This is a genomic window from Paenibacillus hunanensis (assembly GCF_034055775.1).
GTDB lineage: Bacteria > Bacillota > Bacilli > Paenibacillales > Paenibacillaceae > Saccharibacillus > Saccharibacillus hunanensis.
On the sequence record NZ_CP139194.1, the window covers coordinates 135,001 to 192,671 of the forward strand.

Consider the following 57,671-nt stretch of genomic DNA (forward strand, 5'->3'; position numbering starts at 1 on the left):
TTAAGCTAGTAAGAGCACACGGTGGATGCCTAGGCGCTAGGAGCCGACGAAGGACGTGGCGAACAACGATAAGGCCTCGGGGAGCTGTAAGCAAGCATTGATCCGGGGATGTCCGAATGGGGAAACCTGACTGGATTCATCTCCAGTTACTCACATCTGAATACATAGGGTGTGGAGAGGCAGACGAGGGGAACTGAAACATCTAAGTACCCTCAGGAAGAGAAAACAAGAGTGATTCCGTCAGTAGCGGCGAGCGAACGCGGAACAGCCTAAACCAAGAAGCTTGCTTCTTGGGGTTGTGGGACGTCTCTTTGGAGTGATAAAAGAGTTTGGTAGATGAAGAGGTCTGGAAAGGCCCGCCAGAGAAGGTGAAAGCCCTGTAGTTAAAATCAAGTTCTCTCCGAGACGGATCCCGAGTAGTGCGGGGCACGTGAAACCCCGTATGAATCTGCCAGGACCATCTGGTAAGGCTAAATACTCCCTAGCGACCGATAGTGAAGCAGTACCGTGAGGGAAAGGTGAAAAGGACCCCGGAAGGGGAGTGAAATAGAACCTGAAACCGTGTGCTTACAAAAAGTCAGAGCCCGATTAATGGGTGATGGCGTGCCTTTTGTAGAATGAACCGGCGAGTTACGTTCCCGTGCAAGGTTAAGGTGAGAAGCCGGAGCCGCAGCGAAAGCGAGTCTGAATAGGGCGATTTTAGTACGTGGACGTAGACCCGAAACCGGGTGATCTACCCCTGTCCAGGATGAAGGTACGGTAACACGTACTGGAGGTCCGAACCCACGCACGTTGAAAAGTGCGGGGATGAGGTGGGGGTAGCGGAGAAATTCCAATCGAACTCGGAGATAGCTGGTTCTCCCCGAAATAGCTTTAGGGCTAGCCTCGGAAGATGAGTCGCGGAGGTAGAGCACTGATTGGGTGCGGGGCCCGCAAGGGTTACCAAGCTCAGTCAAACTCCGAATGCCGCAGACTTTATTCCGGGAGTCAGACAGTGGGTGCTAAGGTCCATTGTCAAAAGGGAAACAGCCCAGACCATCAGCTAAGGTCCCCAAGTGTGTGTTAAGTGGGAAAGGATGTGAAGTTGCACAGACAACCAGGATGTTGGCTTAGAAGCAGCCACCATTTAAAGAGTGCGTAATAGCTCACTGGTCGAGTGACTTTGCGCCGAAAATGTAACGGGGCTAAACACACCACCGAAGCTATGGCTTGATGCAATGCATCAGGGGTAGGGGAGCGTTGAATTGAGGTTGAAGGTGTACCGTAAGGAGCGCTGGACACAATTCAAGTGAGAATGCCGGTATGAGTAACGAAAAGATCAGTGAGAATCTGATCCGCCGAAAACCTAAGGGTTCCTGAGGAAGGCTCGTCCTCTCAGGGTAAGTCGGGACCTAAGGCGAGGCCGAAAGGCGTAGTCGACGGACAACAGGTTGAAATTCCTGTACCACCGAGAGCCGCTATGAGCAACGGGGTGACGCAGGAGGGTAGTGACGCAGGCTGATGGATGCCTGTCTAAGCAGTGAGACTTGCATGTAGGTAAATCCGCATGCTCTAAGGTCAGGCTGTGATGGGGAGCGAAAATTACAGTAGCGAAGGTCATGATCTCACACTGCCAAGAAAAGCCTCTAGCCAGGAAGCAGGTGCCCGTACCGTAAACCGACACAGGTAGGTGAGAAGAGAATTCTAAGGCGCGCGGAAGAACTCTCGTTAAGGAACTCGGCAAAATGACCCCGTAACTTCGGGAGAAGGGGTGCCCCGGTAGTGTGAATAGCACGAGGGGGCCGCAGTGAAAAGGCCCAAGCGACTGTTTAGCAAAAACACAGGTCTGTGCGAAGCCGCAAGGCGAAGTATACGGGCTGACGCCTGCCCGGTGCTGGAAGGTTAAGGGGAGTGGTTAGCGCAAGCGAAGCTATGAACCGAAGCCCCAGTAAACGGCGGCCGTAACTATAACGGTCCTAAGGTAGCGAAATTCCTTGTCAGGTAAATTCTGACCCGCACGAATGGCGTAACGATTTGGGCGCTGTCTCAACGAGAGATCCGGTGAAATTTTAATACCTGTGAAGATGCAGGTTACCCGCGACAAGACGGAAAGACCCCATGGAGCTTTACTGCAGCTTGATATTGAACTGGGGTGCGATTTGTACAGGATAGGTGGGAGCCTACGAAGAGGGAGCGCAAGCTTCCTTGGAGGCGCCGTTGGGATACCACCCTGATCGCATCTGAGTTCTAACCTAGTACCGTGATCCGGTACGGGGACCGTGTCAGGTGGGCAGTTTGACTGGGGCGGTCGCCTCCTAAAATGTAACGGAGGCGCCCTAAGGTTCCCTCAGAATGGTTGGAAATCATTCGAAGAGTGCAAAGGCAAAAGGGAGCTTGACTGCGAGACCTACAAGTCGAGCAGGGACGAAAGTCGGGCTTAGTGATCCGGTGGTACCGCATGGAAGGGCCATCGCTCAACGGATAAAAGCTACCCTGGGGATAACAGGCTTATCTCCCCCAAGAGTCCACATCGACGGGGAGGTTTGGCACCTCGATGTCGGCTCATCGCATCCTGGGGCTGAAGTAGGTCCCAAGGGTTGGGCTGTTCGCCCATTAAAGCGGTACGCGAGCTGGGTTCAGAACGTCGTGAGACAGTTCGGTCCCTATCTGTCGTGGGCGTAGGAAATTTGAGAGGAGCTGTCCTTAGTACGAGAGGACCGGGATGGACGCACCGCTGGTGTACCAGTTGTTCCGCCAGGAGCATCGCTGGGTAGCTACGTGCGGAAGGGATAAGCGCTGAAAGCATCTAAGCGTGAAGCCCCCCTCAAGATGAGATTTCCCAATTAGTAAGACCCCTTGAAGACGACGAGGTAGATAGGTTGGAGGTGGAAGTGCAGCAATGCATGGAGCTGACCAATACTAATCGGTCGAGGGCTTATCCTATCTTTCTAAATACGCGATGATTCGTTTCGGATTCAGTTTTCAGGGAACAACTTTGTAAAGTTTTCTTGGAGAGATACCCAAGTGGCTATAAGGGGACCCTCTGCTAAGGGGTTAGACTGCGTAAGCGGTGCGAGGGTTCGAATCCCTCTCTCTCCGCCACTAGAACCTTGCTTTTCGGTTTGAACCTACAGTTATATAAATCATTTTATTATGGCGGTGTAGCTCAGCTGGCTAGAGCGTACGGTTCATACCCGTGAGGTCGGGGGTTCGATCCCCTCCGCCGCTACCATAAATACCTGGAGACTTAGCTCAGCTGGGAGAGCATCTGCCTTACAAGCAGAGGGTCGGCGGTTCGATCCCGTCAGTCTCCACCATAATGTGCCGGTGTAGCTCAGTTGGTAGAGCAACTGACTTGTAATCAGTAGGTCGGGGGTTCAAATCCTCTCGCCGGCACCATTTTTATCCTGGAACCGTGGTGTAGGGGTTAACATGCCTGCCTGTCACGCAGGAGATCGCGGGTTCAAATCCCGTCGGTTCCGCCATTTTTGATTAGTGCAATGAAGGTATTATACGTTATATTAATCAAATATGCTGTATGGCTCGGTAGCTCAGTCGGTAGAGCAGAGGACTGAAAATCCTCGTGTCGGCGGTTCGATTCCGTCCCGAGCCATCTTTTATTGTGGAGGCTTAGCGAAGTGGCCAAACGCAGCAGACTGTAAATCTGTTCTCTCCGAGTTCGGTGGTTCGAATCCATCAGCCTCCACCAGTTTTTTTGTGAGCCATTAGCTCAGTTGGTAGAGCACCTGACTTTTAATCAGGGTGTCGAAGGTTCGAGTCCTTCATGGCTCATCACATAAAAGCATCTTGCCTTAGGGCAGGGTGCTTTTTTTGTTATATTTGTATAGACGATTTGATCGTCAATTTAACTGTTACTTTTAATGTTTTGAGTTACTTTTGATGATCAATAGGAAGTATATAAATGTCTTATCTTATTGATCCATATTGTGTATGGATGGAGTTAAATAAGCAAAAAGTAACTGTAGATTAAGGTTATATTACGAAAGTCGCAAGGAAGTTATATAGCTAAAAATATAGTATTGAGTCCAAATTTATATAGTTAGAATATATTTTATATAACTTATTAAATTGAAATGATAGGAATAACAGATTAGTGGTGGTAGTTTAATAGCAGTTTACCTTTTGAATGAGGAATGTGAGAGTGTTAGTATTATAATGAAGAAACTCATAAAATAAGCAATACATCACTTTATGAAGTAGTGTGTTTAAACATTTCGACATGTATCAGTTGATAAGACATGCTAAGACGTGCATAAGTTGATAATGATAAAGAACTGTGTATAGAATACGAGCAGTGTAGAAAAGAATTCGAGTGAATTCATAAAGCAGTCATTGAGACAATGGATCAAGATCAACAGATTAACAATACAACCTATCAGTAACAATCGGTAAGAATATGGAGAAAAAGCGATGATTAAAGCGACTATCGAATTTGGTAAGTGAAAGGATATGTATGATGGATATTAACGAGCTGCGCCAGCGTATTGAGCAGATTATGGGAATTAAGATCCGTGAACATCATATGAGTGAAGAAGAGTGGGAGAACATCTACACGGTGAGTCATATTGAGGATGTATCCAGACATGTGACAAATACTGAAGAAGAGCAGATAAATCCAAACCGGGCACAGAGTTATGAAGTTAATTCCAAGCATGGTTATAAGCAGAATAATGCCTTTCAACAATATGAGAGTGTGGATCTAAATGAAGAAGCGACAAATCAATTAACAGCGTATGAGAAAGCCTCATATAAGGAGTATGAGAACAAGGAGTATGAGAAGTCACGAGACGAAAAGATCATTTCTTCGCCAACCAAGCGAACTGGAGCTCCTACTTCAATGAACGAGCGGGTAATGATTCCGGTATGGCAAGGAAACGGTAGAGTGGTGGTGTGGGAACCCTTTATCCCTTTAGTGGTATCCTCACTTAATAGTGAAGCTTCCAAAACTTCTACGCAGGAGTCTAGTGACCCATCTAGCGATGAATGTAGTGATCAATTCTCAAATGAAGAAGAGAATGCTAAAGATGGTGGACTACCTGGTGCGATTGGAGAAATAGAACTGCCGGAGCTTCATCGGCTGTATCAGCTTTTGGAATTGTTATTGCCATCCGTAACCGGCATGCAGCCGATTGTTGTTGCTGCTCCTGTGTCTGGGCCGGAGCAGGAAGCAAGGGAGCTGGGACAATGGCTTGTGCGGCAGCTTAGCTTGCGTAGTTTATCTTTAGAGATACCAGAGGAGCTGGCGATTCGGCGGCGACTGAACAGGGCGATGGTTCCCTTTGTGATGGTAGCGGATAGTTTACCGTCGGGGGCACTTCATCCGAAGCAGCTGGGTACGCTGTTATCCAGTTATTTTGACCGAACGGTATTGCTTATTCCATTGCAAGAAAATGAATGGCTGATTCTAGCTAATCATGGGCTAATTGAGGATGAGGAAACTTCGGAAAAGCAATCTATATCTTCGACTAAATCACGATCTTCTTCTATAGAAGAAAAAGGTAGTAAAGCCTCGCGCTCCAATAACGGTCACGGAAGTAAGGAAGCTCGTGAATCTGCTCGTGAGGGCTGGGATGGTGCGGGCGAGGGAGAGGATACAGAGGAGGATTTGCTGACTGCCTTTGCGCTGGGGCTACATGAGCTTGTTGCGAGTGAATGGGTCGGGAGCTTCCATATTAGTGTAGGCTTGCCGCTACATCCTCTGCATGGATTGGCACAGATGGTGAGCCAGCTACGCGAGACGATTCATCTGGGACGACTTTTCCATGTGACTGAGCATATTCACCTACCATGGGAGCTGCGTCTGGAAAGTCTGTTGTATCGTATCCCCGAGGATGAGCGTTTGCGCTTTGTGGAGGCGGCTGATCGGTACTCGCAGTTATTTGATGATGACGAGACAGTGGCTACACTGGAGACCTTTTTCAAAATGGATTGTAATGTGAGTGAGACGGCAAAGCAATTGTACATTCACCGTAATACGTTACTATATCGATTGGATCGGATTAAGCAGGATACACAGCTGGATGTACGGCAATTTGAAGACGCGGTATTGATGCGTCTGACACTGCTATTGTATAAAGTAACAAAAAGCTAAAACTTTTTTTGTATAGTTTGTCGATAGAGTTCGCAAGCAGATTAGGGTAAGATAGAACCAGATCAAGAAACCGGTTACAAAACGGTGCAAATCGTGCTGTTTGAGGATATTGATCCAACTCCACCATTAGGCTATCTGATAGTTTAATTTACAGGTTTTGGATATATCGAAAGAAGCCGGTGATTCTGTCTGCGGCATCTGCTTGCAAGCTTCCTATCATTCCTCGCTGAATGAGCAGGTACATAATCGGTAGCGAAATGGGCAACCGGAGCAATCAGATGGCAAGGATGATTGTCCCAGGGAATAGGTGCTTTACCGTGATGAATGAAGCAAACCACATTTATATTCAGGGAGGTTTTTGATTATGGCAGGTGTACGCTTAGAGCATATTTTTAAAAAATATCCGGGTTCCGACAAAGCAACAGTAGTTGATGTCAACCTCGACATTAAAGATAAAGAGTTTCTGGTTCTGGTAGGTCCATCCGGTTGTGGTAAATCTACAACACTGCGTATGATCGCAGGTCTGGAAGAAATCTCCGAAGGTAAACTGTACATCGGCGATCGCGTCGTAAATGACGTAGCTCCAAAAGACCGCGATATCGCGATGGTATTCCAATCCTACGCCCTGTATCCACACATGGATGTATACTCCAACATGGCGTTTGGTCTGAAACTGCGTAAAGTGAAAAAAGACGAGATCGACAAGCGTGTACGTGAAGCAGCGAAGATCCTCGACATCGAGCATTTGCTGGATCGTAAACCAAAAGCACTTTCCGGTGGTCAGCGTCAGCGTGTTGCCCTCGGTCGTGCGATTGTCCGTGATCCACAAGTCTTCCTGATGGATGAGCCGCTGTCCAACTTGGATGCAAAACTGCGTGGTCAGATGCGTGCGGAAATCACAAAACTGGCTAAACGTCTGCAAACGACTGTTATCTACGTAACGCACGATCAGATCGAAGCGATGACAATGGGCGATCGTATCGTTGTTATGAAAGATGGCATCATTCAACAAGCAGCTTCTCCAGAAGAGCTGTACAACCACCCACGTAACATGTTCGTAGCGGGCTTTATCGGTTCCCCTACTATGAACTTTATCCGTGGTACACTGTCCGAGAAAAACGGCGGTACTGTATTCTCCGCAACAGGTCTGGAGCTGAACTTGCCTGGCGGTAAAGCACAGGTGCTGAAGGATCAGGGCTACAATGGTAAAGAGGTTATTCTGGGTGTTCGTCCTGAGGATATCCACGAAGAGCCAGTATTCCTGGAAGCTTCTCCGAACAGTGTATTCACTGCAAAAGTGGACGTTTCTGAGAACCTCGGTCACGAAACACTGCTGTACCTGAGCGGTATCAGCTCTGATACAGTTATCGCACGTGTAGACGGTCGCTCCACTACACGCGACAACGCTACAGTAACGATGGCAATCGACATGAACAAAGTTCATATCTTCGATCCAGCATCGGAAGATAACCTGTTCTACGTAGAGCCTGCAACTGTGTAATCGATTTGTATTTAAAGCCTGCTGTATCTGGCCGTGTGCCAGAGCAGCAGGCTTTTTTGATATTTGAATACGCATGTGTTCATAAAGACGACATGTTATTGCGATAAGCTAAGGATAAGTAACACATGGATAGTGTGACAACTCGGCTCGTTTCATACAGTGAGAGTGGAGTCCGCTCGCTTGGATAAGGGTGTCGTTCTATGTCAATTGAATAAGCTACTCATTAGCATGTGAACCGATATGCTCGGGCAACGGGTAGCTATCTTTTGGGTATACTCAGCATGTTTTGGAGGGACAATATTTGATCTTCGGATCCCAGCAGGTTTCTTTCGGGTGCGATACAGGCGTTATAATTGATTTTATAGACGTATTCCATTACCATGGGTACATTGGGAGCAATATGTATAGCAATTCAGACTTACCCGATCAAGACAAGTGACCTACTCAGGGAAAGGAAGAACAGAATGGCCAAACATGTTAAAGTTTCGGAATTAGTACAAATGTTCCAACTTGAAGTAGTATCCGGGGGACTTGGATTAAAACGAAACATTACCGTAGATGATCTGAACCGTCCCGGTCTGGAGATGGCAGGTTATTTTGAGTATTACCCGACAGAGCGTGTACAGATTCTTGGTCGTACCGAGCTTGCGTTTTTCCAGATGCTTACGCATGAGGAGAAGGCAGAGCGGATGGGCAAGATATGTAATGAAGAAACGCCATGTATTGTCGTTACACGAGGATTGGACGTACCGGAAGAACTGATTGAAGCAAGCGATCTGCACGGATTGCCTGTACTGCGTAGTAATCTGTCTACAACGATTCTATCCAGCCGCATTACCAACTTCCTGGAGAAAAAGCTTGCTCCTACAGCAACGATTCACGGCGTGCTAGTGGATATCTATGGTGTAGGTATGCTGATCACAGGCAGCAGTGGTATTGGTAAAAGTGAAACCGCTCTAGAGCTTGTCAAACGTGGACATCGTCTAATTGCGGATGATGCGGTTGAAATCCGTCAAACATCGGACAACCAGCTGCACGGTACAGCACCTGACCTGATTCGTCACCTGCTGGAAATTCGTGGCGTTGGTATTATTAACGTTATGACGCTGTTTGGTGCTGGTGCGATTCGTAACAATAAGCGAATTACGCTTGTTGTACGTCTGGAAGCATGGCAGCAGGATAAGCAATATGATCGCATTGGTCTGGATGAGGAAACAACGAAGATTATTGATACGGATGTGCCTCTCGTAACGATTCCTGTACGCCCAGGTCGAAACCTGGCCGTTATCATTGAAGTAGCAGCGATGAATTTCCGTCTCAAGCGGATGGGTTACAATGCCGCTCTCCAATTCACGCATAAGTTGACCGAGACTATCGCTGAAGATCTCGATGAAATGGATTAAGGAGAGGGTAAGCAATGGGGACATCGTTAATTAATCCGATCGCTTTTTCGATTGGGCCGCTTGAGGTTCACTGGTACGGTTTGATTTTGGGCCTGGGTGCGTTAATGGGCTTGCTGCTTATTATTCGCGAGGGACGACGTTATGGGATTCCGCAGGAGTTCTTTATGGATCTGCTCCTGTTCGGTGTACCGTCGGCGATTATCGCAGCACGTATTTATTATGTAGCTTTTCGTTGGCCGGATTACAAGGATCACTGGGTAGATGTGTTCAAAATCTGGCAAGGTGGTATTGCCATTTATGGCGCGCTGATCGGCGCGATCATTTGTGCGGTCATCTACACACGTTACAAAGGGTATAATTTCTGGCGTATTGCGGATATTTGTGGGCCAGGCTTGCTGATCGGTCAAGCGATTGGACGCTGGGGTAACTTTGTAAACCAGGAAGCATACGGCGGCCCAACCGATGAAGCATTCCTACGTGGTAATCTGCATCTGCCAGACTTTATCGTAAACCAGATGAATGTAAATGGTGTGTATCATCATCCAACGTTCTTATATGAATCCATATGGAATCTGGTCGGTATACTGGTGCTGATGTTTTTCCGTCGTCGCCATTTTGTTCGTGCCGGTGAGATTTTTATGGGGTATTTTATCTGGTACGGTATCGGTCGATTCTTTATTGAAGCGCTGCGTACGGATAGTCTGACCTTTGATGGTCCAGCATGGCTCGTTTCGCTTGTGAATGGTCTATGGTCGCCAATGACCTGGTTTGGATTCCAGCAGGGTGCGATTGAGCCGGGTTATGGCAATATTCGTGTGTCTCAGCTGTTATCGCTGGTGCTGATCATTGTGGCGATTGTATTCATCATCGTTCGTCGCAAAACGAAAAAGAATCTGGAGCATTATAGCGATCCGATCGTTTCTACGCGTGTAGCCAGCAGTGAGCCTGTACCTGATCACCATGATCATACAGCTCCTCATCATGGCGCTGCGAAAACGGAAGCGGAGCATTCGGAAAAGCCTCAGGTGGAACGTAAGGAGTAGTGAAGGATGATAGATACGATTTTGTTCGATCTGGATGGAACGATCGTGGATACGAATGAGCTGATCATCGCTTCTTTTATGCATGTGATGAATCATTCGCTCACACGTGAAGAGATTATCCCGCATATGGGAACAACGCTGGAGCATCAGCTGCGTACCTTCTCCGGTCAGGAGGATGTAGTACCGCTGGTGAAGGCGTATCGCGAATATAATTCGCTACACCATGATGAGATGGTAGCGCCTTTTCCAGAGGTGAATGAGGTGCTCGCTCGTCTGCAAGCTCAAGGCATTAAGATGGGCGTGGTCACTACGAAAATTCGTGCGACAACCACACGTGTACTCGGTCTGTTTGATCTGGATCAGTATATGCAGGCTATTGTGACCTTGGATGACGTGGAGCATCCGAAGCCCGATGCAGAGCCAATTCGCAAAGCACTGGAAGCGCTTGGCTCAGCACCGGAGCGTACGCTTATGGTTGGCGATAGCCCGGCTGATCTTAAATCAGCGACAGCAGCAGGTGTGCAGTCGGCAGCCGTAGCCTGGTCACTCAAGGGGGAGCAGGAGCTGTGCAAGTATGAGCCTACGTTTGTTATTCATCGTATGAGCGATCTGTATAATCTGGTGCTCGCTGATCCGGTTGATCGATGAGAAAGCTGAAGCGCTATCCCGTCAAAGGCAAGCGTAATGCATTGCGGCAAATCTACAGCACAGTCAGCCCGTGGAAGGGTGTACGCAACTTTATCATCATTCAGCTTGCTCGATACTGTCCAATCCTTGGTTTAAAAAATTGGATGTATCGACATCTGCTACGTATGGAAGTCGGAGCAGATACGGCATTTGGGCTGATGGTGATGGTGGACGTATTTTTCCCGGAACGGATACGAATCGGGGACAATTCGGTCATTGGCTACAATACGACGATTCTGGCGCATGAGTATTTGATCCGAGAATATCGGCTTGGCGATGTCATTATCGGTGATGAGGTTATGGTTGGCGCCAATTGTACAATTTTGCCAGGGGTCACGATTGGGGATGGAGCGGTCGTTGCCGCAGGCTCGGTTGTGCACAAGGATGTAGCGGCAGGGAGCTTTGTCGGTGGGAATCCACTGCGCGTGCTCGCTGACGCTGTAGTTATCAAGCAACCAGATTATGAAGAAAAGTAGTCAGAGTGATTACGTGTGGGTAATAAAGCATAATATAGATATAGCGTATATCGACTATCGGCATCACTGGCTGGAGAATCGAATTCTTCAGCCAGTAGCATGTCGTACTGACATTATTATGGTACAAGTTGCATCTGCTCTCTATGGGAAGGGACAAGCCTCGGGAAGATAGGGTAGTGATCGGTTGTGCCATTATAGATGTAAGGGGATGTTTGGATAGTGGATCGACTACAAAAGGAGCGGCTGCCACAGCTTGATTTTTTTCGTGCGTTAGCGATCATTGGCGTATTGCATGTGCATGCTACATCGGATGCGACGATTGATGCTGTCGATACGTCTATTTATTATGTGTTTAATTTTCTGAATTTAATGTTCAAGTATGGTACACCTGCTTTTATTTTTTTAAGCAGCTTTGTGCTGTTTTATAATTATTTTGATCGCCCATTAACAGGCAAGCTGATTTCGAGCTTTTATAAAAAGCGGATTCTGTATATTTTGTTGCCGTATGTCTTGATCTCGGCATTGTATTTATTTTATAAGTTATATACACGTGGGCTACTAGGTGAGCCTATCCTGTTACTGTTGCGTGACTATGTGGATGCGATATTTAGTGGCACTGCATGGACGCATCTTTATTTTGTGTTCATTAGCGTTCAATTTTATATTTTGTTCCCGTTAATGCTCGTGCTGCTGAAAAATCAGCGTTGGATGGCACGCTGGGCGATTGTGATCGGTCTGGCTGTGCAGTGGGCATGGGTATTCTGGAACAAGTATGAATTTCAGTATGCAAATAAGGGCAGTATTGCTTTTTCATATTTTGCTTATTATATGCTGGGTGCGTTTGTAGCGATCTATTTTAAGCCATTCCGACAATGGGTCATGACACGCTGGAAGGATATGAATGGGAATCTGAAGCTCGTTACGGCTGTATTATGGATAAGCTGGCTGGCTACAGGGCTACTCTATGTCCAAATCTGGTATGATTCACGGATGACGGATTACTGGTTTGATTCGCTCTGGTATGAGCTGTTGTGGAATGTGTATACGATGTTATCGTCACTTGTACTGTTCCAGGCGGCATTTATTGTGAATCGTATTGCACCGAAGATGATTTTGGCTGTGCTACGGCGACTGGGTGAGTTGTCGTTTGCGATTTATTTGGTGCATCCGTTCATTTTAGCGTATTATCGCGATACCAAGTCATGGTTCACGTTGGGACCCCTGGCTTACTTTATATGGGTGTACAGTGGACTAATCATTGCGCTTGTACTGTCTGCGTTGCTAGTACAATTTCTATTCCGACGCTTTTCGTATTCGTGGATACTGCTGGGCAGCATTCCATATTCGCTATCTGAGCGTCATCGCAAACGCAAATTGCAACGTAAACAGCGCCGCCAGCCGAAAGTGGTTCAACGTACGATGCCTTAGATTGTCTCTTTTCGCTGTGTAAGCAGGATGGAAAGGGCAAAATAAGACGTGTACGTGTGTACATATTTGTTGAAACAACAAATGAAGTACGCTGTAATCGATGATGAATAATGACATAAATAGCTACGGGATGTAGTAGCTCAGGCAAGCCCTGATATTCTGATGATGGAATATCGGGGCTTGTTTGCATAGGGAGGAGTTCGAGATCATCACTTGTGCAGAATGCAGAATGCAGAATGCAGAATGCAGAATGCAGAATGCAGAGTGGTCGATGCTGCGTGTGGGAACGCTAGAGAGCGGAACAGGATTCCAGGCGTTGGAAGGCGAATGTAGTAGAGGGGAATAACGGATAACATTCAAGGTAGTGATTGCGACGAGAGCTGTTTATTTCTTTTCATTTCACACCGGATCATGCTAATCCCAACTGAATTGACGATGCTGGGCGGATTATGATAAGATATCAAATATCCTTTACTTTATTAGCAAAGTACCACTTTAATGTGTTAAAATATAAAATAATGATTGATCTATACCGTGAAATTTATAATCCAGTCAGAGGTGAACGTCTTGTCTAAGCCGAAAGGATTTGAAAAGCCGATTGGGGTGCGTGATTATTTGCCGCACGTCGTGTCCAAGCTGCGTTATATCGAACGCAATGTTATTGATTGTATGTCTCGCTGGGGATATCGGCAGATTATTACTCCAACTCTTGAATATTACGATACGGTAGGTGTGGCAAGCTCCACCTCCGATAGCAAGCTATATAAAATGCTCAACAATCGTGGAACGACGATGGTGCTGCGCTCGGATATGACGACTCCGATCGCGCGCGTGATGGGCTCTTTGCTACAACAGGAGACATTGCCTGTACGCCTGGCGTATCATGCGAATGTGTTCCGCTCGATTGAAGAGGAAGCCGGAAGGGAAGCCGAGTTTTTCCAAACTGGTGCCGAGCTGGTCGGTGTGGATTCACCTGAGGGTGATGCAGAGGTTATTGCGCTGGCGATTGCTTCTCTACAGGCAGCAGGCGTACAAAATTTCCAGATTTCACTCGGTCATGTTGGCTTCCTGAGCGGACTGCTGGATGAAGCGTTACCGGAGCAGCCGGACAAGCAGGAGGCACTCAAGGATCGCTTGCTGAATCGTGATTTTGTTGGCTTCCGTGAGCAGCTGACGAGCTTCAAGCTATCCGCAGAGCAGCGTCAGGAGCTGGAAGGCTTGCTTCGTCTACGCGGCGCACAGGATATATGTGAGCAGGCATTAGAGATTAGCAGTAACCCGCAGGCTGCCGATGCGATTCGTCATCTGTGCAAGGTGTGGGAGGTACTGGAAGCGTACGGCATGTCAGACTATGTAATGATCGATCTGACGATGATCGGTAATTTTTCCTACTATACAGGCATGGTGTTCGAGGGCTATGCAGCTGAGCTGGGCTTCCCGGTATGCAGCGGTGGTCGTTATGATAATCTGCTGGCACAGTTTGGGCGTCCGCTGGCAGCGACAGGGTTTGCACTCAAAACCAATCGCATTCTGGACGGCGTACAATTGCCTGTACCGGAGCAGCCCCAGCCTGTATTGATCGTATATGATGAGTCCAGTCGACATGAAGCATTTGCCAGAGCGGCGCAGCTTCGTGGGGAAGGGCATATGGTTGTTACCGAATACGGAGCTGCCCTTGATGAGGCTGAAGCAGCACGTACCGGCTATCGAGAGATTATTCGTTTTACTGGCGGCAAGCCAGTGCTGGGCTAATGTAGACCAGCCTGTAGACCTTCATGCCATCAGGCAAAAATTAGAACAGGGAGATGCGTACCTGATGAGCCAGATTTTAAAAGTAGCTATGCCCAAAGGGCGTATTTATAAAAAAGCAGCTGAGCTATTCCGCGAAGCAGGGATTCCGATTCCTACAGATGTCGACGAATCACGCAAGCTGATCGTAGAGCTGCCTGAGCTTGGAATGGAGTTCATTCTCGCCAAGCCGGTCGATGTACCGATCTATGTCGAGCACGGTGTAGCAGATATCGGTATCGTTGGTAAGGATGTATTAATGGAAGAAAATCGTGACGTGTACGAGCTGCTGGATCTTGGTATTGCACGATGCCGCATGTCGGTCATTGCTTTACCGGACTGGGAGCCCGGCATTCAGCAGCGCGTGGCGACCAAATATCCGAATGTGGCTTCACAATATTTCCGCGAGCGCGGACAGCAGGTGGAAGTGATCAAGCTGAACGGCTCAATCGAGCTAGCACCTATGATCGGGCTGGCAGATCGTATCGTCGATATGGTCGAAACCGGTCAAACGCTGCGTGAAAATGGACTGGTAGAGCTGGAGGAATTGTTCGGCATTACGAGTCGCCTGATCGCGAATCGGGTTAGCTACCGGATGAAAAACGAAGAAATTCAGCAGCTGTGTGATACTCTGCAAAAGGTCATTGTACAGCCTTCGTTATAAATGGACGAGTTCCACTGCATGACAGATCACAGGTTACAAATTAAAGATTAAAGATTACAGCTATATGCTAAACCCCATACGAAATGACTGATCCATATCCATGTAGAGCAGTATCATTATAGAGCGGACGGAATAAAGGAGAGATTAGCTTGAAAATCGTAGCTGCACAAGATTTTGATCTGCGCCGTGAGGTGGAGTACGGCTCGCCAGAGCAAAATGCCGCTGTAAAGCAAATTGTTCAGGATATTAAAGATGAAGGCGATCTCGCTCTGCTGCGTTATACCGCGCAGTTCGATCGTACCGAGCTGACGACCGAGCGCCTTCGTGTTACGGATGAAGAGCTTCAAGCTGCCTATGCGCATGTCGAGCCTTCCTTTATCGAGGCGATTACACAGGCGGCACATAATATTCGCCAGTTCCATCAGAAGCAAAAGCGTAATTCGTGGATGGATCTACAGCCAGATGGTAGTCTGCTCGGTCAGATCATTCGACCACTCAAGCGAGTAGGCGTGTATGTACCCGGTGGTAAAGCGGCTTATCCTTCCTCTGTACTGATGAACGTCATTCCTGCACAGGTGGCAGGGGTACCGGAGATTGTGATGGTTACGCCGCCTGCTACAGGCGGACGTGAAGGGATCGATCCGTATATTCTCGTGACTGCTGCGGAAGCGGGCGTTACCGAAATATACCGCATCGGTGGGGCGCAGGCAATCGCCGCACTCGCCTATGGAACCGAAACGATTGAGCCTGTAGATAAAATCTGTGGCCCTGGTAACATCTATGTTGCGCTTGCCAAGCGTGAGGTATACGGCATCGTCGATATCGACAGTATCGCCGGCCCAAGTGAGATCGTAGTGCTTGCGGATGAGCAGGCTAATCCAGCCTATGTGGCTGCGGATCTATTGTCACAGGCAGAGCACGATGAGATGGCGTCAGCCATTCTGGTGACTGATTCACGCGAGTTGGCAGACAAGGTATCTGCTGAGGTACAGCGTCAGCTGGAAACTTTACCACGGCGCGAGATTGCAGCGGCTTCAGTAGAAAGCTATGGTGCGGTCATTTTGACCGATACACTGGATGAAGGCATCACGGTTGTGAACCGACTGGCGCCTGAGCATCTGGAAATTATGGTTGAGCAGCCGATGAATATTCTCGGTCGAATCGAAAATGCTGGAGCTATTTTCCTCGGACCTTATAGCTCGGAACCGGTCGGTGATTATTTTGCTGGCCCGAACCATATCATTCCAACCAACGGAACAGCACGCTTCTCATCACCGGTAGATGTGGATGATTTTATTAAAAAATCAAGCATGATCTACTATAGTAAGGAAGCGTTGCTTGCTAATGGAGAGACGATTATGGAGCTGGCGCGTCATGAAGGGCTGGAAGGTCATGCACGTGCGATCGAGATTCGTCTGGAGCAGGAAGGCAACTAAAGAATAGATAGACATTCTATATATATCTATAGAAGCGAATCTATGTCCGATTGGGACACTTATTATAAACAAGCTGGGGGAGTAGCCTTATGACAACGGAAAATGAACAAGTACGCCGCGCGGAGATTAGCCGCAAAACGAACGAAACGAATATCCAGCTCGCTTTGCAGGTGGATGGTACAGGACAGGCAGAAATCGAGACAGATGTACCGTTTCTGAATCATATGCTGGATCTGTTCACCAAGCACGGGCATTTTGATCTGAGTGTGAAGGCGCAGGGGGATATCGAGATCGATGATCACCACACGGTAGAAGATATCGGTATCTGCCTGGGACAAACGCTGCGTGAAGCGCTCGGCGACAAGCGCGGCATTAAGCGCTATGCGAATGTGTTCATTCCGATGGATGAGGCGCTCGCTCAGGTTGTGATCGATGTGAGTAACCGTCCGCACTTTGAATACCGTGCAGAATACCCATCCTCGCAGGTGGGGAGCTTTCAGGTAGAGCTGGTGCATGAGTTTCTGTGGAAGCTGGCACTCGAAGCACGTATTACGCTCCATGTGATCGTGCATTACGGCAAAAATACACACCATATGATCGAAGCGGTCTTCAAGGCGCTGGGACGTGCCATTGATGAAGCAACGTCGATCGATCCGCGTGTGACAGGAGTACCTTCGACGAAGGGGGTGCTGTAAAGTATGGCAATTGCAATTGTAGACTATGGCATTGGCAATCTGCACAGTGTCAGCAAGGCGATTGAGCGTCTTGGCTATGATTACACGATCACAGGGGATCGCGAAGAGATTCTAGCGGCAGAAGGTGTCATTTTGCCGGGTGTGGGTGCCTTTGGTGATGCGATGAACCATATTCGCGAAGGTGGTATGGATCATATCGTGCATGAGGTGGCTGATAGTGGGAAGCCGCTGCTCGGCATTTGCCTCGGAATGCAGCTTTTGTTTACCGAAGGCGAGGAATACGGTATCCATCAGGGGCTGGATATTTTACCGGGTCGTGTTGTACGCTTCGCTGAGGGTGATTATAAGGTGCCGCATATGGGCTGGAATCAGCTGGAGTACAAGCAGCCAGACCATGCGCTCGTGCGTGATCTGTATGCCGGTCATGCGTACTTTGTACATTCATATCATGTGCTGCCAGCTCAGCAGGACGATCTGATTGCGGTGACGGAGTATGGCGGTCAGCAGGTAACGGCAATTGTCGGTCGCAATAATGTGTACGGCATGCAGTTCCACCCGGAGAAGAGCGGTGAGCTCGGCAAGCTGCTGCTGCGTAATTTCCTCGCTCTCTGTGTAGGCGAACGAGTAAAGTAAAAAAACGTTAAAGTAATAAATAAAATAGTGAAATGATGGATAATATGGATCGGTATTTGGATACTTTTTTTCGAAATCTCGCGTTCAAATATCGCACGTAAGCTTTTTGTATTGCATGTAATTTTTTGCTCTATGGAGAATAATAGCTGTTCAGTATAAAGTCCATACGATGTCATCATCAGGATGAAAGCTCGCATTTGAAGCGGTCAGGGATAGCAGCATACCTGTTCCGCATATATAAGGGGGAAGCACATTGTCTTCGTTTACAATCTATCCGGCAATTGATATCCGTGGTGGTCGCTGTGTGCGTCTGATCCAGGGTGATTATAATCAGGAAACTGTCTATAACGATGATCCAGTAGCGGTCGCAAAAGGTTTTGTAGAGCAGGGCGCACAATTTGTGCATCTGGTCGATCTGGATGGAGCCAAAGCAGGGCATCCGGTCAATCACGAGCTGATCGGACGTATTGCTAGCAGTGTGCAGGTGCCTGTTCAGCTCGGCGGTGGACTGCGTACGCTTGCTGATGTAGAGCAATTGATCGGTCTCGGTGTAAGTCGTGTCATTATTGGCACAGCAGCCATTGAGGATCGTGCATTTACCGAAGCGGTACTGGGTACCTATGGTGACCGTGTAGCAATCGGTATCGATGCGCGCAATGGATATGTAGCTACGCGCGGCTGGCTGGAAACGTCCGAGGTGAAGGCCGAGGAGCTTGCCAAGGAGCTGGCTACTAAGGGTGCAGAGACATTTATTTTCACCGATATTTCGCGTGATGGCATGATGCAGGGGCCGAATATTGAAGCGATTGCTTCGATTGCCAAAGCATCTGGTAAAGGCGTGATCGCATCGGGCGGCGTAACCGTGCTGGACGATCTGATCCGTCTGGCAGAGCGTCAAGCCGAGGGCATTAGCGGTGCCATTGTAGGCAAAGCAATCTATACAGGTAAAATTGATCTACAGGACGCGCTACTCAAGGTGCGCTAATCATCGGGCAGGAGAGGAGGAGCATTCATGCTTGCAAAGCGAATTATTCCGTGTCTGGATGTGAAGGAAGGGCGCGTGGTCAAAGGCGTGAACTTCGTGAATCTGCGCGATGCCGGTGATCCGGTAGAGCTGGCAGCGATCTATGACCGCGAGGGTGCGGATGAGTTAGTATTTCTCGATATTTCGGCATCAGTGGAAGGGCGCGAAACGATGGTTGAGGTCGTACGGCGTACTGCTGAGGAAATCTCGATTCCATTTACTGTCGGCGGAGGCATCTCCTCGGTAGACGATATGAAAAAGATTCTGCGTGCGGGTGCCGACAAGATCGGAATCAATACGGCAGCAGTGGTGAATCCACAGCTGATCAATGAGGGCTCGCAGCGCTTTGGCGCGCAATGTATCGTCGTGGCGATCGATGCGCGTTTTAATGAAGAATGGGGCGAGTGGGAAGTATACACGCATGGCGGACGTAAATCGACCGGTATCAAGGCGCTGGACTGGGTCAAAGAGGTCGAGCAACGCGGTGCAGGTGAGATTTTGCTGACGAGTATGGATGCGGATGGCACCAAGGATGGCTTCGATCTGCCGCTTACGCGTGCGGTATGCGAGGCAGTGCGTATTCCGGTGATCGCTTCCGGTGGAGCAGGCTTGCCGGAGCATTTCCTGGATGTGTTCGAGCAGACAGGAGCTGATGCTGGACTGGCAGCGACCATTTTCCACTATAAGGAAATCTCGATTCCAGCGCTGAAAACCGAGCTGCGCTCGGGAGGGGTGGAGATTCGCTAATGAGTGAAGCCAACGATCATAGTGGAACGAACGATTATACAACCTTTCAAAAGGAAATCCTCAAGCAATCTCATTCGTGGGATGAGCTAGTCGCAACGATCAAATGGGATCGCGATGGACTCGTACCTGCTATCGTACAGGATGCGTCCAACCGACTCGTGCTGATGATGGCCTATATGAACAAGGAATCGCTGCGTCGCTCGCTGGAGTCGGGCGATACATGGTTCTGGAGTCGTTCGCGCCAGGAGTTCTGGCATAAGGGCGGTACATCAGGCAATACCCAGCGCATTACGTCGCTGTATTATGATTGTGATGGAGACACACTGCTCGTACTGGTAGAGGCGAATGGGCCTGCTTGCCATACGGGACGAATAAGCTGCTTTTATAATGAGGTGAATGAAGTGGATAATAAGCCAACCTTTGAATCTTCCGATAACCAAGCATCATCCGCGGCATCGACAGATCGTTTTGCTATTCTAGCCGAGCTGGAGCAAATGATTGCGGAGCGTGATGTAGAGCGTCCAGAAGGTGCGTACACAACGTATTTATTTGAAAAAGGAATCGATAAAATTTTGAAAAAAGTCGGCGAGGAAACTGCTGAAACGATCATTGCAGCCAAAAATGGTGACAATGATGAGCTGCGCTATGAAGTGAGCGATCTAATCTATCACCTGCTCGTGCTGCTACAGGAGCGCAAGCTGCCACTGGATGATGTACTGGCTGAGCTGGATCGTCGTCATGAGCGTCCGCGTAAGGATTAATGTAGCCCTGTAATTGTAAGAGCGATATTCTGTAAAAGGTAGCATGATGGCTACCATGAACATGAAGGAGCGAGCCGTATGCGAGTCGATTATCATACTCACCATGTGCGCTGTGGTCATGCGGTGGGTGAACTGGAGGAATATGTACAGCGTGGCATAGAGATTGGTCTGGATCAACTGGGCTTGTCTGATCATTTGCCACTCATTCACGTTGATCCAGCGACCTACTATCCAGAGATGGCGATGCCGATGGAGGAGTTACCTCGTTATGTGGAGGAATGTCTGCATCTCAAGCAAAAGTATAGCGATCGCATCGATATCCGAGTTGGACTGGAAGCCGATTATATCGAGGGCTATGAAGAGACGATTGAGCGGATCATCACGCAGTATCCTTTTGATTATGTGATCGGTTCGGTGCATTTTCTCGGTGAGTGGGACATTTCCGACTATCGCCAGACCGATGGCTGGAACGGTCGCGAGGTGCTAGATGTGTATCGTCAGTATTATGATGCGATGCAAAAGGCAGCAGCGACTGGATTTTACGATATTGCCGGGCATCTGGATGTGATCAAGCGCTTTGGCTATGTACCGCCTGCTGAGCAGGATGCCGAACGAGAAGCGCTGGAGGATGCAGCACTACGAGCTGTGCAGCAGGCTGGCATGACGATGGAGCTGAATTCATCGGGGCTATACAAAGCCTGTGCGGAGATCTTCCCCGCGCGTCGAATCGTGGAACAGGCGATTGCGCTCGGTATTCCGCTGACATTGGGTTCGGATGCGCATGATCCGCTCAAGCTGAGCGATGGTCTGGATCAGGCGCGTGCCCTGCTAACCGAGCTTGGAGTAGAGCAGATTGCGACGTTTAAGGAACGTCAGCGTCAGATGGTGCCGTTGAACGGATCAGATCGTTGATGGATGTTGCAAAGTGTTAGTATTTTGTCTGGCTATCTATGTATCAATAACAAAAGCCCCTGCCGCGTGTATTTGCGGATCAGGGGCTTTTTCTAGGTCGGGCTAATGAAAGCTCGAATGATCATATTCTAACACTCTGAAATAGAATATAATTTTGAACTCGAATCAGCGCTTGATATGCTTTATTATTGAACTTCTTTCGGTGTACCTGAGCCATTCTTCTTCAGGCTCACCTTGATTGGAGCAGATGCAGAGCTTGTTGTTTCTGTAGTAATCACCTGGGTCGTTGTGTCCACCGAATCGGTATGCATATCCCCATCACGCTCGGCTTTGCGAATTTTACGCATTTCGTTCAGCATGAGCAGGAAGATCACAACGAGGAAGCTGGTGATTAGAATCAGGAAGCCGCCCAGCTCCTGTCCAAAGTAGTGCAGATCGCCGCCACGGAAGCCCAGTCCACGCAGGAATTTGAAATGCCAGGACAGTGGCAGCACATGGCTGACATTTTGCAAAATCGGTGGCAGCAGGGCAACTGGAATCTGCGCACCACTCAAAATAAACGATGGCAGCAGGATCATCGTGATCCGTCCAGCCGCTTTGGCCGGGCTACTCGCGCTCCAGCCTACGAGCATACAGAGCAGAGACAGCGAGATGGTATACATCAGGAATGGAATCCACAGCTGGAACACATTCGCCTCAAAGCGAAGTCCGCCCACCTGCTTCAGACAGCCCATGACGACATACATAGAAACGGTAGCGATGATCGCATACGGCACGACACGCAACACAAGGCTGAGTGGACGACGTAATGCCTCTGCCAGCAGACCCTGCTCGCGTAGACGTGGAACGATCGTCAATGTAGCCCCACCCAGAATAGATAGGAATACTGTATTAACGAAGCCGATAACCGAGCTCATCAGCGTATTGTTCGTCGGGTTGTACAGCAGACGGGTCTGCAAGCTCAGCCCTGTAGTAAAGTTAGTCGCCTGTGCAGAGCTAACGCCCATCGCGACCAGCTTGCCTGCGGCGGTTGTTGCATTCTCCGCATTGATCACCTCGGTCACACCATTACGCAGATAGGTAGTTGCTGTAGCGAGCGCTGTATCAACATACAAACCGATATTCGTCTGCCCGCCCTGCGTGTGGGCTTTTTCCAGACCTGCTGGCAGGTAGATCACGCCGAAGTATTCTTCATTGTACAGGAAGCTGTTCGGCTCCATGTAGTTGTAGGTGATGTATTTAACATCGATATACTGGTCAGCATCGAGCTTTTCGATCAATTGCTGGCTGTAGGCGCTGTGATCCATATCGACCACAGCGACCGGTGCCTCGTTTAGCTGGTTGTTTTTAAAGACGTAGCCGAACGCCGCAGAGATAATGAGCGGCGCAATGAGCATAATCCAGATAAACTTACCTTGCAAAATGAGCTTGAATTCATCAATTATTGCTTTCATTGGTCGGAACCTCCACCGTCATTCCCGGCAGCAGGTCAGATGTACGCTTCACATCGACACGCACGATAAATGAAGTCGTATCTGCCTGTCCTTTTTCACGGCTCATACGCAGTGCAGCATATTGTGGTGCAGAAGTGATGTAACGCACGGTACCTTGAACATTTTTGCCCAGCGATACGATGTTGGTATCCACTTTCGCGCCAGCCTGGAAGCTCTTAATATTTTCTTCGCCTACATACAGATCATAGTACAGCTTGCCTGTTTCGATCATTACGACCGGTGTGCCAGCAGAGACGTTTTCGCCTGCTTTTGGTACGACACGGGTTACTTTACCGTCAGCCGATGCAACCAGCACGCGGCGGTTCTTTTGGACAAGCAGATTGTCCATGCTGATTTGCAGCGATTGCTTTTGCTTTTTGAGTAGCTCGATATTGTATTGACCGTTTTGGATATCCTCTTGACCCTGATCAATTTGCTTCAGGGCTTGTTGTGCTTGCTCTACCTGAACATGTGCAGCCTGACGATCCTCAGCGGTCGCACCGTTTTGTAGCTTTTCCAGTGCGGTTTCCTGAGCGCGCACCTGGTTACCTGCCACTTCAACCTGCTTTTGAGCACTGACTAGCTGATCCTGTGTGCTTTGCAATTGCTTTTGCGCGGTGTTTAGTGCGTTTTGTGCAGTATCCAGACTTGCCTGTGTTCCCAGTCCGTTGTCAAATAGGGATTTGGCACGGTCATAGCTGGTTTGGGCATAATCGACGTTTTGCTGTGCAGTAGCGACTGCTGTCTGTGCAGCATTAACGCCATTGTTCGCAACCTCTACCGATTTTTTGGCAGAATCGACCGCGATTTCCTGACTTTGAATATCCTCAGGACGTGCGCCAGTCAGCACCTTTTGCTCGGCTACCTGTGCAGCCTGTACGCTCAGCTGTGCGCTTGCTTTTTGTTCAGCCAGCTTGTGCGATTGACTGGTCAGCTCGCTTTGTGCCTGGCTGATCTGTACATCGAGCTGGGACATTTGCTCTTTGACGTTCTGAATTTGCAGGTTGATGTCCTGCGTATCCAGTGTCATGAGCACCTGTCCTTTTTTCACATGGTCTTCTTCCTTGACCTTAACGGAGGTCACTTTACCGGATTGCCCTTCAAAGGAGCTGTTGACGGTATCAATGGTCAGCACGCCTTCCTTTTTCATAGCAGCCATCGAAACAGCGTCCTTACCGTGCATCGCTAGCAGTGTTCCTCCTACGCCCAGCGCAACAATTAGAACGATGATGGGAATTAATTTTACGATTTTCACTTTGGTTTGCTCTCCTGTCTTTATGGAAATCTAATATAAAATGTAAGCTAAAATTGAAGACGTTAGCTGGCGAATAGTTCGGAGCCGTACTATTAGACCGCAAAAAACGTTCATTTTGGCTCAGGATTCGCTATGGTTCGATTCGATACCGGAACGAATTTTGTACAGCAATTGCTTGAGCACCTCGCGCTCATCAATCGTCAAATGGTTCATGACTCCAGCTAATTGGGTGGCATATTGCGGTAAAATATGACGTACGACCGCTTCACCCTCGTCTGTCAAATGAATAGCTGTCATGCGGCGATCCTCATGGGAACCGCGACGAATCAAGCCGTCCTTTTCAAGACCGTTAATCAATCCAGTCATCGTGGAGCGGGTCACACCAGCCGATTTTGCCATTTCAGAAGGCAATAGCGGCTTTTTGAGCAGCATGAGCGAGATCAGAATTCGAATCTTGCCCGGTGACAGCCCATTTTCCGTAAGTAGAGGCGATACTTCGTGATACAGCTCATGAGAAGTACGAATAAGCAAAAAAGAAGTGAGCATGCAGTCCACATCGATCTGCGGAAACAGCGGTGCTAGATTTTTAAGCCGATCCAAATCCTTGAGATGCTTCACCATTTCCGACGGTTCAAATTGGGACATTCTCTTCACCTTTCTCCAACTATCTTAATGGAGATATTGTACGGCGCCTAACTACTTGCCGTCAAGAGGAAAAGTATGAATATTTCAACATAATACAAAAGAAAGCGCCATCATCCGACAATTTTTTCTTTGGCTTTACCTAAAGAGCGACAAACCAGCGATTTTGTGCGTATTTTCAACGTTCAAAAAGATGAAGAATTGCAGATTAGAGCAGAATTGTCTTTGATATCGTTACGCGGCGATATACAATATTTAAAAACAGGGTAAAGCAAGCTCGCCATCTAAATCAGGAGGAATTATGAAAGAACATATGCGAATTTTCTCGGGCTCATCCAGTCCGGAGCTGGCCACGACGATCGCCGATCGTCTGGGCGTGACACTGGGCAAAATCAAGCTCTCTCAGTTCAAAAGTGGTGAAACGTATGTACATTATGAAGAAACGATTCGGAACATGGATGTTTTTCTCGTGCAATCCCTGTCTCATCCGATCAATGAGCTGTTCGTAGAGCTACTTGTTATGATTGATGCAGCCAAGCGAGCATCCGCACGAACGATCAATATTATTGTGCCGTATTACGGATATGCACGTCAGGAACGCAAATCTGCACCAAGAGAGCCTATTTCTGCAAAAATGGTCGCTGATGTACTGACTACAGTTGGCGCAGACAGGGTAATTACTATTGATCTACACGCCTCTGCGATTCAAGGCTTCTTCAATATCCCGGTTGACCATCTGACTGCACTCGATCTGATCAGTGGTTATTTGCGTAGCCAATCGATTGAGGATGCTGTCGTTGTATCACCGGATGCTGGACGCGCTTACATGGCAGAAAAGCTAGCTAATCGTCTCGATGCCCCATTTGCGATGATGATCAAAAAGCGCCCGGCGCATAATGAATCGGTCATCACGCATGTAATCGGCGATGTAGAGGGCAAGACTCCGATTATTATCGAGGATCTGATCGACACAGGCACGACGATTGTAAATGTCGTCGAAAGTCTAAAGGAACGTGGGGCTCATGACGCAATCGTTTGCGCAACGCACGGACTCTTTTCCGGTGAGGCGCTAAAACGACTGGATCATCCAGCGATTCGTGAGCTGGTCGTTACGGATTCAATTAGCTTACCATCTGTGACGCCTGATCGCTTGACTGTATTGTCGGTGGCACCGATGCTTGCCCATGCGGTACGCATTATTATGGAGGGTGGCTCGATTGCCACCATGTTTAGCGACGCCGGTATCTAACGCCTTGATGTAGCCTATAGATAGCAATGTGTACGTGTATAAAGGTCGATACGCCTTTAGACCGTTCGGCTATTGTGGTATACTAAACGGTGCTGGTTACAGGTAACACAGCTCATTTACTGTGGGGCAATTGACGAACAGCAGATGAGTGAAGTGATAGAAGGAGGTGCCTTGATCCGGTGAATGATTATAAGCGGAAAACGGAAGAGGCGGAGCGTAAGGTCATCAGACTACAGATGGATGCCAATTTCTTTTTTGAACGAGCTGTCCGCTCATTAGACCGTTATCGTTATGACAAGGCATTGAATTATTTTCAAAAGGCGGTCGAATACGAGCCTGAGAATCCAGTCAATCATTGCAATCTGGCTGGCATTCTGTCCGAAATGGGCAAATATGATGCATCCAATGAAGCGTTGCAGCATATTATCGCGCAGGTCGACCCACTTCTGAGTGAATGTCATTTTTACATGGCGAACAATTATGCGAATATGGAGCAATTTGCGGAGGCTGAGCGCGAGCTGCTTATTTATATGGAAAAAGAACCCAATGGTGCGTTTATCGCCGAGGCGAATGAAATGATAGAGGTTGTGCAGCGTGAGCGTGCACGCAGTGGAGCGCCAAGTCTTGCTTTGCCGGAAATGAATGCAGAAGTCCAGCAGGAGCCGCGTGAGCAAGGACGGCAGCTGCTAGAGGAAGGCGATGTGCAGGCGGCTTGTGATCTGCTACAGCAGGCGCTTGCCGATGATCCAGACGACGATGCAGCGCGCAACAATCTAGTCGTCGCGCTTCATCATCTGGGCAAGCTGGAGCAAGCGGCTTTTGAAGTAGAGGAAGTGCTACGTCGTGATCCGCATAATCTGCATGGCCTGTGCAATCAGGCGCTGATTTTACAGCAGATGGGTCAGCACAGTCTGCTGTTACAGCAGATTCGCATATTGCGCCGTATCCATCCGATGCATGGAGAGCATCTGCTCAAGCTGGCGATTACGCTGGCCATGCTGGGACAGCATGATGCGGCGTATCCCCATTTTACACGTCTCGTCAAACAGTATCGTGAAGGCGAGCAATTAGAAATTTATCATTATGCTGCCGTAGCGGCATGCTATGTGGGTAAATATGATCAAGGTGAACAATGGTGGCGGCGTATACTGCGGCTGGATGCGCAAGCTGAAGTGCCAGCCTTTTACATCGCTCATCTCGAAGAACTGCGCCAGGAACAGCTTCAGCCGTCCTATCGTTATGCATTACCTCATACAACCGAGGTATCAGCCCGCAGTGTAGAGCGAGCATCAGAGCATATCGGTTCCATCGATAGCGAGGTGCAGCTGCTGCATATACTGCGTCACGGAACCGAGCAGCAGAAGCTTCAGGCGCTCCATGCGTACAAGCTGGAAGGCAGCTATGAGCTGCATCGTATATTGCGTGAGTATGTGGCTTCTGCACAAGCATCGACGGCGCTCAAGCAGGCGGCAGAGCGCCTGTTACGACAATGGGTATCGACACACTCGCTGGTGGATGATCGCCTGATTGATGATCTGGAGTCAGCACGTGCGAGCTTGCCGATCTGGGAGGAGCGCTGGCAGCAGGTGCTGGAGATGTTCCTTCTGCATTCGCCGATGCGTCAGCAGGGAAACTTCCGGCATGATGTGGAGGCGCTGTGGCTGGAATTTATTAAGCGTTCGTATCCGGAGCTTCCGCGGCTACAGCATCCAGAGGGCTGGGCAGCGGCGCTGGAATATCTGGTTGCGCGTCTATTTCGCCAGCCGCTTACCTATGCAGAAGTGGCGGAGCGCTATGGAAGCACCATTTCCAGTGTTAGTCGATATGCACGGCGAATCAGTCGGCTGTGTCATGTACAGAGTAAAATGCAGCGCAGTCTGGCGAAAAGTAATCAAGGCTCCTAAAGCCAATCGTATTGAGCTTGAATATAGTTATATCAACAGGTGTACCATTTCATAAGGAGGTTTCTTAATATCATGTATAAATCAATCATTATCGGAACAGGACCTGCGGGGCTCACCGCAGCGATCTATCTGGCGCGTGCCAATATGCAACCACTCGTTATCGAAGGCTTGCAGCCAGGTGGCCAGCTGACGACAACGACAGAGGTTGAGAACTTTCCGGGCTTCACGGATGGCATTATGGGGCCTGAACTGATGGACAATATGCGCAAGCAGGCGGAGCGCTTTGGAGCGGAATTCCGCTCTGGATGGGTAGAGCATATCGATCTGTCCAAGCGTCCATTCAAAATTAAGGTTGAGGGTGCAGGCGAGCTGGAAGCGGAATCTGTCATCATTTCAACCGGTGCATCGGCTCGTTATCTGGGCATTCCGGGTGAACAGGATAATGTTGGACGTGGTGTAAGTACATGCGCAACATGCGACGGCTTCTTTTTCCGCAACAAAAAGCTTATCGTTGTTGGCGGTGGCGACTCTGCGATGGAGGAAGCGAGCTTCCTGACTCGTTTTGCAACAGAGGTAACGGTGGTGAATCGTCGCGACGAGCTGCGCGCTTCGAAGATCATGCAGGATCGTGCGCGTGACAATGCGAAGATCAAATGGGCGCTGAACCGCAAGCCGCTTGAAGTCGTTGCAGGCGATACAGGCGTAAAAGGCTTGAAAGTGCTTAACAATGAAACAGGGCAGGAAGAGCTAGTTGAAGCAGATGGCGTATTCGTAGCAATCGGACATACGCCGAACACCGGCTTCCTCAAAGGGCAGATTACAACCGACGATCATGGCTACATCATGGTCACACCGGGTACAACCGAAACGAATATCCCTGGCGTATTCGCTTGTGGTGATGTTCAGGATACACGTTATCGTCAAGCGATTACGGCTGCGGGTAGCGGCTGCATGGCAGCGATGGATGCGGAAAAATTCCTGGAAGGCCATATGGTACATGACTGGAGCGAAGCGCTGGATAAATAACAGAGCGTTCAGAGAAAAGGGAGCCACTACGGCTCCTTTTTTGCTTGGATCGTGCAAGACAACAGACCCGCGGGTTTCGCTTGACCTGATGGTGTGGTTCGCTTATAGTTGGATACGAACGTTTTCATTACCTCAGAGCGTATAATGCAGTCGTTTTCTCATGGAGAAAGCACTGCTATGACGGGCAATCCCCGTATTTCTTCACTATAAATTTTGTGTATAATCGCATTTTTAGCAGTATCCGACAGAACGGAAATGGTACAATAGTATAGAATGTACAGCCTGTGTTCATCCATGCCACAGCTTGCTTAGTTTCGATACATAAGCAAGCGATATCATGAAGTAGCAGACACAGTTAAAATGCATATGGATATATATCAAATTTTGAGTAGAAAAGGTGGCTCGGTTCTATGTCTGAAAATATTTACGTCGGCGTCGACCTTGGTGGTACTGCGATTAAGGTAGGCATTTGCAATCATGAAGGAGAACTGCTTCACACATACGAAGGTCCAACCGAAAAAGAAAAAGGGACCGATACCGTGATCGACAATATCGTCAAATATGTACGTCTTATTGTTGAGCAATCTCCCTACAGCTGGGATCAGCTTGTAGGCGTGGGAGCAGGCGTAGCCGGCTTTACCGATCTTCGCGCAGGTGTGATCCTGCTAGCGCCGAATATCGGATTTCGTGATGTACCGATCCGGGCCATCCTTGAAGAACGTCTCGGAAAAACGATCCGCATCGATAATGATGCTAACGTAGCTGCACTGGGCGAAGCGTGGAGTGGCGCAGGCAAAGGCGTGAACGATTGCGTCTGCTACACACTGGGTACCGGCGTAGGCGGCGGCATTATTTTGAACGGTAAAATTTATCAGGGCTTTGCTGGATTGGCTGGCGAGATCGGTCATATCTCCGTTGTACCTGATCTGGAAGCGATCCAGTGCGGCTGTGGGAAAATGGGCTGCCTGGAGACGGTATCCTCTGCGACAGGTATCGTGCGCATGGCGGTAGAAGCTGTCGAACGTGGCGATCAGACCAGCCTGTCGAGTATTGAGCAGATTACAGCGAAGGATATTTTTGATGCCGCTAAAGCAGGAGATGAGGTAAGCATTCGCATCATTAACCGTGCTGCCTTTTACCTGGGCAAATCGATGGCTGCGATTGCAGCAACCTTGAACCCGGAACGCTTTATTATCGGTGGCGGTGTATCCAAGGCTGGCGATATTCTGTTCAGCAAAATCCGTGAGGTATTTGCTGAGCTGACACCCGCTCCACTACAGCAGGGCGTTGAGATTATCCCTGCCAAGCTGGGCAATGATGCAGGTATCGTTGGAGCAGCAGGATTGCTGTTGCGTTAACATACAAGCAAGCGAAGGTGTAACTACCACATACAACTGGATAGAGAGGGGACAAAAGCATGAGCACCAGCGACAATTCAACGACCGCCACGATGGTTATTATTACCGGACTGTCTGGCGCAGGTAAGACGATTGCAGTGCAAAGCCTGGAGGATCTTGGTTTTTTCTGTGTAGATAATCTTCCGCCTGTGCTAATTCCTAAGTTTGCCGAGCTGATTGAACAGTCCAATGGCAAAATTGGTAAGGTTGCGCTTGTGATCGATTTGCGCGGCCGTGAATTTTTTGCCGCCCTCTCGGAATCATTGAGCTATCTAAAAAATCACCTGACGATTCATTCGGAGATTCTGTTTTTGGAAGCAAGCGATGAAGTGCTTGTGCAGCGCTATAAAGAAAGTCGTCGTCGCCATCCACTCGCTCCAGAAGGGATGCCCCTTGATGGAATCCGGCTTGAACGCAAAATGCTAGACGATCTACGAAATGCAGCGACGCAAGTTATCGATACAAGCACGACCAAGCCAGCCAAGCTGAAGCAGACGATCGTATCGCATTTTTCACACCTGGAAACGAATCGCCTGTCGGTGAATATCACATCATTCGGCTTCAAATACGGTATTCCGATTGATGCCGATCTGATCTTCGATGTGCGCTTCCTGCCGAATCCGCATTATATCGATGCCCTGCGTCCCCATACCGGACAGGACAGCGATGTGTACGAATATGTGATGAAGTGGCCAGAGACGCAAGCGTTTTTGACCAAGCTGCTCGATATGCTGCATTTTCTTATCCCACAATATCGTAATGAAGGCAAAAGCCAGGTGATTATCGGGATTGGCTGTACCGGCGGTAAGCACCGTTCGGTTGCTATTTCCGAATATCTTGGCCGTATGCTAGGCACTAGTGAAACCGAAACCGTACGTGTCAGTCATCGGGATGCTGATCGTGATCGGCATTAAGGAGTGGAACCTATGTCAATTTCACAGCCAGACCTGCCTGTGCTGCGCCCACGCATCGTTGTGATGGGTGGCGGCACTGGCCTGTCTGTTATGCTGAGAGGTCTGAAGGAAAAGCCGCTCGATATTACAGCAATCGTAACGGTTGCTGATGACGGAGGAAGCTCAGGCATTCTCCGTGACGAGCTAAAAATGCCGCCTCCGGGCGACATTCGCAACGTGCTAACCGCGCTTGCAGATGTAGAGCCGCTTATGTCAGACATGCTCAAGTACCGCTTTCAAAAAGGGGAAGGGCTGGCTGGACATAGTCTGGGCAATCTCATTCTTGCAGCGATGACCGATATTTCAGGTGACTTTGTCACCGCTGTACGTGAGCTAAGCCGAGTTTTTGCCGTTCGTGGTGAAGTGTTGCCTGCCGCAGAGCAGGCAGTTGTACTGCATGCCGAGATGGAGGATGGAGAGATCGTCACAGGCGAGTCCAAGATTCCAGAAGCGGGCAAGCGGATCAAACGTATTTTCCTTGAACCGGATCACGTGGAGCCGTTGCCAGAGGCTGTGCGAGCGATTCAGGAGGCGGATGCGATCTTGATCGGGCCAGGTAGTCTGTATACCAGTCTGTTGCCCAATCTGCTCGTACCGAAGCTAGCGGATGCGATTCTAGCATCCGATGCACTCCGGCTGTTCATCTGTAATGTAATGACTCAGCCTGGTGAAACAGACAACTACGCGGTCAGTGACCATCTGAACGCGATCTATGAGCATGTTGGACACCGGCTGTTCGACTATGTACTCGTGAATAATGAGCCGATTCCGCTCAAGGTGCAGCAGCGCTACGCGGAGCAAGGCGCCAAGCCGGTTAAGCTTGACCAGGATGAAGTAGAAGCAATGGGCTACCGGATCATCGCCGATAAAATGGTGATGTACGGCACCTATCTGCGGCATGATGCCGAGATGCTCAGCCATCATATTTATGAGCAGGTCAAGAAACACATTTTATCGAAAGGGTGAGTCCATTGTCATTTGCGGCGCAAACCAAAAAAGAATTGACCATGATTGAAGCGGATGACTGCTGTGAGCAGGCAGAGCTGTCGGCCTTAATTCGAATGAACGGTTCCGTGCAGGTGTCCAACAAAAAGATTATACTGGACATTTCCACGGAGAATGCCGCAATTGCAAGACGGATTTATTCCCTGATCAAAAAGCATTTTGCGGTCCATACCGAGCTGCTTGTACGCAAAAAAATGCGGCTGAAAAAGAATAATGTATACATCGTCCGTATTCCGGCAGGTGTACAGGAAATTTTGAGTAAGTTAAAAATTGTGTCCGAGGGCTTTATGTTCACGCCGGGCATCAATAAGCAGATGGTGAGCAAAAATTGCTGTAAGCGAGCTTACCTTCGTGGTGCTTTTATGGCAGGTGGCTCGGTGAATAACCCGGAAGGCTCCTCCTATCATCTGGAGATTGCGTCCATGTATGAAGAGCAGTGCCAGGCACTTGTTGATCTGGCGAATGAATTCGATCTGAATGCGCGTTGTATCGAACGCAAAAAAGGCTTTATTTTATACATCAAGGAAGGCGAGAAGATTATCGAATTCCTGAGCATTATCGGAGCTCATCAGGCGCTGTTCAAGTTCGAGGACGTGCGTATTATGCGCGATATGCGTAACTCGGTCAATCGAATCGTCAATTGCGAGACCGCGAACTTAAACAAAACGATCGGTGCAGCGGTACGCCAAATTGATAATATCCGTCTTATCCAGCGTCATCTGGGGCTGGAGCAGTTGCCAGATAAGCTACGCGAGGTAGCAGAGATTCGACTGGCGCATCCGGATATGAACCTGAAGGAAGTTGGCGAAATGCTCAAGGGTGGCGTAAGCAAGTCAGGTGTGAATCACCGACTTCGCAAAATCGACGAGCTGGCGGAAAAGGTGCGTAACGAGCATCTAGTATAAAATATCTGTTATGCGTAATGATGCTTTATTTTTTTCTACTAAAGCGCATGTTATAATAATGTAGTATGATGAATAAGTGTCAATATTGAAGGCATCAGTGTAATAAACTTATAAATTGCAATGAATACGTATTTTAGGGGGTAACTGTCACATGATCAAACACCCGGTAGTGGTTCGCTTGAAAACGGGATTACACGCAAGACCTGCAGCACTTTTTGTACAGGAAGCGAATAAATATTCTTCTGAGATTTTCGTGGAGAAAGACGACAAAAAAGTTAATGCTAAAAGTATCATGGGTATCATGAGCCTTGCGATTAGCTCCGGTACTGAAGTGTACATCAGCGCAGAGGGTGCGGATGCAGAATCTGCTGTAAACGCTTTAGTTGGACTGGTAAGCAAAGAAGAGCTGGAAAACCAATAAAAAAGCCCCTCATCCAACGGATAAAGGGCCGAGACCGTCACCATAGGGTGGCGGTTTTTTTGGTATGTGGCTGTATAACCTGAGCGATGATTGATGTAGTGTAAAAAGCTATTCATACCATTCATATCAAGAGAAATGATGAACAGATCGCTCATACAATGCTCTATGGCTGCGATAGAGACAGAACAAAGTCTACTCCTCCAGGAAAATTCCTTTTTTCGCAAAATTCAGCTTTACCTGCGATGCATTCCATGCGCTCTGATAGCCAAAGCCATCACGCAGTACGGTAAACGGTATATACAGTCGTCCGTTAATTACCTGTGCATTGGGGCCTTTCCATTGATGATTGTTCAGGCGGATATTAATACTGTCCGTACCCATGATCATATCGATCTGATCATCATTTTGCAGCAATGTATAGGTTTTAACTGTCGGCTCATAGCGGAGTGTCACGCCAATGGAGTCGCGCAGTAATACGACTGGAATCATCGTGCTGCCTTCAATAAGCAATCCATTTTGCGGAAGACGAGTACCGTTCCATTCTAGCTTGACCTCGCGTGGTGCAGCATTCATAGGTGCTGCGCTGGCGGTAGGGATCAGGCTGCATAGCAGCAGGACGCTGGCCAGAAGAAGCATGGAACTTTGTACGAATTTCTTTTTTAACATGGTGACGCTCCCCTCTTGTGTTATCCCTGTCTCCTGTGCAGCGAGCTTGGCGCCATCCACGGGGCGGGACTATTTGAGATGATACTGAAATCATGTGACTGGTAATTGGTGCGGTGGTGTCTGCCTTGTGCTGTATAAGTGTTGCTGCGTCTAGCTTGATCGGCTTCAACCTAGCAATCAAGCCCTTTTATTGTATATACCCCAAATTGCTAGGATATGTTGCAACATTCGCTTTTACCTAAGCGTTTACTAGGTAACAAGACGAAAGGGTGAATTGATAATGAAGAAAACAAAATCTATGGCTTCCTTGCTGCTCGCCGGTACATTGCTTACAGGAGTAATGATGAGTGTAGCTTTACCAGGAGCAAGCTCGGCGTATGCAGCGGAGACAACGCAGGCTACAACAGCGGCTACGGGTGTGATTAATGTAAGCGGAAATGGCAAGCTATCTGTAAAGCCTGACATTGCGTATGTATCGATTGGCGCACAAACAACAGCATCTACAGCTGCCAAAGCACAAGCATCCAATGCACAGAAAATGAGTAAGCTGACTGAACTGCTCAAAAAATGGTCGATCCCACAGGCGGATATCCAGACTGTGCAATTCTATGTTCAGCCTAACTACAACTATAACGATAAGGACGGGCAAAAAGTTACAGGCTATACCGCATATCATACGCTCGAAGTAAAATATCGTGATCTGGATAAGATCGGGCAGTTGCTGGATGATGCATCCGCTGCCGGTGCGAACAATGTAGGTTCGGTAAACTTTGATGTCGAGAACCCACAAACGTATGAGGATCAGGTCATCGCTAAAGCAATGAAAGATGCAGCATCCAAAGCAGGCTCCATTGCCAAAGCAGCGAACCGCACACTGGGCGAATTGCTGTCTGTTAGCGATTCAGGAACCGTTACCCCTCCGGTTGTCATGCAACGTGCTGAAGCGGCGATGAGCGATACAGCGAGTGGTGGTACATCGATTCAGCCAGGTATGATCGAGCTGAATACTACGCTGACTGTCCAATATGCCATGAAATAAATCATTGACGATGAAAATGTCAATTTCGTAAAAAGCAAATCGAAGCTGCACAGTCATATCAGAAGTCCCATATGGGGCGCTGGAGTGGCTGTGCTGTTTTGTTTCAAGGGCTTAATTTTAAAGGTAATACGTAGAGTCTCTCACATCGTTTCAGTATAATCCCTGTTTGCCAAACCAGAGACATCGGAAAAATGGAAACTTCATTTTGCAGGGAAGCTTAGTTTCGAAACGAAAAGTTTATTTACAATTTTATTACTTTTAGTAAGAATAGCGTATCGATGTTGTTACTCTGTTTTAAGCAGTTTGTAAATCAAACGGTTGCTAATCTGGTTATACTGAGCAATGTTGAGATGAACTTTAAACATATCGAACAGGAGAGATTAATAATGGACAAGCAATATACGCTGAAAAACACAACGTATCTCAAAAAACTATCTGCACTGGTGCTGGCAGCAACAATGGCAGCAGCAGGTACAGTCGCTATTTTACCTGGAAGCACCAATTCCGTGTATGCCGCAGCAGCAAGTCAGAAGGTAAATAAAGCTGTTGTACATGTACAGGTAGAAGGCAAAGCTGTAGCAACACAGGGCATGCTCAGCAAATCCGGCAAAACGCTGGTACCGCTGAAGGACGCCGCAAAGGCGCTGGGTGCTACGGTTACTTATGATGCCAAAACACATAATGTAATTGTTACGAAAGGCAAGCAATCCGCAGCCTATACGATCTATAACGATATCAATACTGACAATGTATTTGCTGCATTCAATGGTGGCGCACTGGGCGAAAGCTATGACGGCCAGATTGTAAAAGGGGTATCCTATGTTGAAGCGAAGGCGCTATCGGAGCCATTCGGTTATCGTACTGTATGGAACAAAGCAACCAGTACAGTCAATTTTACAACGGTAGGCGTGAACGCTGTGACCGTAACACCAACCAAGCTGGCTGATCCGATCCAAAATAAATACACAACCGTAAACGTGGTGTACCCGGTAGTATCCGGTCTGGATAATGAAGCTGCACAAACAGCAATCAACAAAGCGCTTAAAGACCATTTTGATAAATATCTGGCAGGCATGAAAAAGCAGGTGGAAGAAGCAGGCACTCCATATTCCAAAGACCTGAGCTACGAAATCGATGGCGGTTATAAAGTCAGCTACAACCAGAACGGTGTGATCAGCTTCCTGCTGACCGATTACCAATTCCTCGGCGGCGCACATGGCGATAACATTCTGACAGGCATGACCTTCTCGCTCAAAGATGGCAAAGCGCTCAAGCTGGATGATCTGCTCAAATCCAACGCTTCGTATCGTCAGGATATCAAAAAAATGCTGCAAGCTGATATCAAAAAGCAAAGCGATGAAATGGGCTATTCCCTAGAGCAATTTAACGATCTGAGCAAAAACTCCAGCAGCTACCTGAACAACTACTACCTGACCGATAGCGGCTTCACTGTGTTCTTCCAGAAATACGATATCGCTCCAGGTGCAGCAGGCAATCCAGAGTTTAACTTTACATTTAGTCAGCTACTGAAATATGGTGTGAATCCGCTAAAGGATTTTAAATAAGAGCTTTGGATATAAAGTACAGCTCATAGGCTGAGTGATAATTGCATACACAAAGCTGCAACTGTTCGTCGCGTTGCAGCTTTTGCTTTGCAAAGCTTAATTTTTTAATTCGTTGTTATGAGATGAAGGTGGATCTCTGGCTTGCGAATCTGGTGGTGTGAATTGCTGAACGGAAAATAGTAAATAAATGAATAGGAGAACGATCAAATGAATACATTATATCCGCTGAAAAATACAAGCTATCTGAAAAAAACGGCTGCACTGGTACTCGCAACAACACTGGCGACAGCAGGTACAATCGCGATTTTGCCTGGAAGTACAGGTTCTGTATATGCAGCGACCGCCAGCTCTAAGACGAATCCATCTATTGTGAATGTACAGGTAGAAGGTAAAGCGATATCTACACAGGGTATACTCGGCCAAACAGGCAAAACGCTGGTACCCTTAAAAGAAGCAGCCAAAGCGCTAGGAGCTACCGTTACATATGATACGAAAACACGCACCGTGATCGTATCCAAAGGGAAGCAAATCTCTTCATATCTTATGTATACCGATGGAGGGGCAAAGGATAATCTGTTTGTTACATTCAACAGTAGCGCACTTGGTGATACCTTTGATGGTCAGGTCATCAAAGGAACGACCTATGTAGAAGCAAAAGCATTATCCGAGCCTTTCGGTTACCGTACGGTATGGACAAAAGCAACGAATACAGTGAATTTTACAACTGTGGGTATGAATGCCATCACGATCACACCGACCAAGCTAGCTGATCCTATCGATAACGAATACACCGACGTGAGCGTGCTGTATCCAGTTATCTCAGGTTTGGATAATGAAGCTGCTCAAACGAAGATCAATGCAGCGCTCAAGGCATATGTAGATCAATCGATAGCTACAACGAAAAAGCAAATTCAGGAAGCAGGCAAGCCCGATTCACCTAATCTACAATATGAAGTGGATAGCGGTTATAAAGTCAGCTATAACCAGAATGGAGTTATCAGCTTCCTGTTGTATGACTATGGATATCTGGGTGGTGCACACGGTGGAGAGACGTTAACAGGCATGACGTTCTCACTCAAAGACGGTAAAGCAATCAAGCTGGGTGATTTACTGAAATCGAATACTTCGTATCGTCAGAATATCAAGGAGCTACTACAAAATGAAATTAAAAAACAAGGCGGTGCAGAGGACGGTACACTGGATTCATTTAACGATCTGTCGAACAACTCCAGCGCTTATTTGAATAATTACTATCTGACTGATCGCGGCTTTACGATTTTCTTCCAGCAATATGCGATTGCGCCTTATGCAGCAGGTACTCCAGAGTTCAGTTTCACGTTCAATCAACTGCTGAAAGCGGGTACGAATCCGTTGAAGGCTTATCAATAACAATCGGATACTGCCTGATCGATATATACCTATACAATGAATAACATCAAAATAACAGCATACGAAATAACAAACAAAAAAGCTGTAACGGCTCATCCCGTTGCAGCTTTTATTACAACCTGTTATGGAATCGTTACTTACATATAAAGATTCAGCTATAATTAAGCTAGATTTGAATGGATCTATAGAGGAGGTAGAGAAGATAGATGCAGTCTAAAGTAAACAATATACCGTGCTTCAAAACAATTCCTGTTCTGCTGTTGGCATTAACGATGACGGCAATGGCAATAGTCATTAGCCTTTTAGCTAGTACAAATTCAGTATATGCAGCTAAAGCTAGCTTCCAATTGGACAAGCTCGTTAACATCCGGGTAGAGGGGAAAACCACATCAGCGAAAGGGATCATTAGCGAATCTGAAAAAACATTAGTACCACTCAAAGACACCGTAAAAGCATTTGGCGGAGTCGTTACATATCATGCCCAGACACATGTCATTATCGCTACTAAAGGTAAAGAAAAGACCGTATATTCAATGAGCAAGAATATAGAAAAGGATGGTATACAGGTCGTTGCTCATGGAGGAACTTTAGGTGAACAGTATGAGGGCAGGCTAGTTAAAGGCGTGCTGTATGTAGAGACGACGGCATTAGCGGATTCATTTGGCTATCTGATCCATTGGAATTCTAAATCGATTACTGTAGATTTTACGACAGCAGGCTTGAATCAAGTCACAATCACACCAACCCAGCTGAAGAATTCCATTCCCAACCAATATACCGACGTTAATATTGTCTATCCCGTACTATCCGGTCTGAATAACGAAGAAGCACAACATGATATCAATGGAGCACTTCAAACACATAGTGAGAAGTATCTTGCAGCCGCGAATCAACAGATGCAGATTGCAGGTGAACCTCATGCTAAAGATATGCGTTACTCCATACAAGGCAACTATGCTGTCACTTACAATCAGAACGGTATCATTAGTGTTGTGTTTAGAGAATATCAATATGTGGGCAAAGCATATTCAGGCTTGAAGCAGACAGCTATGATCTTTAACCTGAGAGATGGTAAAGTGATTCAGCTAGAAGATATATTGGCATCTAATGCTGTTCATGTACAAGATTTGAGAACATTCCTGCGACTCGATATCAAAAAGCAGGGTGAGGTTAAAGGGTATACACCAGACAAATTTGACGCACTGGCTAAAAATTCGACAGCCTATATTAATCAATCATATCTGACTAATAACGGTTTTACTATTTTCTTTGCACCATATCAGATCGCTCCAGGCGATCTCGGAATCCTGGAATTTCATTTTAACTGGAATCAATTTCTTGCTCCTGATAGTAATCCGTTCCAAGCTTATCAATAGATGTTATCCCATATGTGAATCAATCCACAGCTCAATATGAAAAACAAAAAAGCTGCAACGGCTCATCCCGTTGCAGCTTTTTGGCTATTTCCACACATACACAAAGTTGTTATTACACGCCTTGTGGAGGTGTTTTTTCAATTACTTTATCGATCAGACCATAATCAGCCGCTTCAGCTGCTGTCATGAAGTAGTCACGGTCGGTGTCGCGCTCGATGCGATCCAGCGGTTGACCTGTACGATCAGCCAGGATTTTGTTCAGCTTGTCGCGCATTTTCAGAATGCGGCGAGCTCTGATCTCGATGTCGGTCGCTTGACCCTGTGCACCACCGAGTGGTTGGTGAATCATAACCTCACTGTTTGGCAGTGCAAAGCGTTTGCCTTTTGCACCAGCATTCAGCAGGAATGCGCCCATACTTGCTGCCATACCTACACAGATCGTAGATACGTCGGCTTTGATAAATTGCATTGTATCATAAATCGCCATCCCCGCAGTAATCGAACCGCCAGGACTGTTAATGTAAAGGTGAATATCTTTTTCTGGGTCTTCGGCTTCCAGGAACAGCATTTGTGCAATAATCGCATTAGCTACGACATCATTAACTTCCGAACCTAGAAAGATGATGCGGTCTTTCAGCAAACGGGAATAAATATCATATGCGCGTTCGCCACGACTGCTTTGTTCTACGACCATAGGGATATAACTCACTAGAAACCCTCCTTAAATTACGATCATCGTAAATGTCATTATATAGTGGAATCTCTGGTCAAACAATGACAAGAATCAATTGTTCTTACCACATTATAGGGTAGTTCAAACTAAAAGTCAAAGAAAGTCAAACTATCCATCCTAAAAATTTCTAAATTACTGGAAATTGGGTTAATATAAGAAGAAGCACGCTTATTTTCCAGTATACAGCTACATATAAAAATAACCAGCCTCGGCTGGTTGACGTTCATTTCCACGATTCGTTAGTGGAAATAATATGTATTTAACAATTGTCTGGTATAACTATTACTGGAATGCTGTGCAAGGAAACAATGAATACCTTGAAAAGTATATCTTGCTCATACAGTAAATCAAGTGGCGCGCCCGCCAAGAATCGAACTTGGATCTCAGGCTTCGGAGGCCTACGTCATATCCATTGGACCACGGGCGCAAATAAGCAACAGCAAGAATGATTATAGATGAAAGAACCTTAAAAAGCAAGATAGCCCTTACAACATCGATAGCGTCAACCTTTCAACTCTATCTGCCGTTTTGCTCCAGCTTCTATTCCCTGTACACATAAATCTGGATTGGGACTGTAGGTAGACTGAGCTTTGGTTATCTATCTGCCTTGAACAATAGCTGTGATTCCAGATTAACTGAGAGTAGCAACACGGGTTGAAGCAAGTTAGTGATATTGTAGCCATTTCGTAGCTTGATCAAAATTAGCAAGTATGTAGACTTACAAAACAATATATTTTGAAAAGAGGTTCAATACTTATGAATGTATCCAAATCTTTTTTGGTAGCTATTTCAGCAACTTTGATTACTACTATTCCTATAAGTTCGCAGACTTTAAATGAACAGTCAGCAACTGCGATACCAACTTCTGCCTCTATCATTTCCTCGATTTCTCATAATGATAGAATGACTCCAAATGATACTCAAGTTGCGCTTACGAGAAGTTCTATTACTAGGAGCGGTGGTAATTTTGTAGTGCCAGCAAACTATGGTTGGCTGAAAGTTTGGGTTTACAATACTGGTAATAGTGAACTCACAGTAACTGTAAGAAAAGCTAATCGTACAACAAATTATTTATATTATAAAATCCCTCCCAAAAAGCAAATGGTTATTCCAAACAATGGAAAAGCTACAGGAACAGGCTTACATATCATTAATTTTTCTAGCGCTAATGGTGTACTTTCTGGCGATTTTAGTGTGGTTATGGCAGATAACCCTAAAAAAAGCCAAAGTTAATTCAAAAATCGTATGCCCTTTCTATATTATTTTTTGCCTTACACCTATTTTCAAGTTGGTCAGGGTTGTCTCGTGCTCATTGTGGTGCTTTCGAATGCTATGGAGATGGGGAACTTATTTTAAATTTCCAAGTAATACGAAAGGAAAATATATAGAAAAACTGTCATTAAAACGATCTATTGCGGTTAATGCTTATAGAGAAAGAGCTGTCTTTGCAGGAAAAGTAATAGGAAAAGAAGGTCTAAACGTACAAAGGCTGCTTTGTGTGTGTCCTGATTGCGTTGAAGGCGTTTGGGTAGACTCCCTCACTTCCTCGTTTACAAACAAGCAGGTTAAAGCTCAGATGTATAAACGTTTTATTCGCATCGTAACGCAGGAACACATCCACTTCAAATAGTTGACATCAATACTTGCTTCTACATCGAAAATTGGTTAATATAGATGTGGGACTTAAAAAGTTATGCCGGGACATTTTGAGTCCATGTACCTAAGCCTGGTTGAATGAAAATGAGATTACACTGAGCGAGATAAGTTGCAGGAGTGGAAAGCATGCGAAAATTACTGGAAATACAAAAGCAGCTTCTGCCCGATCTCACTGACGTACTGAAAAAAAGATACGCGATTTTACATCAGGTTATGATGACGGGGTTGGTTGGACGTAGATCGCTCGCCGCTTCGCTGAACATGACGGAGCGTGTGCTGCGCGCTGAAACCGATCTGCTCAAGGCGCAGGGACTGCTGGAGATTGAGAGCACGGGAATGCGCGTCAGCGATGCAGGCAGACAACTGCTTGAAGAGCTGGAGCCATTAATGGAAGAGCTACTTGGTTTGTCCGTTCTGGAGGATCGCATCCGCGAGGCTTATGGACTACAGCAGGTCGTTATTGTGCCTGGAGACAGCGACACTTCGGCTAGTACGAAGCAGAATCTGGGACGAGCAGGTGCGAGAGCGCTGCTCAGTGTGATGCGTGACGATGATATTGTGGCTGTGACCGGCGGTTTTACGTTGGCTGAGGTGGCAGAGCAATTAAGCCCAACCTTACCAGCTCCGCTCAGGGATGCCTGGTTCGTTCCGGCAAGAGGCGGACTTGGCGAAAATATGGAATACCAGGCCAATTCCATCGTATCGACGATGGCAAAGCGGGTAGGCGCGCAGTACCGGCTGCTGCATGTACCTGACCTGCTGCGAAGAGACGCTTATGAGCTGCTGTACGAGGATGAGAATATACGAGAGATCGTCGAATTCATTCGCCGTGCACGTATTATCATTCATGGCATCGGTGATGCAATGGAGATGGTACGACGTCGCCGCCTTGACCCACAGCTTGTTGAAGAGATTCGGGGAGCAGGCGCAGTGGCGGAATCCTTTGGTCATTATTTTAATGCCGAGGGACAGACCGTGCATCATATGCTGACGCTCGGTCTGCAACTGGAGGATATCGCCAATGCGGAAGTGGTCATTGGTATCGCTGGCGGACGCAGCAAAGCACAATCGATTCACGCTGTACTTAAATTCGGCCAGGAAGATATTCTGGTCATCGACGAGGCGGCTGCACGGGAGATCGTGAAGGAACTGTAAGCTACGGCTACACTCCTTTTTCCGGCAGCTGCCCGCAGAAACCTGTTGTTAGTGGATTTCTAACACGAGGTTCAATGAAGAATGATTTTTGCAGTAGCAAAATATCGTACTATTATTATCACTGTCTCGACAGGCTCAAGTAGCCTTGTCTTGATTGCATAAATTTCAACAAACTTATTTCTAGGAGGAATTAACTCATGGTTAAAGTTGGTATTAATGGTTTTGGACGTATCGGACGCCTTGCTTTCCGTCGTATTCAAGACGTAGCAGGTATTGAAGTTGTAGCAATTAACGATTTGACAGATGCTAAAATGCTGGCACATCTTTTGAAATATGATACAACACAAGGTAAATTCAACGGCGAAGTTGAAGTACACGACGGTTTCTTCAAAGTAAACGGTAAAGAAGTTAAAGTTCTGGCTAATCGTAACCCTGAAGAACTGCCTTGGGGCGAGCTTGGCGTAGACATCGTTCTGGAATGTACTGGTTTCTTCACAACAAAAGAAAGTGCTGAGCTTCACCTGAAAGCTGGCGCTAAACGCGTTGTTATCTCCGCTCCAGCAACTGGCGACATGAAAACAATCGTTTACAACGTTAACCACGAAATTCTGGATGGTACAGAAACAGTTATCTCCGGCGCATCTTGCACAACAAACTGCCTGGCACCTATGGCAAAAACACTGCAAGACAAATTCGGCGTTGTTGAAGGCCTGATGACTACAATTCACGCTTACACTGGCGACCAAAACACACTGGATGCACCACACGCTAAAGGTGACTTCCGTCGTGCTCGCGCAGCAGCTGAAAACATCATCCCTAACTCCACTGGTGCTGCTAAAGCAATCGGTCTGGTTATCCCAGAACTGCAAGGTAAACTGGATGGTGGCGCACAACGCGTTCCAGTAGCAACTGGTTCCCTGACTGAGCTGGTAACTGTTCTGGAGAAACACGTAACAGTTGACGAAGTTAACGCAGCAATGAAAGAAGCTTCTGACCCAGAAACTTACGGCTACACAGAAGACGAAATCGTATCTTCCGATATCAAAGGTATGACTTTCGGTTCCCTGTTCGATGCTACACAAACTCGCGTTCTGACTGTTGGCGACAAGCAACTGGTTAAAACTGTAGCTTGGTATGACAACGAAATGTCTTACACTGCACAACTCGTTCGTACGCTGGAATACTTCGCGAACAAAGGCTGATCCAGCCCTCTAGCTGAAATAAATATTAATTCCATAAAGCGGAAACAGAGCTCATTTGTTTCCGCTTTTTCTAAGTTGAATACTCACCGGGAGTGTTTAACCGTCTGAAGGGTAATGCCTGACGGATGTGGGGTTAGATGAAAGATCAGCATGATGCCAGTGGCGAGGATGGTGCAGGATCAGCAGCAGCGCAGAAGCTATGGCTTCCGTGTCTGCTGTACATATCGGCGGCTATTTTCGCCTGGCGCATGCTCCAAACTATGGGCATGGAGGAACGACTAATGAACAAAAAAAGTGTACGTGATGTAGAAGTAGCAGGCAAAGTGGTATTCGTACGTGTGGATTTCAACGTACCAATGGAAGATGGCAAAATTACAGATGACAAGCGTATTCGTGAAACGCTGCCAACGATCAACTTCCTGATCGAAAAAGGCGCGAAAGTGCTGCTGGCAAGTCACCTGGGCCGTCCAAAAGGTGAAGTGGTTGAATCGATGAGACTGACTGCTCCAGCTGAGCGTCTGTCCGAGCTGCTGGGCAAACCAGTAGCAAAAGCTGACGAATCGACTGGCGATGCAGTAAAAGCAAAAATCGCTGACATGAAAGATGGCGATGTGCTCGTACTGGAAAACGTTCGTTTCCATGCAGGCGAAGAGAAAAACGATCCAGAACTGGCAAAAGCATTTGCTGAGCTGGCTGATCTGTTCGTGAACGATGCATTCGGCGCGGCTCACCGTGCTCATGCTTCCACAGAAGGTATCGCGCATCACCTGCCAGCAGTAGCTGGTCTGCTGATGGAGAAAGAACTGGATGTACTGGGTAAAGCCCTGAACAATCCAGAGCGTCCTTTCACAGCGATCGTTGGTGGTTCCAAAGTAAAAGACAAAATCGATGTGATCGACAACCTGCTGAACCTGGCAGACAACGTAATCATCGGTGGCGGTCTGTCCTATACATTCATGAAGGCTCAAGGTCATGAAGTAGGTCAATCCCTGCTGGACGAGAGCAAGCTCGACGTAGCTCTGGGCTTCATCGAAAAAGCAAAACAACTGGGTAAAAACTTCTACCTGCCAGTTGATATCGTGATCTCTGACGATTTCAGCGCAGATGCGAACACTCGCATCGTTGAAGTTGGCGACATCCCAGCGGATTGGGAAGGCATCGACATCGGTCCAAAAACACGTGAGATCTATGCTGACGTGATCAAAAACTCCAAGCTGGTTGTTTGGAACGGACCAATGGGCGTATTCGAAATTGAGCCTTTCTCCCACGGTACTCGTGCGGTAGCAGAAGCTTGCGCAACAACAGAAGCTTACACTGTAATCGGTGGTGGCGATTCCGCAGCAGCAGCTGAGAAATTCCATCTGGCTGATAAAATGGATCACATCTCTACAGGCGGCGGCGCTTCCCTGGAATTCATGGAAGGTAAGGCACTTCCTGGCGTTGTGGCACTTAACGATAAATAAGTTTACAATAAAAGCAGTATGCACGCTGCTGTAATCCAGCGGCGTGCAAGTATGGAATAGAAGGAGTGATACTTCAGTGAGAACACCAATCATTGCCGGCAACTGGAAAATGTTCAAAACCGTTCCGGAAGCTCAAGCATTCATCGAAGGCATCAAGGGCAAAGCAGAAGTAGAAGGCGTAGAGAGCGTAATCTGTGCACCATTTACAAACCTGCCTGCACTGGTTGAAGCTGTAAAAGGCACCTCCATCAAAATCGGCGCGCAAAACCTTCATTTCGAAGACAACGGCGCATTCACTGGTGAGATCAGTGGTGTAATGCTGAAAGACCTGGGTGTGGACTATGTGATCATCGGTCACTCCGAGCGTCGTCAGTATTTTGCTGAAACCGACGAGATCGTGAACAAGAAAGCACATGCTGCATTCCGTAACGGTCTGACTCCAATCGTATGTGTTGGCGAAAAGCTCGAAGAGCGTGAAGCTGACCAAACGAAGGATGTATGTAAAGTACAAACTGAAGGCGCACTGGCTGGTCTGAGCGAAGAGCAAGCGAAAGCAACGGTTATCGCTTACGAGCCAATCTGGGCAATCGGAACAGGTAAATCTTCTACTTCCGCTGATGCGAATGAAGTAATCTCTTACATTCGTGGTGTAGTAAAAGACCTGTACAATGAAGAAGTAGCTAACGCGGTTCGTATTCAATACGGCGGTAGTGTAAAACCGGAGAACGTGAAGGAGTACATGGGACAAAGCGACATCGACGGAGCACTCGTTGGCGGCGCAAGTCTACAGCCTGAATCTTACATCGCGCTCGTTGAGGGGGCGAAGTAAATGGCTGTACCAAAACCAGTAGCTCTGATCATTATGGACGGTTTCGGTCTGCGTGCAGAAGTCGAGGGCAACGGTGTTGCTCAGGCGAAAAAGCCGAACTATGACCGTTACATGTCCGAATACCCGCATACGACACTGACGGCTTGCGGCGAAGCTGTAGGTCTGCCAGAAGGTCAAATGGGTAACTCCGAGGTAGGTCACCTGAACATCGGCGCAGGTCGTACGGTGTACCAGGATCTGACTCGTATTTCCAAATCGATTCGCGAAGGCGACTTCTTCCAAAACGAAGCGCTCGTCGGCGCATTCGAAAATGCTAAATCCAACGGCAAAAAGCTGCATGTATTTGCACTGTTGTCCGATGGCGGCGTACACAGCCACATCGACCACCTGTTTGCTACGCTGGAAATGGCGAAAAAGCAAGACTTTAACGATGTGCTGATCCACGTATTCCTGGACGGTCGCGACGTAGCACCAGATAGCGGTAAAGGCTACATGGAGCAATTGATCGAGAAGATCGGCTCTATCGGCGTTGGTACAATTGCCAGCGTACAAGGTCGTTACTATGCAATGGATCGCGACAAGCGCTGGGATCGTGTAGAAAAAGCATTCCGTGCCATCGCTTATGGCGAAGGCCCGCAGTTTGTTGATCCACTGGGCGTTGTAACGACTTCCTATCAGGGAGAAGTATACGATGAGTTCGTGGTTCCTGCTGTAATCGTGGATGGTGATAGCCAGCCGGTAGGTACAGTGAACGATGGCGATTCCGTTGTGTTCCTGAACTTCCGTCCTGACCGTGCTATCCAGCTGTCTCAGGCATTTACACAGCCGGATTTTGACGGCTTCGAGCGCGGCAACTATCCGAAAGACCTGTATTATGTCTGCCTGACTACTTACAGCGCAACGGTACGAGGCCATATTGCCTTCGGACCGAAAAGTCTCGACAATACGCTGGGCGAAGTGCTGGTACAGCACGGTAAAAAGCAACTGCGTATTGCTGAAACGGAAAAATATCCGCATGTTACCTTCTTCTTTAGCGGCGGACGTGATGTAGAGCTGGAAGGCGAAACTCGTATTCTGATCAATTCACCGAAAGTTGCAACGTACGATCTGCAACCGGAGATGAGCGCTCGCGAAGTGGCAGATGCCTGCGTAGCGGAGATCGAAGCAGAAAGACAGGATGTTATTATCCTGAACTTCGCTAACCCGGATATGGTGGGTCACTCCGGTAAGCTGGAGCCGACAATCAAAGCCGTAGAAACAACTGACGAATGTGTTGGACGTGTCGTTGAAGCGATCTTGGCAAAAGGCGGCGTAGCGCTAATTACAGCCGACCACGGTAACGCTGAAACCGAGATCGACGAAGATGGTCGCCCGCAAACGTCGCATACAACGAACCCGGTTCCGTTTATCGTAACCGACAAAAATGTAGTGCTGCGTGAAGGTGGCATCCTGGGTGATATCGCACCTACGATCCTTGACCTGATCAGCATCGACAAACCACAGGAAATGACAGGTACGTCTATCATTTCTAGCCGTAAATAAGCAAGCTTCTGCATGTGGCTGCTGTTTGCGCAGAGCTTTTAAACCCGTTATGAACGAACCTTGTAGCTGGCATGCGATTAACATGCTCGTCATGTTCCGCTGAAGTCGCCTGTCTGCTGCTATGGCGCGTTCCACATATAAGGATGGATGGCAGTCTCTGTCCCCATCCGCCCAAACTTATCCAAGTGAAGGAGACTTTTGAATCATGACAACTATTGAGAATGTATATGCTCGCGAAGTCCTGGACTCCCGCGGTAACCCAACTGTTGAAGTAGAAGTATATCTGGAATCCGGCGTTGTAGCTAGCGCAATCGTACCTTCCGGTGCTTCCACTGGTGCACACGAAGCGGTTGAGCTGCGTGATGGCGACAAATCCCGTTACCTGGGTAAAGGCGTTCTGAAAGCTGTTGAGAACGTAAACGAAATCATCGCTCCAGAAGTAATTGGTATGGACGCAACAGACCAAATGGCAATCGACCGCAAAATGATCGAGCTGGATGGTACTGCAAACAAAGGTAAACTGGGTGCAAACGCAATCCTGGCTGTTTCCATGGCTGTAGCACGCGCTGCTGCTGAAGCTCTGGGTCTGCCACTGTACTCCTACCTGGGTGGATTCAACGCAAAACAACTGCCAGTACCAATGATGAACATCATCAACGGTGGTGAGCACGCGGACAACAACGTTGACGTGCAAGAGTTCATGGTTATCCCAGCTGGCGCGAAAAGCTTCAAAGAAGCTCTGCGTACAGGCGCTGAAATCTTCCACAACCTGAAATCCGTACTGAGCAGCAAAGGTCTGAACACAGCTGTTGGTGACGAGGGTGGTTTCGCACCTAACTTCGCTTCTAACGAAGAAGCTCTGACTGCAATCATCGAAGCAATCGAAAAAGCAGGTTACAAACCAGGCGTTGACGTATTCCTGGGTATGGACGTTGCTTCTACTGAGTTCTACAAAGATGGTAAATACGTACTGGAAGGCGAAGGCAAATCCTTCACATCTTCTGAGTTCGTAGACCTGCTGGCTTCATGGGTAGAAAAATACCCAATCATCACAATCGAAGACGGTTGCTCCGAAGACGATTGGGAAGGTTGGAAGCTGCTGACTGAGAAACTGGGCAACAAAGTTCAACTCGTAGGTGACGATCTGTTCGTAACCAACACTGAGCGTCTGGGCCGCGGTATCGAAGAAGGTATTGGTAACTCGATCCTGATCAAAGTAAACCAAATCGGTACGCTGACTGAAACATTCGAAGCGATCGAAATGGCGAAACGCGCTGGTTACACAGCAGTTATCTCCCACCGTTCCGGTGAGTCCGAAGATAGCACAATCGCTGACATTGCAGTTGCAACAAATGCAGGTCAGATCAAAACTGGTGCTCCTTCCCGTACTGACCGTATCGCGAAATACAACCAACTGCTTCGCATCGAAGATCGTCTGGGCGAAGTTGCTAAATATGACGGCCTGAAATCCTTCTACAACCTGACTGAGCACAGAGGTTTGACGAAGTAATTTCGTTCGATCGGAGCATTCCGATTGATCTGAACAGGACGTAATACACGTCTATCGGTAAGGAATGGAGAATATCATTCACCATTTCCTGATGGTAATACACCAGCTTATCTGCTATCGCTGTAACAGATCAAATGGGATATACCGAATCGATAGACACCGGGCAGTCAGCGGATCATTGCCGCTGGTCGGCAAACGAAGGCTGCCCTGGAGAGGGACGACACGGAGCCCGTCATATGAAGGTCAGCAGGAGTTCTACCTCGCATCGGGTATTCTCATATCGTTGGCATTCATTGCTATTGGACGTTTAGCGTTCACTGGCAGATGGTAGACAGTAGATGGAATGACAATATGCCACTTCATCTGCACTGCCATGATAACGGCTCCGGTGATCGTCTTCCCGTTATACAATCTATATGGTGACTGGATCACAGATGCTTGAGCGGCTTGGCTCAAGGTAATCGGTATCCGTCAAAGCTGCACAGCGTGGTAACATGCTGCCTGCCATCCGTTATAGGAATGGGCGTTGCGGCTGACCGTACATTTCTGGCACAGGCGGCTTGAGCCGCTACTTATGTCGCTCTAGCCAGCCATGTACCGGACAGCAGCCATCCGTTTCAGCGGATGGCTATTTTTTTATAATAAAATGGTAGGTAGCTCCATCAGGAAAGCATTGCCATTGCCGTGCGCGATATGATAAACTATAAATGCTGTTTCTATAGAATGATATGGTTGTACAACCTGTACATATACATTTATAGAGGCTCGGCGTAACCCTTCAAGGAGGTGGAAATTATGCAATTAACTTTTCAGATTCTGCTTACAATCGTCTCCGTTGCTTTGATTATTGTTGTGCTGCTGCAAAAAGGTAAAAGTGCTGGTCTTTCCGGTGCCATCTCCGGCGGCGCCGAGCATCTTTTCGGTAAAACAAAGGCACGCGGTATGGATCTCGTGCTGCAACGCACGACCGCTGGTCTGGGTGCTGCATTTTTCGTATTCGCGATCCTGGTTGCTGTGTTCAAGTAATTGAACGTTAGCGATGATAAGGGTAGCAAGAATAACCCGGTATGGAGACTCTGAGGAGTCTGTGTACCGGGTTATTTGTTATTAGGAAGAATGAAATGGGCTGTCGGGAATAGCGATTGGTTTACAGGTGAATAAGCCATTGTTATCTGTTCATATAGAGTTCATATTGCCGTTTTATAATCAGAATTGTTCCCGAGCTTGTCCATTATTCCCATGCAAGTTGAAGCAAGACTGAAGTCCATGATGTGCAAGATCCTTTGCGGCGATTCACCGCTCTCAACCAAGGAGAGAGTGGTGGATGTGCCGCCTTTTTTTGTATACCGGATGCGAAGTGGCTCGATTGCTTATGAATTTCGCTGGGAACTACAGGCTCTGGATTAAATTAGTGTATACTAGGGTATGTGTATACTACATGAAGCATGATCGTTCGACTCGTTCAACACGCAGACGTCCAGCAGATCATGGACCGATCTGCGTTCTATCATCCATCACCGACACAGATCAGCGTATAAAGCACATCAAACTGCAATTACATATGAGCCGGATGAGCGTGAGCGCTGCTGAAGGTGGGCCGAGGTGAATTTTTATGATTACAGAAGAACAATTATTAACATTTATGCGGGCAACCGCTTATAAACCAATGACGTACCAGGAACTAGAGGAGCATTTTCGTATTGAAGATGCCTCGGATTTTAAGGAGCTTGTGAAGCTGCTGAATCGCTTGGAGGAAGCTGGCGATATCGTTGTGAATAGCGCCAATCGCTATGGCGTACCGGAACGTATGGATCTGGTCAAAGGGCGCATTCAGGCGCACGCGAAGGGCTTTGCCTTTCTGATTCCTGAGGATCGCGAGCATGGAGACGTGTACATCCATGCCAATGACCTGAACACCGCGATGAACGGAGATACCGTACTGGTGAAGGTCACCTCACGTAACGCTTCTGGCGGACGCATGGAAGGCGTTGTGGTGCGTGTACTTGTTCGTAAAAATACGCGCATCGTTGGCGTGTTCCAGGGACTGGACACGTATGGCTTTGTGCTGCCAGATGACAAGCGCATTAACCGCGATATTTTCATTCCGAAGGAGTCGTTTGGCAATGCAGTAGACGGCGAAAAGGTCGTTGCTGAGATTGTCAGCTATCCAGAGGGACGCGCGGCTGCGGAAGGTCGCATTGTTGAGGTGCTGGGACATAAGGATGATCCGGGCGTCGATATTCTGTCGATCATTCGCAAGCATCAGCTGCCGGAAGCCTTCCCGGATGAAGTGATGGACGAGGCGCAGGGCGCACCGGATGCGATCACGGAAGAAGAGATCATCCAGCAGGGTCGCCGCGATCTACGTGGCAAAAACATTGTTACCATCGATGGCGAGGATGCAAAGGATCTGGATGATGCGGTTAACGTAGAGCGCCTGCCGAATGGGAACTATCGTCTGGGCGTGCATATCGCCGATGTAGGCTATTATGTGCGCGAAGGCTCCAAGCTGGACGAGGAAGCCTACAATCGTGGCTGTAGCGTGTATCTGGTCGACCGCGTCATTCCGATGCTGCCGCATCGCCTGTCCAACGGAATCTGTAGCTTGAATCCACAGGTGGATCGTCTGACGCTGAGCTGTGAGATGGAATTTGACGAGAATATGAAGGTCGTGCAGCATGATATTTTCACCAGTGTGATCAAGACGAAGGAACGGATGACGTACAAAAATGTACGCCGTATTCTGGAGGATGAAGATCCTGAGCTGATGGAGCGTTATGCACCGCTGATCGACGACTTCAAGCTGATGCGTGAGCTGGCGATGAAGCTGCGTGGTAACCGGATGCGCCGTGGTGCAGTCGATTTTGACTTTGAAGAATCGAAGATCATCCTGGATGAAACGGGCAAGCCAATCGATATCGTCAAACGCGAGCGTTCGATCGCCGAGCAGATCATCGAGGAATTCATGCTGGCTGCCAACGAAACGGTAGCCGAGCATTTCCACTGGCTTAAAGTGCCATTCCTGTACCGTATCCACGAAAACCCGGATCAGGAGAAGCTGCAAAGCTTCCTCGGCTTCGTACAAAACTTCGGGTATGCGGTCAAAGGGACAGGCAATCTGATCCACCCGCGTGCGCTTCAGCAATTGCTGGAGGAGATCAAGGGTGAAAAGGAAGAGACAGTGATCAGCACGATGATGCTGCGCTCGATGAAGCAGGCCAAATATTCCGCAGACAGCTCTGGTCACTTCGGACTTGCCGCTGAATACTATAGCCACTTCACTTCACCGATTCGTCGTTACCCCGATCTCGTCATTCACCGCGTGATCCGCGAAGTAATCGAAAACGGTGGCGGTGGGCTCTCACCAGAACGTCAGGCGTATCTGGAATCCCGTATGTCAGATATCGCCCAGCAATCATCCGAGCGTGAGCGTGTCGCTGTAGACGCTGAGCGCGATACCGACCAGCTCAAAAAAGCGGAGTACATGCTGGATAAAGTGGGCGAGGAATTCGAAGGAATCATCAGCAGTGTAACCGGCTTCGGTATGTTCATCGAGCTGGAAAATACCGTAGAGGGCCTGATCCGTCTTGGTATGCTGACGGACGATTACTACCATTTCGACGATAAGCAGATGATTCTACTCGGCGAGCGCACATCACGTATCTTCCGTATCGGGGATACAATTACCATTCGTGTAGCCGGCGTGAATATGGACGATCATACGATCGATTTCGAGCTGACGGATATGCCGAAGTCGAATCGTCGCTTTGCAGATCGTGGCGCACGTGGAGAGAGCGAACGTCGCGGCGGACGCGGTACACGCACAGATAGTGGCAACGGCGAGCGCGCCGCTGGCACAGGACGTAGAAGCAAAAACAAAAATGCGAAAAAAGCCGAGCGCTTCGGACGCGCTGCCAAGAAGGCAAAAGCAAATGCTGGTGGTAACGGTACAGCAGCAAGTACACCAAATGGGCGTACTGGAGACAGTAGCGTTGCTTCAGGTAACGCGAGTAACGGCAAAGGCGGCGATTCCGTACGCTATCCTACAGGCGGTCGCAGCAAGCGCAAACGTGGCTCCGCAGGAGGAGCTACATCTGCGCAAGCCACTCCAACAGGAAGTGGAAGTGAAACTGCAAGCTCCGGTAACAGCTCCAACAAGAAGAAACGGAAAAAGGACAGCGGCATTAACTTCTCCAGTTCTTCTAAGGGTGGAGAAAGCAGTACGCGTAGCTTCGCCTTCGGCTCTGGCAAAGGCGGTTATAGTAGCCCGGTGGAATCAAGTAAAAAGAAGAAAAGTAAATCCCGTAAGCCTTCTGACGCTTCATCATCAGTAACGAATAGCGCTCCAGCAGAATCAAGCAAGCCGCCTAAGCGTAAGTTCAAGAAAAAGAAGGATAAGTCGAAGGGTACGGAATAAGATATAGACCGTAGCAGAAGATGGATAGGTTCGAAAAGTACAAGATACGGTTATCCCTCATTGTTTAATTCGATCTATTCATTTTGCAAGAGAGATAGGGCATTTATGTATAAACTATCTCCTAGGTTATATTTGTTTTTCGTGATTTTCGATTGATGTAGTCAACGAATCGGCGCCAGAGTAGTTCATATATTTTCCGTATGCAGTGATAGGTATGACGAAATGGCGACGAATACACTAAGTACGGTATCATTGACTTCAAGCCAATAGATACCTGAATCTACTCCGTAACTCCCTGCGCGGGAACTTATGCGGAAGGAGGACCACAGATGGCAACCAAAAAAAGCGAAAACAAAGTACTCGCTCAAAATAAAAAAGCGTCCCACGATTATTTTATCGAGGACACGTACGAAGCAGGCATGGTGCTGACCGGAACCGAGATCAAATCGTTACGCCGCGCACGCGCGAATATTAACGATGCCTTCTCCACGATCCGTAATGGCGAGGTGTTCCTACACAATATGCATATCAGCCCGTTCGAGGAAGGCAACCGCAGCAATCCGGCAGACCCGACTCGTACACGCAAGCTACTGTTACACAAGGAACAGATCAGCAAGCTGATCGGCGCCTCTAAGCGCGACGGCTACACGATCGTTCCGCTAAAAATCTACATCCGCAATGGCTACGCCAAGCTGCTGATCGGACTGGGTAAAGGTAAGAAGCAGCATGATAAGCGTGCTACAGCGGCGAAACGAGATGCACAGCGCGATATCCAGCGTGCATTGCGTGAGAATCAGAAGCGTTGATCTAACATACAGACGAGGATGCGGTGGTTCATCGTATCCTCTATGTGGTAACGAATACAATAGGCAGTTAGTCAGCCAGGTGAGTGTGAGTAGACGATACATGGTATATATTTTATTCGTATATCCCGAGCCATCCCATCTGCGCCGCTACCATTTTGTAGTGAAATGTAGTATAATCAAAGTCTGTGAGGAAACCTAGTGCCGCTTGCTCCAACTGGAGTAAACAGTCATGTCGGTTCCCAAGGTAGCCCTTTCTATGGAGGGAAAGGCTGCTTGAAGCAGACATTTCGGAAGACGAGACTCATGCGCTCGTCCCGTATTGATCCAGACCCTTTTTATTAAGGGGGCGTTCTTGGATTCGACGGGGGTAGGTCGGGCATGAGTAGCGGGTAGTGGGGACGCGTCCGCTTTATCAACGCTAAAGCCTATTAAACGGCAAACAACAAAACAACTACGCTTTCGCAGCCTAAGAAACTGTGAATCGTGCTCTCGCCTCGCATCGCCCATGTGCCAGGATGAGGGCCCAACTCTAAGTGGGCTACGCTGTCACATCTCCGCCTGAGGTGTGCTGAAGAAGACAACCAGGCTGACCCGAAGGGAATCCGGTTACAGGGAGTCTCTAGGGTGACATCAAAGCTGTAACTACACCCGTAGAAGCTTATGTTGCGTTATCTTCGGACAGGGGTTCGACTCCCCTCGCCTCCATACAAGGAGTTAAAAACGAACACTTTTTACTTTGCCAGAGGTTTTGCAATCACGACTTGGTTTAAGTAAACGCAAAAGAGCGATAAGAGCTATTATTCTTATCGCTCTTTTGCGTTTAGGTTTGTCCGCCGATCTTAGGTTGCTTATGCCGGGTAAAAAAAGTTTTTTGTCGAGTGAAATTTTTGGGTTGCTCAGGCCCCTATATAAGTGAAAGCCGATAATGAACGAACGAGAAAGACTAGAAATGGCATTCTCATTTCGGATAGTGATCGGCTTATCAAACAGACGGGTCACAACCATAAGGGTGCCCCCGAGAGGAGAATTTTTAAATGAAGCAAGTAGCGAATGTAAGACAAGATGGAATGACGTCTGATCTGATTCAAGTAGATCGAGCGCTAGAAAGTCTCCGTGATTCAGGTTTTGATCTTTCCACAGCATGTGGAGAAACGGTTGACAACTCGATTGAGGCAAATGCCTCGATTCTAAAGATAAAGACATTCGGAGCAAAGCAAATCGATGCGATTGCTTTTGCGGACAATGGCAAAGGGATTGACCCAAGAGATTTAGCCTCCGTGCTTAAGCTTGGGTACTCCACACGTTACAACCAGCGGCAAGGGCTCGGACGCTTCGGTGTCGGCATGAAACTGGCCGGTATCAGTCAGGGCAAACGAATCGATATCTATACGAAACCCCTGGGGGAAGAAGCAATTTATCACGCATACATTGACCTTACGGAAATATCAAATGGGGTACAAACGGAGATTCGTACCGAGAAGTTCTCCAACTTCCCTGTCGAATACGACGGCTTGATGCAAGATGGACAAAAAAGTGATTCTTTCGAGTCGGGAACCCTCGTCATTTGGTCAAAGATCGACCGACTTGTCGAAGGTGGAAAGTTCGGCAATTCTAACCAACAGCGCCTTCAGGAGCTAACCAAGTTCTTGGCGCGTGCATACCGTAAGTTTATCAATCAAGGACTGAAAATTCAGATGAATGAGAAGGAGATTGATCTCCACGATCCGCTTTTCATCCTAGAAAGCAAACGAGCCTCGGAATTGCTCGGTGAGAACGCTACAGCAGAAATCATTCAGTCAGATTCAATTGAAATTGACGGCCAAAAAGTAATCTATTCGGTCACACTTCTTCCTGAGGAAGTACGTCGGGTAAGAGGTGAAGGTGGAGAAAAGGGTTCTGTTAAGAAATACTCCCCCCTTTATATCAGTGACAATGAAGGGAAAGTGAGTATTCTTCGTAATGGTCGAGAGATATATTACGACACGATTTCTCGATTTCTTCCTGCTAGAAAAGATCAAGATCGGTTTATCGGAGTCGAAATTGATTTTCCTGCTACACTGGATGAATACTTCCAAGTTCGCAATGTGAAGCGGGGTGCGGTTCCTGTTGATAAACTACGTAGTGAGTTGAGAGCAGCGATTCAAAAGCCTTTCATGGCCGCCCGAAAAAAAATTGAAGAGACCTGGAACAAAACTGTTCGTGAGCAAAGGAAGGAAGAAGAATCCCATACACCAGCTACAGATGCAATGAAAAGGGCAGAAGAGACATCACCTCGCGGTCGTGGTGGTTTGAATATTTCCGAGAAAGATGCCGAAGAGAAACTGAAAGATCTCCTACTGGACCAAGGCATCGATCCAGATACTGATAAAGATGCAGCTGATGCATTCAAACAAAAGGTTACTGAGTTGCCGATCACGCTGAGCGATGGCTCCTGGCCGGGAAAAGAACTTTTTGACATCACACATCTTAATGGGAGAGCGATTATTCAACTTAATCATCGTCATCCCTTTATTCGGGGAGTGTATGACCCTGTAAAAGAGCTCGCGGACAGCGATCCCGAATTGGTTTCTGCTGAAGAACTGTTGCGATTTGCTCGACTTGTTGAGGGGGCGATGGATGTACTCTTTATGGCCTATGCAAAGGCTGAGAATATGCATCTAACCCCTGATGATGCCTATGCTGATCTGCGTAGTTACTGGGGGCAGTTCTCAGCCGCTTATGTACAAGAGCTATTAAAGTAAGGAGAACAAATGTTGAAGGGGGGCTTCCCCCTTAACCATCTTT

Annotated in this window: 44 protein-coding genes, 9 tRNA genes, 1 rRNA gene, 1 other RNA gene and 1 pseudogene (1 of these 56 running past the window's edge); 49 read left to right on the plus strand and 7 right to left on the minus strand. The window is 47.9% G+C overall.

Annotated elements, in window-relative coordinates; translation table 11 throughout:
• The 25 genes and pseudogenes from SK066_RS00540 to hisJ form a co-directional block, all read left to right on the plus strand.
• Positions 1–2,922: ribosomal RNA gene (locus tag SK066_RS00540) — 23S ribosomal RNA — on the plus strand; it begins 2 nt to the left of the window's first position.
• 67 nt (positions 2,923–2,989) lie between these two features.
• Positions 2,990–3,081, plus strand: a tRNA-Ser gene (locus SK066_RS00545).
• Between the two features lie 53 nt (positions 3,082–3,134).
• Positions 3,135–3,211 (plus strand) — tRNA-Met (locus SK066_RS00550).
• Between the two features lie 9 nt (positions 3,212–3,220).
• Positions 3,221–3,296: transfer RNA gene (locus tag SK066_RS00555), tRNA-Val, on the plus strand.
• Between the two features lie 6 nt (positions 3,297–3,302).
• Positions 3,303–3,378, plus strand: a tRNA-Thr gene (locus SK066_RS00560).
• Positions 3,379–3,388: 10 nt separating this feature from the next.
• Positions 3,389–3,464 (plus strand) — tRNA-Asp (locus tag SK066_RS00565).
• 55 nt (positions 3,465–3,519) lie between these two features.
• Positions 3,520–3,592, plus strand: a tRNA-Phe gene (locus SK066_RS00570).
• A gap of 11 nt (positions 3,593–3,603) precedes the next feature.
• Positions 3,604–3,688: transfer RNA gene (locus SK066_RS00575), tRNA-Tyr, on the plus strand.
• A gap of 10 nt (positions 3,689–3,698) precedes the next feature.
• A tRNA-Lys gene (locus SK066_RS00580) sits at positions 3,699–3,771 on the plus strand.
• A gap of 1,828 nt (positions 3,772–5,599) precedes the next feature.
• A pseudogene (locus SK066_RS23175) lies at positions 5,600–6,091 on the plus strand (PucR family transcriptional regulator); the annotation flags it as partial.
• A 364-nt stretch (positions 6,092–6,455) separates the two neighbouring features.
• Entirely contained in the window at positions 6,456–7,592 is a 1,137-nt protein-coding gene (locus SK066_RS00590; RefSeq protein ID WP_188778077.1) for an ABC transporter ATP-binding protein, read from the plus strand.
• A 464-nt stretch (positions 7,593–8,056) separates the two neighbouring features.
• The gene (hprK, locus tag SK066_RS00595; RefSeq protein ID WP_250345689.1) at positions 8,057–8,995 is read left to right on the plus strand and encodes an HPr(Ser) kinase/phosphatase; all 939 of its coding nucleotides are present in this window, start codon (positions 8,057–8,059) and stop codon (positions 8,993–8,995) included.
• Between the two features lie 14 nt (positions 8,996–9,009).
• The gene (lgt, locus tag SK066_RS00600; protein ID WP_320543232.1) at positions 9,010–10,038 is read left to right on the plus strand and encodes a prolipoprotein diacylglyceryl transferase; all 1,029 of its coding nucleotides are present in this window, start codon (positions 9,010–9,012) and stop codon (positions 10,036–10,038) included.
• A 6-nt stretch (positions 10,039–10,044) separates the two neighbouring features.
• The gene (gene ppaX / locus SK066_RS00605; RefSeq protein WP_320543233.1) at positions 10,045–10,686 is read left to right on the plus strand and encodes a pyrophosphatase PpaX; all 642 of its coding nucleotides are present in this window, start codon (positions 10,045–10,047) and stop codon (positions 10,684–10,686) included.
• The gene (locus SK066_RS00610; RefSeq protein WP_320543234.1) at positions 10,683–11,201 is read left to right on the plus strand and encodes an acyltransferase; all 519 of its coding nucleotides are present in this window, start codon (positions 10,683–10,685) and stop codon (positions 11,199–11,201) included. The genes ppaX and SK066_RS00610 overlap by 4 nt, the downstream gene beginning before the upstream one ends.
• Positions 11,202–11,420: 219 nt before the next feature.
• Positions 11,421–12,629, plus strand: a complete 1,209-nt coding sequence (locus tag SK066_RS00615; protein ID WP_320543235.1) for an acyltransferase — start codon at positions 11,421–11,423, stop codon at positions 12,627–12,629.
• Between the two features lie 567 nt (positions 12,630–13,196).
• Positions 13,197–14,381, plus strand: coding sequence for an ATP phosphoribosyltransferase regulatory subunit (locus tag SK066_RS00620; RefSeq protein WP_320543236.1), 1,185 nt, complete (start codon positions 13,197–13,199; stop codon positions 14,379–14,381).
• Between the two features lie 64 nt (positions 14,382–14,445).
• On the plus strand, positions 14,446–15,081 hold the full coding sequence (hisG, locus tag SK066_RS00625) for an ATP phosphoribosyltransferase (protein WP_188778062.1): 636 nt from the start codon (positions 14,446–14,448) through the stop codon (positions 15,079–15,081).
• A gap of 149 nt (positions 15,082–15,230) precedes the next feature.
• Entirely contained in the window at positions 15,231–16,517 is a 1,287-nt protein-coding gene (gene hisD, locus SK066_RS00630) for a histidinol dehydrogenase (RefSeq protein ID WP_320543237.1), read from the plus strand.
• 89 nt (positions 16,518–16,606) lie between these two features.
• The gene (gene hisB / locus SK066_RS00635) at positions 16,607–17,212 is read left to right on the plus strand and encodes an imidazoleglycerol-phosphate dehydratase HisB (RefSeq protein ID WP_188778058.1); all 606 of its coding nucleotides are present in this window, start codon (positions 16,607–16,609) and stop codon (positions 17,210–17,212) included.
• 3 nt (positions 17,213–17,215) lie between these two features.
• Complete coding sequence (hisH, locus tag SK066_RS00640; RefSeq protein ID WP_188778056.1) at positions 17,216–17,845, plus strand: imidazole glycerol phosphate synthase subunit HisH; 630 nt, start codon at positions 17,216–17,218, stop codon at positions 17,843–17,845.
• A gap of 253 nt (positions 17,846–18,098) precedes the next feature.
• A complete protein-coding gene (gene hisA, locus SK066_RS00645) occupies positions 18,099–18,830 on the plus strand; it encodes a 1-(5-phosphoribosyl)-5-[(5-phosphoribosylamino)methylideneamino]imidazole-4-carboxamide isomerase (RefSeq protein WP_320543238.1) in 732 nt (243 codons plus the stop codon).
• Positions 18,831–18,857: 27 nt separating this feature from the next.
• Positions 18,858–19,616, plus strand: coding sequence for an imidazole glycerol phosphate synthase subunit HisF (gene hisF / locus SK066_RS00650; RefSeq protein WP_188778051.1), 759 nt, complete (start codon positions 18,858–18,860; stop codon positions 19,614–19,616).
• The gene (gene hisIE, locus SK066_RS00655; RefSeq protein WP_320543239.1) at positions 19,616–20,377 is read left to right on the plus strand and encodes a bifunctional phosphoribosyl-AMP cyclohydrolase/phosphoribosyl-ATP diphosphatase HisIE; all 762 of its coding nucleotides are present in this window, start codon (positions 19,616–19,618) and stop codon (positions 20,375–20,377) included. Before hisF ends, hisIE begins: the two co-directional genes overlap by 1 nt.
• A gap of 78 nt (positions 20,378–20,455) precedes the next feature.
• Positions 20,456–21,289, plus strand: a complete 834-nt coding sequence (gene hisJ / locus SK066_RS00660) for a histidinol-phosphatase HisJ (RefSeq protein ID WP_320543240.1) — start codon at positions 20,456–20,458, stop codon at positions 21,287–21,289.
• Between the two features lie 185 nt (positions 21,290–21,474).
• Here hisJ and SK066_RS00665 read toward each other — a convergent pair whose 3' ends face one another.
• The 3 genes from SK066_RS00665 to SK066_RS00675 all read right to left on the minus strand — a co-directional run bounded on the left by SK066_RS00665 (position 21,475) and on the right by SK066_RS00675 (position 24,682).
• Positions 21,475–22,743, minus strand: a complete 1,269-nt coding sequence (locus SK066_RS00665; RefSeq protein ID WP_320543241.1) for an ABC transporter permease — start codon at positions 22,741–22,743, stop codon at positions 21,475–21,477.
• A complete protein-coding gene (locus SK066_RS00670; RefSeq protein WP_320543242.1) occupies positions 22,727–24,037 on the minus strand; it encodes an HlyD family secretion protein in 1,311 nt (436 codons plus the stop codon). Before SK066_RS00670 ends, SK066_RS00665 begins: the two co-directional genes overlap by 17 nt.
• Before the next feature lie 120 nt (positions 24,038–24,157).
• Complete coding sequence (locus tag SK066_RS00675; RefSeq protein ID WP_188778037.1) at positions 24,158–24,682, minus strand: MarR family winged helix-turn-helix transcriptional regulator; 525 nt, start codon at positions 24,680–24,682, stop codon at positions 24,158–24,160.
• A 298-nt stretch (positions 24,683–24,980) separates the two neighbouring features.
• Here SK066_RS00675 and SK066_RS00680 point away from each other — a divergent pair, with 298 nt between their 5' ends.
• The 8 genes from SK066_RS00680 to SK066_RS00715 all read left to right on the plus strand — a co-directional run bounded on the left by SK066_RS00680 (position 24,981) and on the right by SK066_RS00715 (position 33,539).
• Entirely contained in the window at positions 24,981–25,928 is a 948-nt protein-coding gene (locus SK066_RS00680; protein ID WP_188778035.1) for a ribose-phosphate diphosphokinase, read from the plus strand.
• A gap of 179 nt (positions 25,929–26,107) precedes the next feature.
• Positions 26,108–27,832 (plus strand): tetratricopeptide repeat protein, encoded by a 1,725-nt coding sequence (locus SK066_RS00685; protein WP_320543243.1) that lies wholly within the window; start codon positions 26,108–26,110, stop codon positions 27,830–27,832.
• 72 nt (positions 27,833–27,904) lie between these two features.
• Positions 27,905–28,858: a thioredoxin-disulfide reductase gene (gene trxB / locus SK066_RS00690; RefSeq protein ID WP_188778031.1), complete on the plus strand. Its 954-nt coding sequence runs from the start codon at positions 27,905–27,907 to the stop codon at positions 28,856–28,858.
• A gap of 410 nt (positions 28,859–29,268) precedes the next feature.
• A complete protein-coding gene (locus tag SK066_RS00695; RefSeq protein ID WP_320543244.1) occupies positions 29,269–30,216 on the plus strand; it encodes an ROK family glucokinase in 948 nt (315 codons plus the stop codon).
• A 59-nt stretch (positions 30,217–30,275) separates the two neighbouring features.
• Positions 30,276–31,169 carry an RNase adapter RapZ gene (rapZ, locus tag SK066_RS00700; RefSeq protein WP_188778027.1) on the plus strand — a complete coding sequence of 298 codons (894 nt, stop codon included), beginning with the start codon at positions 30,276–30,278 and terminating at the stop codon, positions 31,167–31,169.
• A 12-nt stretch (positions 31,170–31,181) separates the two neighbouring features.
• The gene (locus tag SK066_RS00705) at positions 31,182–32,174 is read left to right on the plus strand and encodes a gluconeogenesis factor YvcK family protein (RefSeq protein WP_320543245.1); all 993 of its coding nucleotides are present in this window, start codon (positions 31,182–31,184) and stop codon (positions 32,172–32,174) included.
• Between the two features lie 5 nt (positions 32,175–32,179).
• Positions 32,180–33,118 (plus strand): DNA-binding protein WhiA, encoded by a 939-nt coding sequence (gene whiA / locus SK066_RS00710; protein WP_188778023.1) that lies wholly within the window; start codon positions 32,180–32,182, stop codon positions 33,116–33,118.
• Positions 33,119–33,269: 151 nt separating this feature from the next.
• Positions 33,270–33,539, plus strand: coding sequence for an HPr family phosphocarrier protein (locus SK066_RS00715; protein ID WP_188778021.1), 270 nt, complete (start codon positions 33,270–33,272; stop codon positions 33,537–33,539).
• Between the two features lie 192 nt (positions 33,540–33,731).
• On the opposite strand, the gene SK066_RS00720 is transcribed toward SK066_RS00715, so the two are convergent.
• Positions 33,732–34,205, minus strand: coding sequence for a stalk domain-containing protein (locus tag SK066_RS00720; protein WP_320543246.1), 474 nt, complete (start codon positions 34,203–34,205; stop codon positions 33,732–33,734).
• 280 nt (positions 34,206–34,485) lie between these two features.
• Here SK066_RS00720 and SK066_RS00725 point away from each other — a divergent pair, with 280 nt between their 5' ends.
• From SK066_RS00725 to SK066_RS00740, 4 genes are all read left to right on the plus strand, one after another.
• On the plus strand, positions 34,486–35,244 hold the full coding sequence (locus SK066_RS00725; protein WP_320543247.1) for an SIMPL domain-containing protein: 759 nt from the start codon (positions 34,486–34,488) through the stop codon (positions 35,242–35,244).
• A gap of 386 nt (positions 35,245–35,630) precedes the next feature.
• Positions 35,631–36,809: a PdaC/SigV domain-containing protein gene (locus SK066_RS00730; protein ID WP_320543248.1), complete on the plus strand. Its 1,179-nt coding sequence runs from the start codon at positions 35,631–35,633 to the stop codon at positions 36,807–36,809.
• A 207-nt stretch (positions 36,810–37,016) separates the two neighbouring features.
• Positions 37,017–38,198, plus strand: a complete 1,182-nt coding sequence (locus tag SK066_RS00735) for a PdaC/SigV domain-containing protein (protein ID WP_320543249.1) — start codon at positions 37,017–37,019, stop codon at positions 38,196–38,198.
• Positions 38,199–38,404: 206 nt separating this feature from the next.
• Entirely contained in the window at positions 38,405–39,574 is a 1,170-nt protein-coding gene (locus SK066_RS00740; RefSeq protein ID WP_320543250.1) for a PdaC/SigV domain-containing protein, read from the plus strand.
• A gap of 112 nt (positions 39,575–39,686) precedes the next feature.
• Here the strand turns inward: SK066_RS00740 and clpP are convergent, their stop codons facing one another.
• Positions 39,687–40,283 (minus strand): ATP-dependent Clp endopeptidase proteolytic subunit ClpP, encoded by a 597-nt coding sequence (clpP, locus tag SK066_RS00745; protein ID WP_308422664.1) that lies wholly within the window; start codon positions 40,281–40,283, stop codon positions 39,687–39,689.
• 376 nt (positions 40,284–40,659) lie between these two features.
• Positions 40,660–40,734, minus strand: a tRNA-Arg gene (locus tag SK066_RS00750).
• Positions 40,735–41,063: 329 nt separating this feature from the next.
• On the opposite strand from SK066_RS00750, the gene SK066_RS00755 reads away from it, so the two are divergent.
• From SK066_RS00755 to ssrA, 11 genes are all read left to right on the plus strand, one after another.
• Complete coding sequence (locus SK066_RS00755) at positions 41,064–41,540, plus strand: hypothetical protein (RefSeq protein ID WP_320543251.1); 477 nt, start codon at positions 41,064–41,066, stop codon at positions 41,538–41,540.
• A gap of 549 nt (positions 41,541–42,089) precedes the next feature.
• Positions 42,090–43,118 (plus strand): sugar-binding transcriptional regulator, encoded by a 1,029-nt coding sequence (locus SK066_RS00760; protein WP_320543252.1) that lies wholly within the window; start codon positions 42,090–42,092, stop codon positions 43,116–43,118.
• A 197-nt stretch (positions 43,119–43,315) separates the two neighbouring features.
• Complete coding sequence (gap, locus tag SK066_RS00765) at positions 43,316–44,320, plus strand: type I glyceraldehyde-3-phosphate dehydrogenase (RefSeq protein WP_188778013.1); 1,005 nt, start codon at positions 43,316–43,318, stop codon at positions 44,318–44,320.
• 281 nt (positions 44,321–44,601) lie between these two features.
• Positions 44,602–45,783 (plus strand): phosphoglycerate kinase, encoded by a 1,182-nt coding sequence (locus SK066_RS00770; protein ID WP_250345708.1) that lies wholly within the window; start codon positions 44,602–44,604, stop codon positions 45,781–45,783.
• Between the two features lie 76 nt (positions 45,784–45,859).
• A complete protein-coding gene (tpiA, locus tag SK066_RS00775; RefSeq protein ID WP_320543253.1) occupies positions 45,860–46,612 on the plus strand; it encodes a triose-phosphate isomerase in 753 nt (250 codons plus the stop codon).
• A complete protein-coding gene (gpmI, locus tag SK066_RS00780) occupies positions 46,613–48,154 on the plus strand; it encodes a 2,3-bisphosphoglycerate-independent phosphoglycerate mutase (RefSeq protein ID WP_320543254.1) in 1,542 nt (513 codons plus the stop codon).
• Between the two features lie 205 nt (positions 48,155–48,359).
• A complete protein-coding gene (gene eno, locus SK066_RS00785; protein ID WP_188778008.1) occupies positions 48,360–49,664 on the plus strand; it encodes a phosphopyruvate hydratase in 1,305 nt (434 codons plus the stop codon).
• Between the two features lie 795 nt (positions 49,665–50,459).
• Entirely contained in the window at positions 50,460–50,690 is a 231-nt protein-coding gene (gene secG, locus SK066_RS00790) for a preprotein translocase subunit SecG (protein ID WP_188778005.1), read from the plus strand.
• 586 nt (positions 50,691–51,276) lie between these two features.
• Positions 51,277–54,081 carry a ribonuclease R gene (gene rnr / locus SK066_RS00795; protein WP_320543255.1) on the plus strand — a complete coding sequence of 935 codons (2,805 nt, stop codon included), beginning with the start codon at positions 51,277–51,279 and terminating at the stop codon, positions 54,079–54,081.
• A 329-nt stretch (positions 54,082–54,410) separates the two neighbouring features.
• Positions 54,411–54,887 carry an SsrA-binding protein SmpB gene (gene smpB, locus SK066_RS00800; RefSeq protein WP_320543256.1) on the plus strand — a complete coding sequence of 159 codons (477 nt, stop codon included), beginning with the start codon at positions 54,411–54,413 and terminating at the stop codon, positions 54,885–54,887.
• Positions 54,888–55,229: 342 nt separating this feature from the next.
• Positions 55,230–55,595, plus strand: a transfer-messenger RNA (tmRNA) gene (ssrA, locus tag SK066_RS00805).
• A gap of 6 nt (positions 55,596–55,601) precedes the next feature.
• Here ssrA and SK066_RS00810 read toward each other — a convergent pair.
• Positions 55,602–55,892 (minus strand): hypothetical protein, encoded by a 291-nt coding sequence (locus tag SK066_RS00810; RefSeq protein ID WP_320543257.1) that lies wholly within the window; start codon positions 55,890–55,892, stop codon positions 55,602–55,604.
• 29 nt (positions 55,893–55,921) lie between these two features.
• On the opposite strand from SK066_RS00810, the gene SK066_RS00815 reads away from it, so the two are divergent.
• Positions 55,922–57,628 (plus strand): ATP-binding protein, encoded by a 1,707-nt coding sequence (locus SK066_RS00815; RefSeq protein ID WP_320543258.1) that lies wholly within the window; start codon positions 55,922–55,924, stop codon positions 57,626–57,628.
• The last annotated feature ends 43 nt before the right edge of the window (positions 57,629–57,671 follow it).

Excerpts from the sequence above, each read along its gene's own strand:
- hisB (WP_188778058.1), top strand. The coding sequence starts at position 16,607 with ATGACAACGGAAAATGAACAAGTACGCCGCGCGGAGATTAGCCGCAAA.
- SK066_RS00725 (WP_320543247.1), top strand. The coding sequence starts at position 34,486 with ATGAAGAAAACAAAATCTATGGCTTCCTTGCTGCTCGCCGGTACATTG.
- trxB (WP_188778031.1), top strand. The coding sequence starts at position 27,905 with ATGTATAAATCAATCATTATCGGAACAGGACCTGCGGGGCTCACCGCA.
- smpB (WP_320543256.1), top strand. The coding sequence starts at position 54,411 with ATGGCAACCAAAAAAAGCGAAAACAAAGTACTCGCTCAAAATAAAAAA.
- SK066_RS00730 (WP_320543248.1), top strand. The coding sequence starts at position 35,631 with ATGGACAAGCAATATACGCTGAAAAACACAACGTATCTCAAAAAACTA.
- SK066_RS00695 (WP_320543244.1), top strand. The coding sequence starts at position 29,269 with ATGTCTGAAAATATTTACGTCGGCGTCGACCTTGGTGGTACTGCGATT.
- SK066_RS00680 (WP_188778035.1), top strand. The coding sequence starts at position 24,981 with ATGAAAGAACATATGCGAATTTTCTCGGGCTCATCCAGTCCGGAGCTG.
- SK066_RS00815 (WP_320543258.1), top strand. The coding sequence starts at position 55,922 with ATGAAGCAAGTAGCGAATGTAAGACAAGATGGAATGACGTCTGATCTG.
- lgt (WP_320543232.1), top strand. The coding sequence starts at position 9,010 with ATGGGGACATCGTTAATTAATCCGATCGCTTTTTCGATTGGGCCGCTT.
- SK066_RS00810 (WP_320543257.1), bottom strand. The coding sequence starts at position 55,892 with ATGGTTGTGACCCGTCTGTTTGATAAGCCGATCACTATCCGAAATGAG.
- SK066_RS00675 (WP_188778037.1), bottom strand. The coding sequence starts at position 24,682 with ATGTCCCAATTTGAACCGTCGGAAATGGTGAAGCATCTCAAGGATTTG.
- hisF (WP_188778051.1), top strand. The coding sequence starts at position 18,858 with ATGCTTGCAAAGCGAATTATTCCGTGTCTGGATGTGAAGGAAGGGCGC.
- SK066_RS00740 (WP_320543250.1), top strand. The coding sequence starts at position 38,405 with ATGCAGTCTAAAGTAAACAATATACCGTGCTTCAAAACAATTCCTGTT.
- hisH (WP_188778056.1), top strand. The coding sequence starts at position 17,216 with ATGGCAATTGCAATTGTAGACTATGGCATTGGCAATCTGCACAGTGTC.
- SK066_RS00770 (WP_250345708.1), top strand. The coding sequence starts at position 44,602 with ATGAACAAAAAAAGTGTACGTGATGTAGAAGTAGCAGGCAAAGTGGTA.
- SK066_RS00720 (WP_320543246.1), bottom strand. The coding sequence starts at position 34,205 with ATGTTAAAAAAGAAATTCGTACAAAGTTCCATGCTTCTTCTGGCCAGC.
- SK066_RS00665 (WP_320543241.1), bottom strand. The coding sequence starts at position 22,743 with ATGAAAGCAATAATTGATGAATTCAAGCTCATTTTGCAAGGTAAGTTT.
- ppaX (WP_320543233.1), top strand. The coding sequence starts at position 10,045 with ATGATAGATACGATTTTGTTCGATCTGGATGGAACGATCGTGGATACG.
- eno (WP_188778008.1), top strand. The coding sequence starts at position 48,360 with ATGACAACTATTGAGAATGTATATGCTCGCGAAGTCCTGGACTCCCGC.
- SK066_RS00610 (WP_320543234.1), top strand. The coding sequence starts at position 10,683 with ATGAGAAAGCTGAAGCGCTATCCCGTCAAAGGCAAGCGTAATGCATTG.
- hisIE (WP_320543239.1), top strand. The coding sequence starts at position 19,616 with ATGAGTGAAGCCAACGATCATAGTGGAACGAACGATTATACAACCTTT.
- SK066_RS00735 (WP_320543249.1), top strand. The coding sequence starts at position 37,017 with ATGAATACATTATATCCGCTGAAAAATACAAGCTATCTGAAAAAAACG.
- gpmI (WP_320543254.1), top strand. The coding sequence starts at position 46,613 with ATGGCTGTACCAAAACCAGTAGCTCTGATCATTATGGACGGTTTCGGT.
- hisJ (WP_320543240.1), top strand. The coding sequence starts at position 20,456 with ATGCGAGTCGATTATCATACTCACCATGTGCGCTGTGGTCATGCGGTG.
- SK066_RS00705 (WP_320543245.1), top strand. The coding sequence starts at position 31,182 with ATGTCAATTTCACAGCCAGACCTGCCTGTGCTGCGCCCACGCATCGTT.
- rapZ (WP_188778027.1), top strand. The coding sequence starts at position 30,276 with ATGAGCACCAGCGACAATTCAACGACCGCCACGATGGTTATTATTACC.
- secG (WP_188778005.1), top strand. The coding sequence starts at position 50,460 with ATGCAATTAACTTTTCAGATTCTGCTTACAATCGTCTCCGTTGCTTTG.
- SK066_RS00755 (WP_320543251.1), top strand. The coding sequence starts at position 41,064 with ATGAATGTATCCAAATCTTTTTTGGTAGCTATTTCAGCAACTTTGATT.
- SK066_RS00760 (WP_320543252.1), top strand. The coding sequence starts at position 42,090 with ATGCGAAAATTACTGGAAATACAAAAGCAGCTTCTGCCCGATCTCACT.
- hprK (WP_250345689.1), top strand. The coding sequence starts at position 8,057 with ATGGCCAAACATGTTAAAGTTTCGGAATTAGTACAAATGTTCCAACTT.
- SK066_RS00590 (WP_188778077.1), top strand. The coding sequence starts at position 6,456 with ATGGCAGGTGTACGCTTAGAGCATATTTTTAAAAAATATCCGGGTTCC.
- SK066_RS00715 (WP_188778021.1), top strand. The coding sequence starts at position 33,270 with ATGATCAAACACCCGGTAGTGGTTCGCTTGAAAACGGGATTACACGCA.
- hisG (WP_188778062.1), top strand. The coding sequence starts at position 14,446 with ATGAGCCAGATTTTAAAAGTAGCTATGCCCAAAGGGCGTATTTATAAA.
- gap (WP_188778013.1), top strand. The coding sequence starts at position 43,316 with ATGGTTAAAGTTGGTATTAATGGTTTTGGACGTATCGGACGCCTTGCT.
- rnr (WP_320543255.1), top strand. The coding sequence starts at position 51,277 with ATGATTACAGAAGAACAATTATTAACATTTATGCGGGCAACCGCTTAT.